The sequence below is a fragment of the Streptomyces sp. NPDC030840 genome, from assembly GCF_055572015.1.
Window position 1 is genome coordinate 1 of sequence record NZ_JBVIEE010000029.1, and the last position, 57,671, is coordinate 57,671.

A 57,671-nucleotide genomic window follows, 5' to 3' on the forward strand; every position below is an offset into this window, starting at 1 on the left:
TCCACCCTCGAACGAGGAATCCGCCGCGACGACGCACTCACCCACGCCTACCGCGACTGGCTCCATGCCGCTTGACAGGCAATAGGAGCATCATCAGAAGTCGCTCCAGCGGCTGGCTGTGCGCCTTCATGGCGGCGGCCCTCTCCCTAGTTGTTGCGGCTGCCTTCTTGGCCCGCTGCTTCTTCGCGGTCTTCTCGTCTCCGTGGGCGGGAGTTGGAGCGGTGAGGGCCACGAGGGCGCAGGTGGCACCAGCCATGCCCGCAGCACTGAGGTGAGCATCCGCCCCGATTATTCGAAAAGATTGATAGTTCTCGGCACGAAAAAAGTGAGGTCAAATATCGTACTCGTAATGGAGGGGGCCGGACTTTCTCCCCACAGCGTTCGGCCCGTGTGCTGTCGCCGCCTGATTTATGCAAGTTCCGATGCGCACAAAAGACGGCATCCTCAGGTCAATTTCCACTCCATCTTTGGTTCGAGTGCGAGCCTTCAACAACTGAGACTCGCTAAGGCCGTGAGGGATTGGAAAATCCTGAATCCCGCGTGACATGAGGATTCTGCGGCGCTTATTCAGCGAAGTCCAAATGGTGTGCGCCAGCCAGCCGTCGAGTTCTTTGAGCTGTGAGATATCTGATACGAGAGGAAAATAGGCCATCACTCCAGGGAAGTGGATCCTCCTAGCTCGCCCGCTGATCAACCTTCGCAATTTTTTTTCACTAAGGTCACCATAGAGGTAGCGGCGAATCTGCCAAAGCATCACCTGGTAGTCGCGGTCTATTGTGGGTGCAAGTCTTGACGGGGAAGTCTCACCGCTTGTTAGCGGCTCCAGCAGGTTTACCCAAATTAGATAACTGATCCGTCGCTTGATGCGCGCTACCGCTGAAGCGCGCATCCCTGTTCCGCGGCTGTCAAACTTGTATCCGACAAATTCCACGCATGCTTTGGATTTCAGCTCAACCGGTGTTCCTTCTGGCGTGAATATGCTGATGCCGTGAGATTTACGAAAGTTCAATTCTGCCCCTATCTTTTGGCTGATGCTGGATAGGGTGTCGCTGGCTTTGCAAATTAGAGAGTAATCATTGGACCATATTAGAGTGTCGTCGGCGTAGCGGGCGAAGCCTACGCCAAGGCGTTCTAGTGTCCTATCCAGCTCCCACGCGGCGACATTTGCCAGGAAGAGTGAGATGGACGTCCCCTGTGGCAGCCCGAAGTCTTTTTCGGCGCAGCGTTCCAGGCGTTTGTAGGATCCCTGACTTTGAAGATTTGTGGTCAGGAAGGAATCGAGTACGCTTTTTTCGAGCGGCGACACAAGGAATCCGTGGTCCTTGATTATCCGCCATACATAGTCATGTGAGATAGAATCGAAGAATTTCGTGAAGTCGTACTCTGCCAGGAATACCCTGTCTCGTCCGTTTAGCTCGGAAGATATATGTCTAATCGCGTCGTGCGCCGAGAGATCACTACGATAAGCGAAGGAGTAGGAGCTGAAGCGGGCCTGATTCTTCTCAAGCAGACTCTTGTAAACTCGCCGAGAGACCGTGGCGTCGGCCACAGGGAATACGCTTACTCGGCGCGTAGCCCCGTCCCCTTTAGGCACTTCATACGCTATTGGGTTATACGGAGCGTATTGCCCTGCCGCGAGGGCCCGTTGTATCGCATAGGCGATAGAGGTCGCCGACGATCTCACTTTATAGGGATTGAAGGCCCTATCTACGCTCCAGTAGCTGGGGCGGTGCACGGTTCCTCTATGTGGCCGGCCCGTGCGATCAGAGCGGCGGTCATCATCGTCACGAATATCTTGCGCGTACTGCTCATGTCGCAGGATTAGCTTCCTGCACTCTGCCAGCAAGTCATCTTCGAAGGGCATCGCGCACTCCATCCAAAGTGGCGGCTAGCCCAGGCGGAAAAATACCTCTCATGCGGCTCCGCTCGCGACCGAGCGTAGCTGCTTAGGAATAACGCGGTAGCTAGACCACACCATCCCCACAAACCTGGGCCAGCCTATCCGCCCTCGACGGACAGGCTGATCATAGCTTCCTTGCATCTGTAGGTACTACGGTCCGTCAGTACACGGGGAACGCCTGGGGTGTCAACGGCGATCCCCTAAAGGTGGGTTGATGGCTTGTCAGGGAGATGAGCGGTGGCTGGCTCGTGCACGAGCTCCACGTGAGCCGCTCGCCTTCGGGCGGCTCACGTCGCACGCGCTGCCCCAGAGCCTGCGTGCACAAGTGGCGGCCGCCCTGCCCGGAGGCGCGCAAGCTTGCTCCCGTTGGCCCGTAGAGCTTCAGCGCATGGCAGTTCGAGCACAGGGCGGCACAGTCTTCGGGCATCTTCGGGGCATCCGAGATGGCGCGGAGCGCAGCGTGCGAAGATCACGCTCGGAGGCTCTACAGCTCGACGCGTTGAGCCTGGCCGTCCAACGGCCACACGCGGCGCTGGTTCGACGGTAGCTTGCTAAGTAACCGAAGGAAGGCCATGGAAGCTAGGACCGGAGCCTGAGCGAGTGGTTGGGTGCTGTCAGGGTGAGACACGTCCAGCTACCGCGCTTTCAGAGGTTTGAAGCGTGGAGTTAGGGCCTCCCAGGGCTTCACGAGCCGACTCTGTCAAAAGGTAACTTCAGTGAGCACTGACTCTTTGAGGGTATCGCTGAGCCTGACCCAGAGCTTGTCGTCACGCGCCAGGTTATATTCCACCTGAACGCCAGCCCTATTCTCCTGGATTCGCCGCCACTCGTGCCGGAGAACAGCCCTAGCCTCGCGAATGATTGGATCTACGTACTTATCGAACGTGGGGCTCGATGCGATCAGCGTCTGATAGTCGTTAAAGCTGTCCGACCTTACCGCCTCCAATCCCACCGCAACCATTCCAGTCACATAGCGGGCGAGACGATACAAGTACTTAGCTTCGGCAAGGTTCCGCGTTGCTTCCTTGCTCCTCAATTCCTTGCCGAGCCCTTGAATTCTCTGGTGGATAGTGATCGCGGCAGCAGCCTGTGCTACCTCTTCAGGGCGCCAGTTATCGACTGCCTTACCGTCGACCCCAAAGGCTTCCCAGTAACGGAGGCTGCGATCAAAGAATTGTGCCGGTTCGCGATAGCTGACCACGGGACCATACAGAAAAGCGTGCCTAATTCCCGCAAGCTGCTCGATCTTGATGCCGCGTCCCGATGCACCCTTGGGCTTATAGCCTGACTTGTGAACGTAATAGAAGGCGGGGACGGGCCCCTTGCCTGAAAGTTTCGGTAGGTTGTCTCGAATCCAGATTTGAATCTCGTCGTTTGAGAAGAAATCGGATACCTTAACAGGGTTTTGAGTGTTGTTGTAGCGGATGATGTTTTCGGTGAAGGCTCCTCCGTACTGTTCACTCGTCTCGGTCAACCGGAATAGCACATACACGTCCGAGTTTGGCGACCTGCGCCGCGCCTTAGCTAGGGCACTCACTGTCTGCGCGCCATTAATGATTTGCAGTCTATGGGCTGTCAGTTTGTTCCCTACGAGAGTGTACTGGCTACAGACTGCAGCCACTCCATTATTATAGTAGAAGAAGTGAGGACCCTCTTCATCGCTTATGGCCGTCTCAACCATCTTGGGGTTCACCTTGAGGCTGGTGAGCGGGAGTCGGATGTTTAGATTGAATAGCTTACTGCCAACATCTCGACGTCGATAGAGATCTACCAATTCGTTCGCCTTGATCACGGCAATGACAGTTCGATATGGCTCCAGAAGCTCAATAAATTTTCCCTTTTGAATGCTAAATTCTACTGAGGTCACGTGGCCGCCGCGAACGGCAGATTGCAGCTCACGATCGCGTTGCATCAACTCTGCGAACCCGTACAGCTCGCAAACGACTGCTTGATCGGATTCTTCGTAGGCTGTATTGCGTGCCTCGGTCAACTCCTGCAGTCGCTCTTTGTCTGCAACGTTGATGTTGGTGACAAATTTGAGCTGCAATTCATACCCGTCTGCCATCTTTTGGCGCAAATCTGCAAGGAGTTCCTGGACTTGATCATCTCCAGCTTTTAGGTAATCGTATGAAACGATTCTTGATGGGCTGTCGAAGAATGAGGCAACTTTGTCCTCCTCTAGGCGCTTACTCCGCCAGGCCGCCTGAAGTAGGATGATCTTCTTATTTGTTGGATCCTCAAGAAACGCGTCGATGCCGAGATCATTCTTTCTGAAGATGTATTCGCTAAGGTCGGCTTTTGCTGTTAGCTCCCCTTCGAGTAGCGCGTCAAATCCATTTTCTTGAGCGAAGACATGTGCTGCGTAGGCCTCCAGTCCACGTTCAAGGTTAGTTGGGCTGTATCCATACTTGGCTGCGTACTGTTCGCAGCTTCTACGGAGGTCCTGGCTGGAGGACTTGGTCATCTGACTCTCCACCTCAGTTAAGAACGTTGAGTGCCCAGGGCTGCTTTGTTGCGGCGATCGAAGATCTGCGTACTCAGTGTCGCGTACCTCGCCGCTCCCTGTACACCAAACACATAGGTCAACAGCCGCACAAAACGACGGCTACTGAGCTTCAAAGCGTGGTGTCGGCAGGGGCTGACGGCCGGTGATCCCTGCGGTATGCCGACTGCATGAGGTATGCGCAAGGGGGCGGGCTGACCGACGAGCGGCGGGCCTTCCGTGAGAAGTTGAGGATGGAGGCGGCCGAGCGGTTCGCCCAGGGCGACGAGAACGCGGTCATCGCGCACGACCTGCGGGTCAGCGTCCGATCGGTCCAGCGCTGGCGCAAGGCATGGTCCCAGGACGGGCCGAGGGCCCTGGCCTCCAAGGGCCCGGCATCGCTGCCGATGCTCAGCGACGAACTGTTCGCCGTGCTGGAGCAGGAGCTGGCCAAGGGGCCGGTGGCGCACGGCTGGCCGGACCAGACCTGGACCCTGTCACGGATCAAGACCCTCATCGGGCGTCGGTTCCACAAGAGCTACACCGTCCAGGGTGTTGCCGCGCTGCTCAAGAGGCATGGCTGGAGCTGCCAGATGCCGGCCCGCCGGGCGGTGGAGCGCGACGAGGCGGCGGTGGACGGCTGGGTGAAGGAGACCTGGCCGAGCGTGGAAGGACCGTGGCGGCGCTCGGGGCCTGGCTCGTCTTCGAGGACGAGGCCGGCTTCTCGATGACGCCGCCGACCACCCGCACCTGGTCCCGCCGCGGCCACACTCCCGTCGTACGTGTGCGAGGCCGCTCCCGCCGCCGCTTATCCGTCGCCGCCCTCGCCTGCTACAAACCCGGCGAACGCCCGCGGCTGATCTACCGGCCCTGCCCGGACGCCCGGCCCGACGGACGCAAAAGCTTCTCCTGGAAGGACTACCGCAACCTGATCCAGACCGCCCACCAGCAGCTCGGCGGCCCGATCGTTCTCGTCTGGGACAACTTGAACACCCACCTGACGGCCGGGATGCGCCGCTACATCGCCGAGCGGGACTGGCTCACCGTCTACCAACTCCCGCCCTACGCACCGGACCTCAACCCGGTCGAAGGCATCTGGTCGGTACTCCGGCGCACCACCACGGCCAACCGCGCCTTCGCCGACCCCCACGACCTGATCACCGCCGTCCGGCGGGGCCTACGCCGACTCCAATACCGCCACGACGTCCTCGACGGCTGCCTCACCGGAACCGGACTCGTACTCGCCCCACCATGACGACATCACTCTTTGAACGTCAGTAACCGATCCGGCCGGCCGCTTTCCGCGCAGGGTCGAAAAGTTGGACGGCCGCCGACCCCAGGCACATAAGGCTCCTGGGGCATGGGTGAGTCACTGCGTTGGAGCCGCGGACCCCGCCGCGTTGACGAACTAGACGGATGGCTCGTGACCGACTGCCATGCTGAGGGTCATGGCTCACCGCCTCTACCTCCACCGCGACCGCGCTCTGCGCGGCATCCGCAAGAATGAGAGCACTGACGCTCCCTGCGAGGCACCCCGCGAATGGGCTGAGCCCATCCCGCCGGCCGTCCACGACTGGGAGCTGCAGCCCGGCGAGTACCGGATCTACACCCGCTGACCGCTGCGCCCGTCAGCCTCCACCGGGTGCTGCAGGCCGGCGGCAAGGAATCCCCCCTGCGTCCCCCAGAGCTGAACGCAGGAAGCAAAGCAGCAGTTCAGAGGCCATGAAGGGAACCCTCTGTAAATCTGCCGGCTCAGCCTTCCCAGGTTCGAATCCTGGCGCCGCCACACGGGAACTAAGGGCCCGTGACCTGCTTTGCGGGTCACGGGCGCAAGCGGAGAAGCCGTGTCGATCAGGCCCTGCCGCAGCCGGTGACACAACACGGGTGCCTCCTTTTGGGGAGGGGAAGGCGTGCCAGGCCCCGCGACGCACGATTCGCCGGACGGGCCCTGACCGCCCACCTCCCTCGGTGCCGCCCGGGTTCTGCCCTGTCGGGGTGCTGGCCACACCGCTGCTCGGAGAAGCCTCCCGGCCGGTTGCCGGGCGTTCCCCGGCTACTCCATCAGCAGGTCCAGCAGGGTGACCACGGCGACACCGATCCCGATGGCCATGCCAAGCTCAGGGTTTCGCGCGGCCACAATGACGGTGATCGCGCCTGCCAGGAGCACGACGGCCGTACGCACGCCGATCTGTCGGTCGTCACTCATCTCGCCCTCCCCACTCAGGGCCACCAGCCAGACGTGCCGAGTCGCGTGCCGCCCGGACCGACTGTTGCCGAACTGCCGCCGCAGCGCGGGCCTTGTGGCGGGCTCTGAGGCGGTTGACCTTGCGGCGTACCCGCTTCCCCATGGCGACTGGATCAGCGGCGCCCGCGAGGAGAGCGGCCTCTTTCCAGGAAGCCACCCCCGGGCAGGCGCGGGCCAGCATCACGACGCGTTCCTCGGGCTGCAAGGCGCGTAGCAGGGCGCCAAGCCGGGCGTCATCAGGCTGGTCGTAAGGTGAGGCGTCCTCCCACCTCAAGCTGCTGGCCACCAGGTCGTAGAGGGTCGTGTCCTTCCCCGTGGGTGTGTCAAGTAGCAGAAGACGGGAGCCTCCCGCTTCACGCCGCCATAAGGGAGTGAGCTGCTTGTGAATGATCTGGGCTTCTGTCTGGAGACGATCCATGGCCGAACGGCTATTGCCGGTGTCGCTCAGCAGCGGCTCTGTCCAGCTTCCCAGCAAGGCGGTGGACACCGCCTCATTCCATCGCTCCGAGCAGTGCAGCCCCAGCACGAGCGAGGCAAGACCGGCTACAGGCTCGACCTTGCCCTGAATGGCCGCCTCACGAGCTTTCAGTGCCGTAATGGTGTCGTAGTGGACGCTGGCTACCGAAAGGTTCCCATGGGCACGGCCATCTGACGCCAGTCGCATCCCAGCGACGAACTCGACCTCCAAAGTGATTTGCTTGAGATGTGATGCCGCCGCCGACCGCAGGTTTGGCAAGTCCATGAAGGGGCGGACCGCCACAGTGCCGCGAACGCGTACGGCGTAGACCCCAACCCGCACCTTTTCGAAGGCCAGGCTTTTCACCGCCTTCGGTGCATCCGCACCGGGGAACGCGGTCGAAAGCATGTCGAACAGCACATCTTCGGCGCGCTCGACAAGCTGCTCGTCCGAGAGATCGACGAGTGTGGTTCTGGCAGCCTTGAGATCCTCCAGCGCCTTTGTCAGGCGCCCCAGCACGTCGGGGCTGATTGAACGGCGCGCCTGCGGAACCGGTGGCGGCTCCGTGAGGGCTGGCACGCCATCCCACAGGTCAGTACCGCTTCGACGCGGCAGAGGTGGCCCTTGAGCAGCAATCTTGCTGGACATGGGGTGCGCTTTCCTCCCGATGGATAGAAACGGTTTCATCTATCGGCGGCGGCGCACCCCCTGAAGGGACAAAGAATCTGACCGTCGATGGCGTGATGATGGTCACACCCTGCGAGGGGGCGGGCACCCGCAGACCGCCCGTCATGGTTCCGCAGGATGTAGATGACGGGGACACGTCCACCGCGCTTCCCCTCGGGACCTCAGCAGGCCCATGACCGGTGTTGGCGGGGCGTCCCATCAGTGGGACACGCGGTACCCACTCGGCGACGAATCCCGCCCTAGCGGACCATGCCTCAGGGCCAAGCCCCGGGGAGTGAACGGGGAGTGGATCAAGAAAAACATGGCGCGCGGTGCCCACGCTGACCAACGCACACCGAGGCCCTGACCTGCACATACATTCAAAGATCCTGGTCAGCCATCTTTCCGCACATTATTCGGGACGAAGAGGTCGTGGGTTCAAATCCCGCCACCCCGACAGTGAAGTACCAGGTCAGGGGCCTGATCCGCGCAGCGGGTCGGGCCCCTGAGTGGTTCCGTGTGCCCGCGCGCGGCATCGAAGCGCCGTCGGGCAGTGACCGCCGCCCAGGGTTGCCCCACTCAAGGCCCTCGTCGCCGCCATCGCCCTTGCCGCCACCGCTGCGTCATCCCCTCGCCGCCATCGCCGCTCTCGCCCCCGTCGCCCTCGCCCCCGCCGTCATCGGCGCTCGAACGGGACGATCGCCGCTTGGCTACGCTGGGGAATGAACTGCTTGATAAAGGGCAAAGCAGGGCAGATCCCGAGGGGTCGATGATGGGTCTCGGTGGCGGGCTTTCGGTCGTGAAGCGCAGGGCCCTCACCCGGGTGGCCGTGGCGGTCGCGGTTGCCGCTGGGCTTGTGTTGTCCGGGGCCTGTGGTGGGGACGGCGAGGGTGAGAGCGACGGCCTTACCGTCGGTGTGCTGCTGCCAGGGGGCGGGGCCTCTCGCTTCGGGCAGTTCGACAGGCCGCTGATCGAGGAGAAGCTCAAGGAGCTGTGCCCGGACTGTCCGGCGGCGTCCGTCGGTGCCACGCCCGACCCGGCGGTTCAGCGGCAGCAGCTCGAGGCCATGATCACCAAGGGTGTGGACGTCCTGATCCTCGCCGCCATCGACGCCGAGGGGCTGCGTCCGTCGGTCACTGCCGCACACCGGGCCGGCATTCCCGTCGTCGCCTACGACCGGCTCGCGGAGGGGCCGATCTCCGGTTACGTCACCTTCGACGGTGCGGAGGTCGGCAGGCTCCAGGGCGAGGCGCTCCTGAAGGCCATGGGCCCGAAGGCGCGGGGCGGCCAGATCGTCATGATGAACGGCGCCACGGTCGACCCCAACGCCGGCTGGTTCAAGCGGGGCTCGCTCTCCGTGCTCGAGGGCAGGGTGAAGATCGGCAAGTCGTACGACACGGCCGGATGGCGGCCGGAGAACGCCTTCACCAACATGACCAGCGCCATCGCCGACCTGGGCGCGGGCAACATCGACGGCGTTCTGGCCGCCAACGACAGCCTCGCCGGCGCCGTGATCTCCGCCCTCAACGCCGCCGAGGTCGAGTCGCTGCCCCCGATCACCGGCCAGGACGCCGATCTCGCGGCCGTGCGCCGCATCGTCAGCGGCGAGCAGTCCATGACCATCTACAAGCCCTTCAAGCCCGCGGCCGACGCCGCCGTGGAGATGGCCGTCGCCCTGGGGCGCGGCGAGGCGGTCGGCTCCGTCGCCACCGGCACTGTCGACAACGCCACCACGAAGGACATTCCGGCGGTTCTGCTCCCGTCGATTTCGGTGACTGTCGGTAACATCAAGGACACCCTGGTCAAGGATGGTTTGTACACCGTCGATCAGATCTGTACTGCGGATCTGCGGTCCGCCTGCGACAGGGCCGGACTCAACGGATGAGCCCGCCCGAGGCGGAAGGAGGTGGCCACGTGCCGGTTCGGCCCCCTCGCCGGCCGTATGCAGGACATCTCAGGGCGTACGCCGGCGCGGTGCGCCGCCGACTGCACCAGGGTGACTTCGGTCCTGTCCCGGTCCTGCTCACTCTCGCCGTGACCTGGATGGTGTTCCAGGGCCTCAACGACAACTTCCTCTCGCCGCGCAACCTGTCCGTCCTCAGCGTGGACATCGTCGGGATCGGCATGATCGCCGTCGGCGTCGTCTTCGTGCTGCTGATCGGCGAGATCGACCTGTCGGTGGGTTCCCTCGCCGGGCTGGCGGGCGCCGTGTTCGCGTCACTGAACGTGAACATCGGAATGCCGGAGTGGCTCGCCGTGATCATCGCGGTGGCGAGTGGCGCGGCGGCGGGAGCCGTCCACGGGTTCTTCTTCGCCAGAATCGGCGTACCCGCGTTCGTCGTCACCCTCGCGGGCCTGCTGGCCTGGAACGGCCTGATGCTCTACCTGCTGGCACCGGAGAGCGCCATCAACTTCAGCGAGGAGGGGCTGGTCGCCAAGCTGACCAGCCGCTACTTCGGCGCCGCCGTCGCCACCTACGGACTGGCGGCACTCGGCACGGCCGCGTACCTCCTCGTCTCCTACCACGACCGCAGACGCCGCAGCGCCGCCGGGATGCCGTCCCGGCCGGTGGGCGAGATCTGGGCGCGTACGGCCCTGCTCGCGGCGGTCTCGTTCGCCACGGTGTACGTGCTGGGCCGGTTCCAGGGCCTGCCGCTGGCGCTCCTGGTGTTCCTCGCGGTCATCGTCGCCTCGGACCTCTTCCTGCGCCGAACGCCCTACGGCCGCAAGGTCCTCGCGCTGGGCGGCGGTGCGGAGGCGGCCCGGCGGGCGGGCGTGGATGTGACCCGGGTGCGGATCGCGGTGTTCATGGTCTCCGGGGCCCTGGCCGCGGTCGGCGGTCTGTTCGTCGCGTCGCGGCTCACCTCGGCGAGCCAGGTCCCGGGCTCCGGCACCCTGCTGATCAGCGCCATCGCGGCCGCCATCATCGGTGGGACCAGCCTGTTCGGCGGACGCGGCTCGGCCTGGTCCGCGCTGCTGGGCGTGCTCATCATCCAGTCGATCGCCTCGGGCATGGCGCTGGTGGGGGTCGATCCCCCGGTCCAGTTGATGGTCACCGGTGGTGTGCTGCTCACCGCCGTGGTCCTCGACGCACTGGCGCGGCGCGGCGCGGAGTCGCGCTGGCGGGCCTGAGGCGCGAACGCGGGCCGGGTTCCCGCCCAGCCCCCGGCTCCCCTACTCCCCGGCTCCCCTCGCCATCCGCCCCACCGCGTCGTTCGGCGCCGGTCCCTCCCCTCGTGGGGACCGGTGCCGAACGCTGAGGCGGCGTCGGTCCGCGTCGTTGCGGTGCGGATCGACGGCGGGCCGGACCCGTGGTCGACGCGACAGCGGTCCGCTGGGGACCTGCTCCACGGATCGCCCGGGTTCACGCGACGAGACGGTCGCCGCAGTGTTCCGGGTCCGGCGGAAGGTGGCCGAGAACATGCGGCGTCATGTTGTCTCTCCGAGCGTGAGCTGATGGCCTGTTCGGGCGCCGCGCGAGTGGTTTTCGCTCCTGCGTCGTGATCCTTCCAGCTGTGGCTCCGCCGGAGGAGGTTCCGGCACCGGTCCGATGCCGTTACCGCAGGTCAGGCAGATAAAGTGAGTTTTCCGGTCCGGAAGTCAGATGCGGGGACAGCACGGGGACAGTGCGGGACCAGTGAGGGGAAGTGGGGAGTGGAGACCTTGAGTTCCGGCTCGGGTGCACGCACGGCTTTCGCGGAACGTCTCGCGCTGCTGTACAAGGAGGCCGGCAATCCTCCCCTCAAGAGCGTCTCCGAGGCGGTCGTCCGACTTCAGCGGGTCGACGAACGAGGGCGCCCCGTGCGGGTCTCCGCCCAGCGGATCAGCGACTGGCGGCGGGCCAAGAACGTGCCCGCCCAGTGGACCGCCCTCGCGGCGGTGCTGCACATCCTGATCCCCCAGGCTCGGCGCTCGCAGCCCGCGCCCGTGTCCCCGGGCCTGTACGACCTGGCCCAGTGGCAGCGCCTGTGGGAGCGCGCGGTCGCCGATCCGGCGGGGGAGCCGTCCGAAACGCCCGCCGAAGAGAGGGAGAAGGAACGGGGCCCGGCCGAATCTCCGGCCGTTCCCGGTGCTGTGTGCCCCTACCGGGGTCTGGCCTCGTACCGCCAGCAGGACGCCCGGTGGTTCTTCGGCCGGGAGCGGAGCACGGATTCCCTCGTCGCGCTGCTGCGCGCGGCGGAGGAGCCGGGGGGCCTGGTGATGCTCGTCGGCGCCTCGGGGGCGGGGAAGTCGTCCCTGTTGCACGCCGGCCTGGTGCCCGCGCTGCGGCGCGGCGCCCTGGACGAGGACGGCGGGGCCAGGGAGGTCCTCCAGCTCGTACCGGGAGCTGACCCGCTGAGGGAGCTGACGCTCCGGATCCCCGAGCTCGCCCACCTCGTATCCGGGGCAGGGAACTCGACGGCGGGGACCTCGACGGCAGGGACTACGACAGCGGGGACCTCGACGGCAGGGACCACGACAGCGGGGACCTCGACGGCAGGGACCACGACGGCGGGGACCACGACGGCGGGGACTTCGACAGCCGGAACCTCCATCGCCCCACGGCCCGGTACGGCCGAGTTCGCCCACGCCGCCCGGAAGGCCGTCGCCGCCTGGGCGCGCCGTGAGGCCGGGTCCGGCGCGCGTCCGGTCGTCATCGTGGACCAGTTCGAGGAGGCGTTCACCCTCTGCTCCGACGAGACGGTCCGGAGCACCTTCGTCCAGATCCTCCACGCCGCGTGCACGCCACCCGACACGGACGCCACCGCGGACGACGCCGCGGACACCCACGCGTACGGCGCCCCGGGCGCCACCCCGCCCCCGGACGCCACTCCTCCCCCCGGCGCCCCCGCCCTCGTGGTCCTCGGCATCCGCGCCGACTTCTACGAGCAGTGCCTCAGGTACCCGGAGCTGGCCGACGCGCTGCAGCACCGGCACATGGTGCTCGGGCCGCTGACCAGCGCGGAGTTGCGCGAGGCGGTGACCGGGCCGGCCAAGGCCGTGGGGCTGGAGCTCGAACCGGGGCTTGCGGAGCTGATCGTGAGGGAGGTGAGCGCCGACGGCCCTCGCGGGGCCCACGACGCGGGGGTGCTGCCGCTGCTCTCGCACGCCCTGCTCGCCACCTGGCAGCGGCGCAAGGCGGGGCGGCTGACGCTGTCCGGCTACCGCGCGGCGGGCGGCATCCAGGGGGCGGTCGCGGCGACCGCCGAGCGGGCCTGGTCCGGGCTCGACCCGGCGGCACGTACGGCCGCGAGGCTGCTCCTGCTCAGGCTGGTGCGGCTGGGCGAGGACACCCAGGCCACCCGCAGGCGGGGCACGCGGCGCCAGCTGGCGGCGGAGTCGACGGACCCGGGCAAGACGGAGGAGTCCCTGGAGGCCCTGGTGCGGGCCCGGTTGGTGACCCTCGACGCGGAGACCGTGGAGATCACCCACGAAGCGCTGCTCCACGCCTGGCCGCGGCTGCGCGACTGGATCGACGAGGACCGGGGCGGCAACCTGCTGCGGCAGCGGCTGGAGGAGGACGGCAGGGCCTGGGAGGGCTCGAACCGCGACTCCTCGCTGCTCTACCGGGGTTCGCGGCTGGAGCAGGCCCACACCTGGGCGAAGTCCGCCGGGGAGGCCGCCGACACCATCCTGACCCGGAGCGCGGTGGAGTTCCTGGCCGCGTCGGTCCGGCTGCGCAGGCGCACGGTGTGGATCAGCCGGAGCGCGGTGTCGGCGCTGGTCGTCCTGGCGGTCCTGGCCGTCGGCGCCGCGGTCGTCGCCTGGCAGCAGCGCAACGACGCGGTGTTCGAGCAGGTGGTCGCCGAGGCCGACCGGGTGCAGTACACGGATCCGTCGCTGTCCGCCCAGCTCGACCTGGTGGCACACCGTCTGCGCCCGGACGACGAGGACGCGGGCAACCGGCTGATCTCCATCGTCAACGCGCCGCTGGCCACGCCCCTGCTCGGCCACACCGGCGCCGTCTACCTCACCTCGTTCAGCCCGGACGGCAGGACCCTGGCCACCGCCAGCTACGACCGGACCGTCCGGCTGTGGGACGTGAGCGACCGGAGCCGCCCAGAGCCGCTGGGCGAGCCCCTCACCGGCCACACGAGCTGGGTGAGCAGCGCGGTGTTCAGTCCGAACGGCCGTACCCTCGCCAGCGCCGGCGACGACGGCACGATCCGGCTGTGGGACGTGCGGGACCGCCGTCACCCGTCCCCGCTCGGTGAGCCCCTGGCCGCCCACGAGGGCACGATCTACCTGATCGCCTTCAGTCCCGACGGCCGTACCCTGGCCTCCGTCGGCGAGGACCGCACCGTGCGCCTGTGGAAGGTGGACGACCCGCGCCGGCCGAAGGCGCTCAGCACGCTGACCGGCCCCACGGCCGCCGTACGCTCCGTCGCGTTCAGCCCCGACGGCCGCACGCTGGCGGCGGGAGGTGACGACGACAGCATCCGGCTGTGGGACGTGGCCGACCCGGCCCACGCCGAACCCGTCGGCTCACCCCTGACCGGCCACACGGATCTCGTCCACTCCGTGGCCTTCAGCCCGGACGGCCGCACCCTCGCCAGCGGAGGCGCGGACGACACCATCCGCCTGTGGGACGTGGCGGACCCGGCCCACGCCGAACCCATCGGCTCACCCCTCACCGGCCACACCGGTCCCATCTGGTCGGTGGCCTTCAGCCCGGACGGGGAGCAGCTCGCCGCCGCCAGCGCGGACAGCACGGCGAGCCTGTGGAACGTGAGCGATCCGCAGTACCCGTCGCAGGTCGGCGAGCCGCTCGCGGGCAGCAGCGGCGAGATGTACGCCCTGGGGTTCAGCCCCGACGGCCGGACGCTCGCCACGGGGAGCGGCGACAGCAAGGTCCGTCTGTGGTCGATACCGGCGTCGGACATGATCGGCCGCAGCGGGGAGTTCCGTCCCGACGGGCGGGTGCTCGCCACGGCCGCGCGCGACGGCGGGGTCCGGCTGTGGAACGTGGAGAAACCCGGCCGGCCGGTGGCGCTGAGCAAACCGTTCATGCGCGCGGAAGGCGGCCAGGAGATGGTGTTCTCCCCCGACGGCCGCACCCTCGCGGTCCTCACGGGCAACCGGACGGTGTACCTGTGGAACGTCTCCGATCCGACCCGGCCGGTCTCCTACGGGCGGCCCCTCGCCCTGCGGGGCCGGTTCATGGGTCCCGACTCGCTGGCGTACAGCCCGGACGGGCGCACGCTCGCCACCGCCTACGACGACCGCCGCTTCCAGCTGTGGAACGTCCGGGACCCGTCCCACGCGGTGGCGTACGGCGCCCCGATCAGCGGCCACAAGGGCTACATCAACTCCCTCGCCTTCAGTCCGGACGGCCACACACTGGCCAGCGGCAGCGCCGACGGCACCATCCGGCTGTGGAAGGTGACCGACCCGGCGCACACCACGCCGATCGGCTCACCGCTCAGGTGGCACAGCGGGCCCGTCAACGCGCTCGCCTACAGCCCGGACGGCCACACGCTGGCCAGCGGAGGCGACGACGACACGGTCCGCCTCTGGAACGTGTCCGACCCCGCCGGGGCGACCCGGCTGGGTGCCCCGCTGACCGGCCACACCGAGGCGGTCGTGTCGCTGACGTACAGCCCGGACGGGCACACACTGGCGAGCGGGGGCAACGACAACACGGTCCGGCTCTGGAACGTCTCCGACCCCGCCGAGGCGGGTCCCATCGGTCAGTCGATGAGCCCCAACGCCAAGACAGGCAATTTCCTGTCCTTCAACCCCGAAAGCCACATGCTCGGCATATCGAGCGGAACCGATACCGTCCGGCTGTGGAATCTGGACGTCGACGAGGCCATCCGCCGCATTTGCTCGACCACGCGGGGCGTGCTCACGGAGGAGAAGTGGCAGGAGTACCTGCCCCGGTTGTCGTACGACCCCCCGTGCGCTCAGTGACCGACCGCGAGCTCTCCGTTTCCGGCACCGCGGACGATGTCGAGTGATCCCGATCACATGTCCTCGATGCAGCTGAGCGGTGGGCTCCCGCCGGACCAGCAGCCTTGTTAGGCTTGGCCACAGCCCGATCGCTGGTGCATCCCCCGTCGCCAGCGATCGGGCCCTCGCATGTGCGGCGTCCGCAGGTCCGGGCCCTCGCGTGCGCGGCGTCCGCAGGCGTGGTGGACGGGCTTATCCGCGGCGGGCGGTGCGAAAGGCGCCGTGACCGCAGAAGGGTCACCGGCCGCCGCGCAGTTCGCGGAGGGGGGCGACGAGCGCCTGCGCCTCCGGCTCGACCGCGAGGCCCGACCACGCGCGAAGGGCGATGGCGCGCTCCTGGATCAACGACATCCGCGCTTCCCATTCCGCGCCGGCCCTGTGATGCGGGTGCGTGGTGATCTGCCCCGGATGCTTGCGGTAGACGAGACCGGTGTCACCGATGAACCAACCGTCCGCCAGCGCGTCGAGTCCGAGCAGGAGGCCCGTGTCACCGGAGGCCGGCAGGGCCATCCAGCCGCCGAGCAGCGCCAGCAGGGGGCGCCGGACACACAGCGCGGCGGGATGGATCCGGGGCCGGCGGTGCTCGGCCCAGAAGCCGTACGCGCTGCCTCGCGGTAAGCGGCCGGGCTCGGGATCGCTGTCGAAGGAGACGGTGCTGCCGTCCTCGAGGAGGTCGATCACCCGGGACGTGGTCCAGCCCACCTCGGGGTGCTCCTCCAGCACGGCGATGTCGCGGGCGAGAGCACCGGCGGTGAGCTGGTCGTCGGCGTCCAGGTTCTTCACGTACACGCCGGTCGAGCGGGCGAACGCCAGCGTACGCGCCACGTGCGGGCCGCCGCGTCGGGACGCCGAGACGCGGATGCGCGGATCGTCCGCCGGCAGGTGCGCGCGGGCCCTGACGTCGCTTCCGTCCTCCTGCACACACCACTCCCACGACCAGCCGTCAGGAAGGTTCTGGGAGCGCAGCGACGCGTAGGCCTGCGGGAGGAAGCCCGCGCCCTCCGGGTGGACAGGGGTGACGACGGAGATCATCTTGTGCATGAGGGCCTTTCCGGGGCCGCGCACGCCCGTCGGCCGGCCGTTTCCCCTCGGGAACTCGGGAACTCGGAAACTCGGACACTCTGAGCGCAGGTCAGCCCCCACGAGGGATCGGTGAGCACCCGTGCCGGAAGTGTACGAAGTGATCAGGAACAACCTCCGCGGCACCCGTACACGGACAGCCCGTGACAGCATCCGCCACCAGTGGGAGAAGAGCCGGGCGCGCCGCCCGGCACCGGAGCGGGCCGGGACCGGCGCCACGGAGCACGACACCGGCCTCGACACCGGCGACCTCGTCGACGCGCCACGGTGGTGAGTGCCCGTCACCGGTGCCGGAGGCCCCCTCCTGGCTATGCCCCCCGGTCGAAGGCCAGGTCCAGCATCCTGATGGCGTTGCCCCGCAGCAGTTTGTACGTCACGTCGTCGGGGAGGCCGGCCACGTGCTCCGCGGCCACCTTCTTGGTCTCCGGCCATGTCGAGTCGACATGGGGGTAGTCCGTCTCGAAGGTCGCGTTGTCCACGCCCACGGTCTCGATCGCCTCGATGCCGTGCTTGTCGCGGAAGAAGCAGCAGAAGATCTGCCGGTAGTAGTACGTCGACGGCGGCTCCGGGATCAGGTCCTTGACCCCGCCCCAGGCGCGGTGCTCCTCCCAGACGTCGTCGGCGCGCTCCAGGGCGTACGGGATCCAGCCCATCTGCCCTTCGCTGTAGGCGAGTTTGAGGCGCGGGAACTTCACCAGCACGCCGGAGAAGAGGAAGTCCATCATCGACGCCATCGCGTTGTTGAAGCTCAGCGAGGCCTGTACGGCGGGCGGTGCGTCGGGGGAGGCGGCCGGCATCTGTGAACTGCTGCCGATGTGCATGTTGACGACCGTCCCGGTCTCCTCGCACGCCGCGAAGAACGGGTCCCAGTAGCCGGAGTGGATCGACGGGAGCCCGAGGTAGGTGGGGATCTCGCTGAAGGTCACCGCCCGTACGCCGCGGGCCGCGTTGCGCCGGATCTCCTCGACGGCCAGGTCGACGTCCCAGAGGGGGATCAGACACAACGGGATGAGACGGCCGCCGCTGTCACCGCACCACTCCTCGACCATCCAGTCGTTGTAGGCGCGGACGCACGCGAGGCCGACCTCCTTGTCGTTGGCCTCCGCGAAGGTCTGCCCGCAGAACCGCGGGAACGTCGGGAAGCAGAGGGAGGCCTCGACGTGGTTGATGTCCATGTCCTCCAGCCGGGCCTTGGGGTCCCAGCAGCCGCGCCGCATCTGCTCACGGGTGATCCCGTCGAGGGTCATCTCGTCCCGGGAGAACCCGACGGCGGCGATGATGCGCTTGTACGGGAAGAGGGTGCCCTCGTACTCCCACCAGTCGGTGAGCTGGCCGTCGGGGTCGGTGGTGAACCGGTACTTGCCGCCGATGTACCGCAGCTCGCCGATACCGGCGGTCAGGGGCTTGGGGCCCTTGTCCCGGTACTTGGCCGGCAGCCACGTCTCGAAGAGGTGCGCGGGCTCGATCACGTGATCGTCCACGCTGATGACCCTGGGCAGGTCCTTTGTGCCGCCGTCCTTGCCGACCATTCCCGTGCCCCTCCCTGTGCCGCAGACCGCGATATCTGACGCTCCGTCAGTTTCAAGTTAGGGGTCACCCCCCGCGACCGCAAGGGGAAACGGGCCACGACGGCTTCGCGGACGCGGGCCGGCGCCGTCCAACGACCCCCGGCACAACCTGTGTCGCACGTCACATCCGGCCCATGTCACGTCCGGGCCGTCTGCTCCCATCTGGTGGGCGTCAGCAGGCGAGCCGAGGAGGACGGAACGATGAGCGCACAGCGGGAGACCGGCATGACGGCCACGCACCGTGTGGTGATCCTGGGGGCGGGATACGCGGGCATGGCCGCGGCCGTCCAGCTCGCGGCCCGGGTGAAGCGGCGCGAGGGGGTGCGGGTGACCGTGGTGAACGCGCGGGAACGGTTCACCGAGCGCATGCGGCTGCACATGACGGCGACCGGGCAGGAGCTCACCGAGCTGAGCATCCCGGACCTGCTGCGGGGCACGGGTGCGCGGTTCGTGCGCGGCTGGGTCACGGCGGTGGACGCGGACGCGAGGACGGTGCGGATCGACGACGACCAGGTGCTGCCCTACGACACGCTGGTGTACGGCCTTGGCGGGGTCGCCGACACCTCGGCGGTACCGGGGGCCGAGGACCACGCGTACACCCTCGGCGGCGCCGAGGACGCCGGGTTGCTGGCCGACCGGCTGGCGCGGCTCGGCGGCGGCACGGTGGTGGTCGCGGGCAGCGGGCTGACCGGTATCGAGTCGGCCGCGGAGATCGCCGAGCGGTACCCGGAGCTGAACGTCGTGCTGCTGGGCCGGAGCGAGCCCGGTGCGGCCATGAATCCCAGGGCGAAGGCGTACCTGCGTGCCGCGCTCGACCGGCTGGGCGTGACGGTGCGCTCCGGGGCCGAGGTGGTGAAGGTGCTGCCCGACGCGGTGGAACTGGCGGGCGGGGAGAGCGTCGCGGCCGACGCGGTCCTGTGGACGAGCGGTACCCGGACCTCGCCGCTGGCGGCCGCCGCCGGGATGGCCGTCGACGAGCGCGGACGCGTCGTCACCGACGCCACGCTGCGGTCGGTGTCCCACCCCGAGGTGTACGCGATCGGCGACGCGGCCGCGATACGCCAGGGCTACGGCGTCCTGCACGGCACCTGCCAGGGCGGTATGCCGACCGGGGTGCACGCCGCGCTGTCGATCGACCGCGTCCTCAGGGGCAAGCGGCCCAAGCCGTTCCGCTTCGGCTACTACCACACGCCGGTGAGCCTGGGACGGCACGACGCGGTGGTGCAGTTCACCCGCCCCGACGACAGCCCGCGCCGGATCTGCCTGACCGGCCGCGTGGCCGTCCGGTACAAGGAGACGGTGACCGCCTCGCCCTGGCCGGCCTACGGCCGTATGAAGAAGATGCCCGCCTCGGGCGCGTTCTGGCCCCGCGGGGGCCGCTTCACCCGGGTCGGGGTGGGCCGGTGACCGACCTGCCCGCCCGCTCCGACCAGCAGGTCTTCCACGACCACCGCAACCTGCTGTTCTCCGTGGCCTACCGCTTCCTCGGCAGCGCGGCCGACGCCGAGGACGCGGTCCAGGACGCCTGGATCAAGTGGTCCGCCGCGGACCGCTCGCAGGTGACCGACCCCAAGGCGTACCTGACGCGGATCGTGTCGAACCTGGCGTTGGAACGGCTGCGCTCCGCCCGGCACAAGCGGGAGACCTATGTGGGGCCGTGGCTGCCGGAACCCATCCTCACCGGTCCGGACGCCTCCGAGATCGTCACCGACGCCGAGTCGGTGTCGATGGCCATGCTGGTGGTGCTGGAGACGCTCAGCCCGCTGGAGCGCGCGGTGTTCGTGTTGAAGGAGGTCTTCGCCTTCAGCCACGCCGAGATCGCCGAGGCGGTGGAGCGCTCCGAAACCGCGGTGCGGCAGGCCGCGCACCGGGCCCGCGAGCACGTACGCGCCCGGCGGCCGCGTTTCACCACCGACCGGTCGCGGCAACGCGAGGCCACCGAGCGGTTCTTCGCCGCCGCGACCGGCGGGGACGTCAACGCCCTGATGGAGCTGCTCTCCCCGGACGTCACCCTGTGGACCGACGGCGGCGGCAAGGTCCGCCAGGCCCTGCGTCCGGTGGTGGGCGCGGCCACGGTGGCCTCCTGGTTCGCGGCCATCGGCACCGTCACCTACCAGGGCGTCGAGCCCGCCGACATGAAGGCCGAACTCGTCGAGATCAACGGCGGCCCGGGCATCGTGTTCAGCGCGCCGGGACGCGTCATCGCCACCGTCACCTTCGACTTCGGCGCCGACGGACGCATCACCGCCCTCCACAACGTGGCCAACCCGGACAAGCTCCGGGCCGTCGCCGACGGCACCACGTACGGCATCGGGACGCGGTGAGGCACACGCGCGGCGGCCGGCCAGGACGTGATGTCCTGGCCGGCCGCGCGCGGAAGGACGGGTCTCCCCGCCACGAGTCCCCTACGGCGTCAGGGTCTGTCCCAGGTGCGCGTCCGTGGGCGTGCCCAGGGTGTCTGGGCCGTAGTAGACGCCGCCGCTCGTGTCGATGCCCGAGCTGCCGCTGTCGAGCTGGAGGATCGCGCCGTCGTAGGCGTTCTCGCCCTCCGCTCCGACGGCGAGGTCCGCGCGACCCCAGCCGGACAGGTCCTGCAGGACGACGGACGAGCCGAACTTGTCGTTCGGTTCCGTCCAGCCGGTGATGCCGGAGGTGTCCTGGTCGAACGCCAGGGCGCCGGACCCGGTCAGGCCCGAGGAGGCGCCCCTGAGCAGCAGAGCCGCACCGGCGTTCGACTGGTTGGCGCCGCCGCGGCTGATGTCCTCGTTGGGGGCGCCCGCGAGGACGTCCGCGTAGCCGTCGCCGTTGTAGTCGCCGGCCGAGACGGACCAGCCGAGCGCGTCGCCGTCCTCGGCCGCGCCCGGGACTCCGGCCGTGTCCTGGGTGACGGTCTTCATGCCGGTCGTGGTGAAGCCCGTCGACGTACCCGGGACGACGGTGACCTGGCCGCCCTTGTACGCGCCGGACTCCGCCGTATACGGCTGGCCGATGACGATGTCGTCGTAGCCGTTGCCGTTGACGTCGCCCGCGGCGATGGAACGGCCGCCCTTGACCGACAGGACGCTGACCTTGACGAGGCCGGCGGCGGTGCCCTTGAACCAGGTGACCCTGCCGATGCCGGACTGGTCGCGGTAGTCGAGGGCCACGTCCGCGTAGCCGTCACGGTTGAAGTCGCCGGTCGCGGCATCGGTGTAGGCGACGGACCCGGTGGCCGTGGTCAGCTTGCCGTACTGGGTGGCGCCGCCGGTCAGGCGGGCGTTCCAGGAACCGCCGTTGCCGGTTCCGGCCGAGAAGACGTCGGCCTTGCCATCGGCGTTGAAGTCGCCGACGGTGACGGCCGAGCCGAGCCTGGCGCCCGCGCGCGTCACACCCGTGGTGGCGTACGAGGTGCCCGTGTTCAGGCCCGGGCCGTAGAGAACCGTGATCGCGCCCCGGTCGGCGTTCCCGGACGTGTCGTCCTCACCCGGTGCGCCGATGGCCAGGTCGGCATACCCGTCGCCGTTGATGTCGCCCCAGGCGGTGGCGGCGCCGAACTGGTCGCCGGACTCCGAGGTGCCGGGCACGCCCGGGCTGGACTGGGTGAGCTTCAGCCTGGCGTCGGCGACCGGTCCGTCCGTGCCGCCCGGTACGACGACGACGTTGCCGACACTGCCCGACGCCTTCGGCACACCGGCGACGAGGTCGGTGACGCCGTCGCGGTTGAAGTCGGCGGTCGGGATCGCGGAGTTCCGGCCGGCGCTCGCGGCGAAGCGGCGGATCTCACCGAGCTTGGAGTACAGGTTCGTGCCGGGGCATTCGGTGGCGTACGCGTCGCGGTGGCCGGAGATGGTGTTGAGGGTGGCCGCCTGACCGTCGTTCCACACCCCGGTGTCACCCTTGGCGGTCAGCGTGACCTTGCCCAGCGGGTCACCGCCGTACTGGCCCAGCTTCCAGGCCGCGAGGCGGGCCACCGACTCCATGGCGGCCCTGCTCGGCTTGCCCGCCGGGACGCCGTTCGCCGGGTCGCCCTGGTAGTCACCGAGCACGGCGATGCCGGTGGAGTAGCTGTTGAAGCCGTACGTGTGCGCGCCCAGCACCGGCAGGTCGGCACCGCCCGCGCGGCCCTCGAAGATCTGGCCGCACTTGTCGACCAGGAAGTTGTAGCCGAGGTCGTTCCAGCCGTTTGCGTCGATGTGGTACGCCATGATGCCCCGCACGATCGAGGCGGACTGGGCGCAGCTGTAGCTGTTGGAGCCGACCGTGTGGTGCACGAACACGGCGCTGATCTTGTCGAGGTACTGGGGCGGGTCGTCGACCTTCGACTCGTCCGCGCCCCAGCCGGCCCTGCTGATGATCGGGGGCTCGGTCACCGTGGACGGCGGGGCCACCGGCTTGGGCTCGGTGGGCGAGGGGGAGGTGGAGTCGCTGGGCGAGGTGGAGTCGCTGGGCGGTGCGGGTTCCGTGGCCGTGTCGGTGGGCGTCGCGGTCGCCGGGTCGGTCGGTGTCGGTGTCGGTGTCGCCGTGGCCGTGTCGGTCGGTGTCGCGGTGTCCGCGGCCACGTACGCGGCCGGTTCGATCTCGGTGCCCACCGACGTGGTCTCGGCCGTCGTCACGACACCCGGGTCGACGAGGTCGACCTGGAGTCCCTTGGGCAGTACGGCACTGGTGGCCCCGTTCTTGCGGACGACCTGTACCTCGACGCCGTCGGAAGGGCCGACCCACAGGGGCTCCGACGCCCCGCGCATACCGGGCTCGACGGTCTCCGGCGGGTCCGTGTCGACCTCCAGGTCCTGCCAGCCGCTCCACTCGCCGGTCTCGCTGCTGCGGACGCGTACCCGCGCGGTCCCGTCGACCCGCTTCGTGGCTCCGGTCCACGAGACACCGAGCAGGGAGAACTGCTCGGTGCCGGTGCGCGCCAGTTCGCGCCTGCCGCCCGTGCCGTTCAGGGCGAGTTCGTGGACCTTCACCGGCCGCTTGGCCCTGGCGGTAGCGCCCGGGTCGTCGGAGGGGCCGGCGACGGCGTAGGTGACGACGCCCGCACCTCCCAGGAGCACGACGCCCAGGGTCAGCCAGGCTCTTCGCCTGACGCTCAGCGGTTGGTACGCGTGTGACGTACGGCGACTCAAGAGTCCCCCCATGTCGAAGCCACTTGGGGCACACCCGTCACATGGGTGACCCGACGTACCCAGCGCGCCGCTCCGCGCGAACATCACAGACGTGGATCCGCCCTGACGCAGTCTTTGCCCGGGCCAGAGGATTCCCTGGTCCGAACGCCCCGTACTGCCCGGCACACGAGCCGTCTCCGCCCCTCCAGCGGCGAGGCGGCCCGGGCTGTCGTGTCCAGAAGTCGTTGCGGGTGGGAGGGGCTCTCATGCGGATGTCGCGGAGTACGGCGGGGACGGTGTTCATGGTGGGCGCGCTGGGGCTGACGCTGTCCGCCCTCGCGTATCCGGCGATGCTCGGGGTGCGGACCACCAGCGGTTCGCCGTCGCGGATCATCGCCGACACGCGGTACGGGCCGCTGACCGAGGCCGACCGGGACTTCGTGGTGAAGGTGCGGGCGGCCGGGCTGTGGGAGTTCCCCTCCGGCGAGCTGGCCCTGCGGAAGGGCACCACGACCGCCGTACGGACCGCCGGGCAGCACCTGGTGAGCGGTCACGCGGCGCTCGACGCGACCTGCCGGAGGATCGCCCCCGAACTGGGGATCACGCTGCCCAACCAGCCGAGCCCGCAGCAGCGGGGCTTCGTGGCGACCCTGACCTCGGACAAGGGCGAGAAGTTCGACTCCGATCTCGCCAACATCCTGCGGGTCACCCACGGCACGATCTTCTCGACCATCGCGAAGATCCGCGCCACCACCGAGAACACGCTCGTCCGCCGGCTGGCCGACCAGGCCAACGACACCGTGCTCGACCACATCACGGTCATGGAGAAGACGGGGCTGGTGGACTTCGGCCAGGTCCTCTTCCAGGAGACGGCCCCGCCGAAGCTGCCCGCCGCCGACGTCACCCCGCCCGCTCCCCGGCCGGGGGAGCCGGTCGTGGCGCTCACCCCGCCGGGGAACGCGGCGACGACGCCTCCGGCACCGTGACCCGGCCCTCGTCCTGAGGGGTGCTTCGCCCCCGCCGCCCCTTCCCGTCCCATCCTGCCCCGCCCTGCCCCATCCTGTCCCTGAGGGCTGCGCCCCCAGACCCCCGCTGTCGGCCTGGCGGCCTCGTCCTCAGACGCCGGACGGGCTGGATTCAGCCCTTTCCCTCCGCGTGGATCAGCCACGTGAGGGTCAGCATCAGGTCCAGGCGGTGGGCCGGGTCGTGGCCGGTGTGGCCGGTGAGTTCGGTGATGCGGCGCAGGCGGTAGCGGACGGTCTGCTCGTGGATGTGGAGCCGCTCGCCGGTGAGGACCGCGTTGTCACCGCACTGAAGGTACGTCAGGAGGGTGACGAGGAGGGGCGTACGGCGGCGCGGCGGCAGGGCCAGCAGCGGGGCCAGCGTGTCCGTCGCCGTGGTGTCGATCAGGTCCTCGGCACACGCCCCCGCCAGCAGGGCCGTGTGGTCGGCGGCGCGGACGGGACGGTCGGCGTCCAGGATGCCGCGCTCGACGAGGGCGATCGTGTGCCGGGCCCACCTGAGGGACGTGGCCGTCCGCTCCGGCGGCACCGTGGGCCCGATCGCCGCCGGGCCGAGGCGGCGCAGCAGCGCGGGCAGCCAGTCGCGGCCCGCCGAGTCGGGGTCGGGGACGATCAGGTACGGCGCCGGCGCCTCCCAGTCGGCGAGGACGTCCGGCGGCAGGACGCGGCTGGGCGCACGCCCGCCGTTCTGCGCGGGGAGCGGGGAGCCCGCGGGCCGCAGAGCCACCACCGCGAGCGTCGCCGGCACCTTCCACTCGGCCGGCCTGGCCTGGTCCGCGATCGCCTCCGGCGCCGGAGCCGGCTCACGGACCAGCAGGTCGCGCAGCCGGGCACGACGGCGTTCCCGGTCGCTCGCCATGTGCCCCTGCTGCCGGGCGTGCCCCTGGGCACCGGCGTCGGCGGCCCTGGCCAGCAGCTCGAACAGATGGTCGGTGAGATGGGACAGCGTCTCCTTGGGCCAGCCGAAACGGTAGGCGTCCTTGATGAAACGGCGGCAGGCGACCTGGCTGCTCAGCCGCAGCGCCGTCTGGAGACGGTCGAGGCCCCGGCCCCGTCTGGCCGCCTCGGCGCCCAGGCGGAAGTACAGCGCGGCGAGTTCCCCGACGTCCGGCTCCTCCTGCGCGAGCGAGTCCACGAAGAACGCGACGGTCTCGTGGATGACCTCGTGGACGACCTGGGCGTAGTCACCGTCCAGCGGTCTGCCCGCTTGCAGGTTCTGCTGACGCACCTGACGTTCGATCTCGGCCACGGCGTCCGCGAGGTGCGGGCGGAGCATGGCCGACAGGGGCGTTCCGGCGACGGCGAGTGGTACCAACGGCGGGTCGGTGACAGTCACGTTTCCCCTCCGGGTTCCGGCGGGCTCCTCTATCCCGGGATGCTCCTCGCGTACCACCCGGCACGTCAACTCACTTACGTGACAAGGCGAGTTGCTTGGCTTGTCCACCGCGCGCCAAGACTGCTCAACCCGGTGCGCACCCTGTGGCGAACCGACAAGTCAGCCGCGCAACTCACCGCTTGCCCGTACAGCGCGGCGCACGGTCCCGCTCCCACCATTCCTCTCGGATCAGACCGGATTTCCCCCCACGGGACCCCCGTACGAGAGGACGACTCCCCATGAGCACAGCGCTGAGGAAGCGACTGGCACTGGTGGCCACAGGTGTCTCGCTGGCCGCCCTGCTGGGCGTCAACTCCGCGGCCCAGGCCAGCCCCACGCCGGCCGAGAGCCGGTACGGCGGTGCGCGCGCGGCCGTCGCCGTGCAACAGAGCCCGTACGAACGCGGGCCCGCGCCCACCGAGGCCAGTGTGACCGCCGCGCGCGGCCCCTTCGCGATCAGTCAGGTGACGGTGCCACAGGGCAGCGGGCCGGGCTTCAAGAACGGCACGATCTACTACCCGACGTCCACGGCCGAGGGCACGTTCGGCGCGGTCGCCGTCAGCCCCGGCTTCGTGTCGCCGCAGGCCGTGGTCCAGTGGCTCGGCCCGCGTCTGGCCTCGCAGGGGTTCGTGGTGTTCACGCTGGACACCTTCAGCGGACAGGACTTCCCCCAGGACCGCGCCAAACAGCTTCTGGCCGCGCTCGACTACCTCACGACGAGCAGTGCGGTGAAGAACCGGATCGACCCGAACCGCCTTGCTGTGATGGGCCATTCGATGGGTGGCGGGGCGAGCCTGTGGGCGTCCGCGAACAGGCCCTCGCTCAAGGCCGCCGTACCGCTGGCGCCGTGGGAGGTCGACACCAGCTGGGAGACGGCGGACAAGGTCCCCACGCTGATCATCGGTGGGCAGTCGGACGCGATCGCGCCCGTCTCCTCGATGTCCATCCCCTTCTTCACCGGCATCACGGCACCGGAGAAGGCCTACCTGGAGCTGAAGGACGGTGACCACTTCGCGCCCGTCGCCGAGGGCCCGGTCGTCGCCAAGTACGCGATCTCCTGGCTGAAGCGGTTCGTCGACCTCGACACCCGCTACGACCAGTTCCTGTGCCCGGCACCCGCGCCGAACGCCAACATCAGCCAGTACCGGGCGACCTGCCCCCACAGCTGAGCCGGCGCCGACGGGGGCTGGTACCGACGGAAGCTCACGCGGTGACCCCGCGTGGGCATCCGGCCCCTCGTTGCGGCAGTCTTTCCCCTCGTGGGGAGCGTTCCGTATCAGAGTGGCCCGCCGGTTGCGGGGACGCACATGATCGTGTGCGGCGACGACGGGCTGGCGCACCGGCTGGCGGCCGAGTTGCGGACCGTCTACGGCGAGCAGGTGACCCTGGTCGTGCCGGCCGCCGAGCGGGTGGCACGACGACCGGTGGTCGGACGAGCGCGGGCCTCGGCGCTGCTGGACCGGGTGTCGGACCGGGTGTCGGCGGCGGTCAACCGGGCCGCCGGGAACGGCGACCCGCCCCAGGCCCCCGGCTCCCCGGGCTCGACCGGCTCCTCGGGCTCGACCGGCTCCTCGGGCTCGGCCGGCTCCTCGGCGTCGTCGGGCTCCTCGGCGTCGTCGGGTTCGTCGGGCGCCTCGCGTTCCTCGGGCTCCTCACGTTCCTCCGGCTCCTCCGGCGGGGACGCCGGGCCCCCGACGCGGGTGCTGGAGTCCGCCGAGGCGACCGAGGCGGTGCTGTTCGAGGCCGGGGTGGAGCGGGCGGCCGCGCTCGCGCTCGTGTACGACGACGACGAGACCAACATCCGGGCCGCGCTCACGGCCCGGCGGTGCAACCCGCGTCTGCGGCTCGTCCTGCGGCTCTACAACCGGCGGTTGGGTCAGCACATCGAGGAACTCCTCGACCAAGCGGCGGCGTTGGCGACGTGGACCGGGCCGGACGGCGGGCCGGGCGGCGGCGCCGACGGCGATGCGGGCGCGGGGTTCGACGCGTCCACGACCGTCCTGTCCGACGCCGACACGGCCGCGCCCGCGCTGGCCGCCACCGCCGTCGCCGGCACCAGCAAGGTCGTGCAGACGGACGGGCTGATGCTGCGCGCGGTGGAAAGGCCACCCCTGCGGCCCGGACAGACGGCCGATCCCGGGCTGGCCACGCTCGCACTGCTGTCGCCCGCGGAACCGTCCGCCCAGGCCCCGTCCAGGGACCAGGAACCGCGGCTGCTGCCGGACGCATCGGAGGTGGCGGAGGCGAGCGGGTGCGGGACCATCGTGCTGGAGCAGGTGTCGTACTCCGGGCCGTCGCTGCCCGCGGGCCGTGGGATCGTCCCGCCGCTCGCCTCGCTGTTCTCTCGGCGGCTGCGGTGGTCGCTGGCGGGGCTGGTGGGGTGCGTGGTCGCTCTGGCCGTCGCGTTGTCGGTGGTGACCGGGGACCACGTGCTGTACGCGACCTACCTGACGCTGCTCGACCTGTTCGCCATCAACGACCCCGCCCTCCACCAGTCCATCGGGGTCCAGATCCTCCAACTCCTCTCCGGACTGGTCGGCCTGCTGCTGCTGCCGGTCCTGCTGGCCGCGGTCCTGGAAGCCCTGGGCACCTTCCGGACGGCCTCCGCCCTGCGCAAACCGCCGCGCGGCCTCGGCGGACACGTCGTGCTGCTGGGACTCGGCAAGATCGGCACGCGTGTCCTGACGCGGCTGCGGGAGCTGCACATCCCCGTGGTGTGCGTCGAGTCCGATCCCGAGGCGCGGGGCCTGGCGACGGCGCGGCGGCTCAGGGTGCCGGTGGTCCTCGGGGACGTCACGCAGGAGGGCGTCCTGGAGGCCGCCAAGATCCACCGGGCGCACGCGCTGCTGGCGGTGACGAGCGCCGACACGACGAACCTGGAGGCAGCGCTGTACGCGCGGTCCGTGCGGCCCGATCTGCGGGTCGTGCTGCGGCTGTACGACGACGACTTCGCGACGGCCGTGTACCGCACCCTCCGGGCCGCGCACCCGCACGCGTCCACGCGGAGCCGCAGCGTGTCCCATCTGGCCGCGCCCGCGTTCGCCGGGGCGATGATGGGGCGGCAGATCCTGGGGGCGATTCCCGTCGAGCGGCGTGTGCTGCTGTTCGCGGCCGTGGATGTGGGCGGGCATCCGCAACTGGAGGGCAGGACCGTGGGGCAGGCCTTCCGGGCGGGGGCCTGGCGGGTTCTGGCGCTCGACACGGGTGTCTCCGACGGGCGGCGGGAGGAGCCGGCGGCGGAGTCGGCGTACGAGGAGGCGCGGGCGTCCGGGCTGGTGTGGGATCTGCCCGACACGTATGTCCTGCGGGGCTCCGACCGGGTGGTGCTGGCGGCGACGCGGAGGGGGCTGGCGGAGTTGCTGGGGAGGCGGCGGGGTCGGGAGCGGGCGGGGGCGTAGGGCCGGGGTGGGGCGGGGAGGGTTTTCGCCCCCGCCGCCCCTACCCGTCCTGTCCCCAGGGGCTCCGCCCCTTCGACCCCGCCGGGGCTCCGCCCCGGACCCCGTTTCGGGGGCCGGCCCCCGGACCCCCGTTCCTCAAACGCCGGAGGGGCTGGACTGCGGCAGGTGCCTCTTCGCGAACTCCAGTTCCAGCCGTACCTGCTTGATGCGTTCGTCGACCACCAGCGATCCGTGTCCCGCCTCGTACCGGTACACCTCGTGCACCGCCCCCCGCTCCTCCAGCCGCCGGACGTAGTTGTCGATCTGGCGGATCGGGCAGCGGGGATCGTTCACGCCCGCCGAGATGTAGACCGGGGCCTTCACCTGGTCCACGTACGTCAGCGGTGACGACGCCTCGAACCGCTCCGGCACCTCCTCCGGGGTGCCGCCCAGCAGCGTGCGGTCCATGGCCTTCAGGGCCTCCATCTCGTCGTGGTAGGCCGTGACGTAGTCGGCGACCGGGACCGCGGCGATGCCCAGCGTCCACGCCTCCGGCTGCGTACCGAGGCCGAGCAGTGTGAGGTAGCCGCCCCAGGAGCCGCCCGTGAGGATCAGTCTGGCGGGGTCCGCGAAGCCGGAGGTGACCGCCCACTCCCGTACCGCCGCGATGTCCTCCAGCTCGATGAGGCCGACGCGGTGCTTCAGGGCGTCCGTCCAGGCGCGGCCGTAGCCGGTGGAGCCGCGGTAGTTGACCCGGATCACCGCGTACCCGTGGTCGAGCCACGCGGCCGGGCCCGCCGCGAAGGCGTCGCTGTCGTGCCAGGTCGGGCCGCCGTGGATGTCGAAGACGGTGGGGTAGGGGCCCTGCACCCCGGCGGGGCGCTGGACGAGTGCGTGGACGCGGCCGCCCGGCCCGTCCACCCACACGTCCTCCACCGGCAGCGAGCCCGGGCACTTCAGGCCCGGAGGGTCGAGGACCACCTTGCCCGACGTCGAGCGCACGACCGGCGGCTCGGCGGCCGACGACCACAGGTACTCCACGCTGCCGTCCGGGCGGGCCGTCGCCCCCGACACCGTGCCCCTGGGGGTCTCCACCCGCTCCAGGGCACGCGTCCCCAGTTCGTAGCGGTACAGCTCGCTGCGGGCCTCGAAGCTGTGCACCACCAGCAGCGCCGAACCGTCCGGGTACCACTCGGCGCTCAGGTCGCCCTCCAGGTGGGCCGCAAGGCCGAGGTCGGTCTCCTCGCCCGTCGCGACGTCCCACACCAGCGGCTCCCAGCGGCCGTTCCGCTGGTGGCCGACGAGCAGCCGCGTGTCCCCCTCGACCGGCGCGAAGCCCAGCACCTCCAGGCCCAGCTCGACCGTGCCGCCCTTGGTGTCGTCGAGCTCCGCGACCGTCGTACCGTCCGGCCGGAGCACGCGCAGTGCCGAGTGCATGGCATCGCCGTGCTCGGTGTGCTCGATCGCGATCAGCGAGCCGTCGTGCGAGAGGTCGCCGACGCCGGCCGACTCGCGGTGGCGGTAGATCACCACCGCGTCCGTGCCCGGCCGGGAGAGGTGGATCGTGGAGCCGTCCTCGTCGGTCGAGCGGCCGACGACCGCCGTGCGGCCGTCACGGCCGATGGCCAGCCCGGCCGGGTAGGAGGGCGCGAGGCCCGGTGCCGCCTCCTCGTCCGGCCCGCCGTGGAACGGCTGACGGCGCCACACGCCGAACTCGTCCCCGTCCTTGTCGTCGAACCACCAGATCCACTCGCCGTCCGGCGCGAGCACGCCGTCCGTCGTGCCGTTCGCCCGGTCGGTGACCTGGCGCTGCGTGTCCGTCTCGCGGTCCCACGCGTACAGCTCGTACGTCCCCGTGGCGTTGGAGACGAACAGCGAACGGTGGGGGGCGTCCTCCGCCCAGTCCGGCAGCGACACCCTGGGCGCGCGGAAGCGCTTCTCCCAGTCGGGCATCGACCGGGTCTGCTCCTGCGGGGTGGATCCGTTGGTCTCGGTCATGGCCCCATAGTGCCCGCCCCGCCCCGGCTTCCGCTGCCGAGGCCCCCAGCCTGTGGAAAACTTTTCGTCGGCGCAGGTCAGGGCCGATTGTGAGGGGGCGGGCGCCGCCCGGTGGGCCGATGCCGCACAGCGGCGACACCGACCCCGCGGCCCGCGGCCCCGTCCGCGCCCCGTACCGTTGACGGTGTGTACCGGTTCCTGCTGACGCCCCGATGGTGGGGGATCAACGTCTTCGTTGTGCTGGCCATCCCCTTCTGCCTGTTCATGGGGTCGTGGCAACTGGGGCGGTTCGAGGAACGCGTGGACAGCCACCGGTCGGCGGGCGAGCAGGCCGAGGCGGCGCAGCACGACGTGGCCCGGCCGCTGGACGAGCTGCTTCCGGTCGACAAGGAGACGTCGGGCAGGCAGACCACGGCGACGGGCCGGTACGGCAGGCAACTGCTGGTGCCGGACCGCGAGCTGGACGGCAGGCGCGGGTACTACGTGCTGACCCTGCTGCGCACCGGCGAGGGCAGGGCACTGCCCGTCGTACGGGGCTGGCTGCCCGGAGACGCGGATCCGGCCAAGGCTCCCGCCGCACCCAAGGGCGAGGTCACTGTCACCGGTGCTCTGCAGGCGTCCGAGACCCCGGGCTCGAACGGGGTGAGCGCGGCCGGCGGACTGCCGGAGGGCCAGACCGGGGCCATCAGCGCGGCCTCGCTGGTGAACCTCGTACCGTACGACGTGTACGACGCGTGGATCACCCTCAGCAAGGGCGACTCGGGCATGAAGGCCGTCCCCCCGGCCGCGCCGCAGGACACGGGCCTGGACCTGAAGGCGTTCCAGAACCTCGGCTACACCGGCGAGTGGTTCGTGTTCGCGGGCTTCGTGGTCTTCATGTGGTTCCGTCTGCTGCGCCGCGAGGTGGAGTTCGTCCGGGACGCGCAGCTGGGGCTCGTCGACGGCGAGGAGCCGGAGCGGGAAGGCGAGCGCACCCGGGAAACCGCCGCCTCCTAGGCGACCCGCCGGGCTCCCCCACCGCGACCGGCGACCGGCCCCGGTAACGGCCCCGTCGGCCGGCCCTCCAGCGACGCCGACCCGACGCGCTCCCGGCACCGGACCTCGCTCAGCACCAAGCCCCGCCCGGCACCGGACCCGCCGGCGCCGGACCCCGTCGTCCGCTCAGGCCCCCGACAGCAGGCCCGTGTAGTAGACCGTTCCCGCGCAGGCGTTGCTCACCGTGGCCGGGCTCGTCGCCGTGCCGGCCGCGGTCGTGTAGGACACCACGACGCTGCCGTCGGCGACACCGTCCTCGGTGACGAGCTGGGGTGACGTGCCGCTGCCGCCGCCGTCGGTGACGGTCCCGCCGGTGCCGGTGCTGTTCTCGGTGGGCGACGGATCGGGCGACGGGTCGGGGTCACTGCTGGTGGGACACGTCTCCGAGGGCACCCAGGCGAACTTCACGACGTACGCGCCACCCGGCGGCAGCAGCATCTGGGCGGCGGACAGGGACGGGTCGGGCAGCCCGGTGACCCCGTCGCCCGCCACGTGCTGCGCCACGAGAACCTTGGACGGGTCCGCCGCGCCCTGGGCGCTCGCGCCCACGCCGCCCGCGCCGGTGACCGTACAGCTGGTGCCGGAGACGTTGGCCACGCGGAAGCTGCCGTACACCGTGCCGCTGGAGTCGGGGGAGGCCACGCTCGCCGAGGAACCGCCGAGCTGGGCCGCCGTACAGGCCGGGGCGCCCTCGGCCGAGGCGGTGGCCGAGGGCCCGGTGGCGCCGCTGGTCGCGCCCTTGCCCTGGTCGCCCTTGTTCCTGCCGCTGCCCTTGCCGGTGTCCTTGGACGAACCGCCGGAGCCGCTCGACGAGTTGGAGCCGCTGCCCCGGTCCTTGTCCTGGGCCGCGCCGCCCTGCGCCTGCGAGGTGTTGCCCGCCATGGACGGGTCGGCGTCGGGGCCGGTGGCGTTCGAGACGTGGACGAGGGCCGGGATCGCCGTACCGACGAACAGCGCGGCGGCGGCCATGCCGACGACGGCCTGCCGCTTGCGGGCCCGGCGGGCAGGCACCGCGCGCCGCAGGTGCTCCAGGGTGCCGTCCCGCGGCTCGATCTCATGGACGGCCTGGTGCAGCATCCTGCGCAGCGCCAGTTCGTCCGAACCGAGCCCGTCGGAACCGTCCTCACCGCCCGGACCGTCCGGACCGGCGAGGCCACGCGGCGGGCCCGAGCCGGCCGCTGGGGCGCCCGCGCCGTGGGATCCGAAGACGAGTGCCTCCAGCCTCTGGCGGCCCGACCCCTGTTCGCCGCCCCCGTCCTCGGGACCCTGACCTTGTCCGTCGGGGCCGTGATTCACCGTTCCGTTCACAGCGTGCGATCCGTGCTCTTCGCGCTCTTCGTGCCCGGCGCGTTCTTCGTGTCGGGCCTGCTCTTCGTGCCTGTCCTGGGGCCCGCGCTCGTCGTGCCTGCTCATGCCGGTGCCTCCATGGCGACCCTGAGGGCCGCTATGCCGCGCGAGCCGTACGCCTTGACCGAACCCAGCGATATGCCGAGCGTCTCGGCGACCTGCGCCTCGGTCATGTCCGCGAAGTAGCGCAGTACCAGAACCTCGCGCTGGCGCCGCTGGAGTCCCTTCATCGCCTTGATCAGCGAGTCGCGCTCCAACTGGTCGTACGCGCCCTCCTCCGCGCTCGCCATGTCCGGCATGGGCTTGGACAGCAGCTTCAGGCCGAGGATGCGGCGGCGCAGGGCGGAGCGGGACAGGTTGACGACCGTCTGGCGCAGGTAGGCCAGCGTCTTCTCCGGGTCGCGCACCCGCTTGCGCGCGGAGTGCACGCGGATGAAGGCCTCCTGGACGACGTCCTCGCAGGACGCGGTGTCGTCGAGGAGGAGCGCCGCGAGACCGAGCAGCGACCGGTAGTGGGCGCGGTAGGTCTCGGTGAGATGGTCGACGGTCGTACCCGCCGCCGTGGTCTCCTCAGCGCCGTCGCGCTGGTTCGGTATGCGGGCGGGCCGCGCTGCGGGCATGGGGGCGATCACCGGCATGCCGCCGGGCGCGCCGGACATGCGGGGACGGCGGGGTGGACGAAGGGCGGTGCCCCTCGCCTGTACCGCGGTGAAGTCGAGTACCTCTGCCACGCTTGTTGGACCCGCGTCCCCCCGCCGGGGTTGTACGCGACGCGCGTCACTTTTGCGTCGGGCCGCGCCCCCGCCCACGCGTCCGGCCGCCTGCCCGACGATCTGTCCGACGGCGTACCGGACGACGTGTCACATGCCCACATGCGTACCAGCTCTTCCCCTGTGCCCGTATGTGAAGATTGTTCGCCCCCCCGAAGGGCGTTCGCAAAGACGCTCCCCGCCCTCCGCGCGGTTGCGGAGGACGGGGAGGGAAATCGTCGAACGTCTGAGCTTTTGAATCAAGTGGTCCGGACCATTCCCTTGGTCAGGTGAACACCACAGATTTTACGTTGGCGCTTCGCTGCTGGGTGGGTACGTCTCGTCTGCCGGGTTCCGTCCCTGGTTCTGTGCGGTCCCGCGCCCCTACGGGGCGCCGAGCTCCGCCGCCACCAGTTCCGCGATCTGGGCAGTGTTCAGGGCCGCGCCCTTGCGCAAGTTGTCGCCGCAGACGAAGAGTTCGAGGGCTGTGGGGTCGTCCAGGGCGCGGCGTACGCGGCCCACCCAGGTGGGGTCGGTGCCCACGGCGTCGGCGGGGGTGGGGAACTCGCCGGCGGCCGGGTCGTCGAAGAGGACGACGCCCGGGGCTGTGGCGAGGATCTCACGCGCCTTGTCGACGGTGACCTCGCCCTCGAAGCGGGCGTGGACGGTCAACGAGTGTGTCGTCACCACCGGCACCCGCACACACGTCACGGCGACCGGCAGCTCGGGGAGCCCGAGGATCTTGCGGGACTCGTCCCGTACCTTCATCTCCTCCGAGGACCAACCGTCCTCGCGCAGCGAACCGGCCCAGGGAACGACGTTCAGCGCGACCGGCTCCGGGAAGGGCCCGGTGTCGTCGCCCACGGCCCGCCGTACGTCACCGGGGTGCGTCCCCAGTTCCGTACCGGCGACCAGCGACAACTGCCGCCGCAGCGTCTCGACGCCCGCCCGCCCGGCGCCGCTGACCGCCTGGTACGAGGAGACGACCAGCTCGCGCAGGCCGAACTCGGCGTGCAGCGCGCCCAGCGCGACGATCATCGACAAAGTGGTGCAGTTCGGGTTCGCGATGATCCCGCGCGGCCGGCGGCGGACCGCGTGCGGATTGACCTCCGGCACCACCAGCGGCACCTCCGGGTCCATCCGGAAGGCGCCCGAGTTGTCCACGACGACCGCGCCCCTGGCCGCGGCGAGCGGCGCCCACTGGGCGGATACCTCGTCCGGCACGTCGAACATCGCGACGTCGACGCCGTCGAAGGCATCCTCCGTCAGGGCCACCACCTCGACCTCCTCGCCGCGCACGGCCAGCTTGCGGCCGGCGGAGCGCGGCGAGGCGATCAGGCGGATCTCACCCCAGATGTCCGCGTGCTGGGACAGGATCTGGAGCATGACCGTGCCGACGGCCCCGGTCGCTCCCACGACCGCGAGCGTCGGCCTGCCGGTGCGCCCGGAAGACCGAGCGGCACGCCCGGCATGGTCGGTCATCAGCGGCCGGTGCCTCCGTAGACGACGGCCTCGTCGCTGTCCGAGTCGAGTCCGAAGGCGCTGTGCACGGCGCGCACGGCCTCGGGGACGTCGTCGGCGCGGGTGACCACCGAGATGCGGATCTCGGAGGTCGAGATCAGCTCGATGTTCACGCCGGCGTCGGACAGCGCCTCGAAGAAGGTGGCCGTGACGCCCGGGTTGGTCTTCATGCCGGCGCCGACCAGGGAGATCTTGCCGATCTGGTCGTCGTAGCGCAGCGAGTCGAAGCCGATAGCGCTCTTCGCCTTCTCCAGGGCCTCGATCGCCTTGTGGCCGTCGGTCTTCGGCAGCGTGAAGGAGATGTCCGTGAGGCCCGTCGACGTGGCCGACACGTTCTGCACGACCATGTCGAGGTTGAGCTCGGCGTTGGCGACGGCGCGGAAGATCGCGGCGGCCTCGCCCGGCTTGTCCGGCACACCGACGACCGTGACCTTGGCCTCCGAGGTGTCGTGCGCGACCCCGGAGATGATGGCCTGCTCCACCTTCTGTTCCCCTTGCTGCTGCGTCTGTTGAACGAGTGGCTCACTGCTGACCCATGTGCCCCGCAGTCCGCTGAAGGACGAGCGGACGTGGATCGGGATGTTGTAGCGGCGGGCGTACTCCACGCAGCGGTGGAGCAGCACCTTGGAGCCGGACGCGGCCAGCTCCAGCATGTCCTCGAAGGAGATCCAGTCGATCTTCCGGGCCTTCTTGACGACCCGCGGGTCGGCGGTGAACACACCGTCGACGTCCGTGTAGATCTCGCAGACCTCGGCGTCGAGGGCCGCGGCCAGCGCGACGGCGGTCGTGTCCGAGCCACCGCGGCCGAGGGTCGTGATGTCCTTCTTGTCCTGACTGACGCCCTGGAACCCGGCGACGATCGCGATGTTGCCCTCGTCCAGCGCGGTCCGGATGCGGCCCGGCGTGACGTCGATGATCCGCGCTTTGTTGTGGACCGAGTCGGTGATGACGCCTGCCTGGCTGCCGGTGAAGGACTGGGCCTCGTGGCCCAGGTTTTTGATCGCCATGGCCAGCAGGGCCATGGAGATCCGCTCTCCGGCGGTCAGCAGCATGTCGAACTCACGCCCGGTCGGCATCGGAGATACCTGTTCGGCGAGATCGATCAGCTCGTCCGTCGTGTCGCCCATCGCGGAAACGACGACGACCACCTGGTGGCCGTTCTTCTTCGCTTCCACGATTCGCTTGGCGACGCGCTTGATGCCCTCGGCATCGGCTACGGAGGAGCCTCCGTACTTCTGCACGACAAGGCCCACGTGCGCTCCTCGCTCAGTCCGTCTCGGTCCGCACATACACAAGTACTGCGGTCGGCTCAGTCTATCGAGCGGCCGAACATCCCCTCCGGGGTATCGCATGGTGAGATGTCCCGCTCACGCCGTGACCACCCCGGATTTCTCTCCGGCGTCCGCCTCGCGTCCGCCGTTTTTCGCCCGGAGAGCTCCGGCCGCTCCGCACCGGTACCTGCCCAGGACCATGCGCGCCACTCGAAAAAGTGCCCCGAGTCACACCAGGGCCCCGGTAACGGATGAACCACAACTTTCAAGCACTAGTGTTCGTCGCGTGCGCGTACTTCTGGTGGAAGACGACGAGCCGGTCGCCCAGTCCCTCCGGCGCGGTCTGCTGAGATACGGCTTCGAGGTGGAGTGGGTGTCCACGGGCGCGGCGGCCCTGGCCCACGAGAGCCCCTACGACGTCGTACTCCTGGATCTCGGCCTGCCCGACACCGACGGCCTGGACGTCTGCAAGGCGCTCCGCGACCGCGGCGACGTCCCGATCATCGTGATCAGCGCCCGCAGCGACGAGACGGACCGGGTGGTCGGGCTGGAGCTGGGCGCGGACGACTACGTCTCCAAGCCGTTCGGCGTGCGTGAGGTCATCGCCCGCATACGGGCGGTCATGCGGCGCATGCAGCCACGCGCCTCCGAGGCCGCCCCCGCCGCGGGCCCCGACCGCTACGGGTCCCGCCTGACCGTCGACCGCAAGGCCGCGCGCGTCCACCTCGACGGGAAGGAGGTCGCCCTCGCGCCCAAGGAGTACGACCTGCTCGCCTTCCTCACCGAGGAGCCGGGCGCGCTGATGTCGCGCGAGCAGATCATGGAGGCGGTCTGGGACGCGAACTGGTTCGGGCCGACGAAGACGCTCGACGTGCACGTGGCCGCGCTGCGGCGGAAGCTGGCGGACGCGATCACCATCGAGGCGGTGCGGGGTGTGGGCTTCCGGCTGATCGTGAACGACAGCGAAGGAGAAGCCGGCTCCCCCGGCCAGGGTGACGGCAGCGCGTCATGATCCGCCAGCTCATCCGCAGTTACGTCCTGCTCGTCGCCGTCGCCATCGCCCTGTTCACCGTGCCGGTGGCCTTCACGCTCACCGACCAGTTGCGGGGCGACACCGGGGCCTCGGTCGCACGCGAGGCGACCACCATGGCGCGGCTGCTGGGCGCGGGGAACGCGGACGCGTGCCGGGCGCTGCGGGAGATGGCCGCCGCCTTCCAGGGCGCGGTCCAGGTGACCCCCACCGACGCCTGCGCGCCGGACCTGCCGCGCCCCGCCGGGGACGCCGCCCTGACCAGGGCCCTGGAGAAGGGCGACACGACGACCGACTGGGGCTCGCGTTTCATCTGGGGCAGCAACCTGGTGGTCACCGTTCCCGCGCACGAGGGGGCGGCGAAGGCGGACCGGAAGGGGAACGAGGACGAGGGACCGGTCGTCGGAGCCGTACGGATCGTGTACTCGACCCAGGAGATGACCAGCCGGCTGTGGCTGATCTGGGGTTTCCGTGCGGTCCTCGCCGTGATCGTTCTGGCCGTGGCCGCCGTGATCGGCGCCGCGGTGGCCCGCCGGCTTACCAGGCCGTTGCGGCAGCTCAACGACATGGCCAGCAAGTTCAGCGACGGTGACCTGACGGCCCGTTCCCCCGTCACGGGCCCCCAGGAGACACAGACCCTGGCGCGCACGCTCAACCAGGGCGCGGAGCGCCTCGACACCCTGATCGCGGCACAGCGGATCTTCGTCGCGGACGCCTCCCACCAGCTCCGCACCCCCCTCACGGCGCTGCGGCTCTCCCTGGACAACATCGCGGACGGCGTCGACGACGAGTACGTCAAGGAGGACGTCGAGCAGGCGACGGCCGAGGTCGTCCGCATGAGCCGGCTGGTCAACGACCTGCTGGTGCTGGCGCGGGCGGAGGCCAAGGTGACGGCGGTGGAGCCGCTCCCCCTGCGGGACGTGATCGAGGAACGGCTCGCGGTGTGGAGGCCGGCCGCCGACGAGCGCGGAGTCACCGTCACGCTCAGGGGGAGTGCCGACGGCCGGCTGCTGGTGCTGGCCAGCCCCGGTCACCTCGACCAGGTCCTGGACAACGTGCTGTCGAACGCCCTGGAGGTCTCACCCGACGGCGGGACGATCACCGTCGAGGTGGAGGCCCGGGGCGACGAGGTGGTGCTGTCGGTACTGGACGAGGGCCCCGGCATGTCGGACGCCGAGAAGTCCCGCGCCTTCGACCGCTTCTGGCGCGGTCAGGGCCTCACCGGGCGCTCCGGCTCGGGCCTCGGCCTCGCCGTCGTCAGACAACTGGTCTCCGACGACGGCGGAACCGTCGCGCTGCGCGACGCGCCCGGCGGCGGACTGTGCGTGACGCTCACCCTGCGGGGGGCGCCGCGGGGCGGGGGCTGAGGCGGTACCGGGGGGGATGGCGCCCCGCACTCAGCCCGCGGCCCCGGGCCTTGGGCGGGTGGCTGCTGATCAGCCCTCGGATCACCCCTCGGGCATCTTCGAGGAGTGGTGGTTGACGATGAGCCACTTGCCGTCCCGCTTCTCGTACTCGTACGTGTAGCGGGCCTTGACCACGTTCTTCTCACCGGACTCGGGGTCGGTGAGCGTGAACTCGTACACGCCGGTGTCGATGGCGGAGTTGCCGTCGAGGACGTTGACGTGCGTCTCGATCTTCTTGCCGAACGGCTTGTTGGCGAGGAAGTGCTCGAAGTAGTCGACGATGGCGGCGCGGTCGCTGCGGACCTTGTTGGACACGGTGGGCAGGAGGACCGCGTCCTTCGCGTACAGGTCCGCGACCTTGGCCGGGTCGCCGGTCTGCAGGGCCGCGTTCCAGTTGTCGAAGAAGGTCGTGACCTGCTTCTTGGAGGGTCTGACGTGGCCGCCCTTGTCCTGGCCGGCCGCACTGACGCCGACGGTCACCGTGGTGGCGGTGGCGACGGCAGCAGCGGTGACGAGGGCGGCGCGTATGCGGGTCTTACGGGTCATCGCGAACTCCAGTGCGGTGTCTGGTGGGGTCGCTCCCTCCGCGTTCTGTGTTGCTCTGCGGTGGAAGTGACTCCAGATTCGCGTGACGACGGTTAGGGCCCGTGCAGCGGACGTACAGGGGGCGTCCAGGGCGCTCCCAATTCACGTACGGTGACGGTCATGTCACTCGGTTCCGGGTGCCGTTGACGCCGCCCGAGGATCCTCAGTCCACCAGCTCCTTGAGGGGCTCGGTGTCCAGGGTGATGTTCACGGGGGCGGGGAGCTTCACGACGGCTCCGAAGGGGAGTTTCTCCTCGTGCCAGTAGCGGCCGTCCTCCGGCTGGTTGAACACGACGACCGAGCGGTCGTCGCGGTCGATGAGGAGGTACAGGGGAATGCCGGCGGCCGCGTAGCCGTCGGGCTTCTCGATACGGTCGCGCTGGTTCGTATCAGAGTTGTACGACGTGATCTCCACTGCCATCAGGGCACCGTCGGCTTCGGACCACTCGGCCTCGCCCTTGACGTCACCCACCGGGACGAGCACCCCAGCAGCGCGGGCGCGCCCCTTGCGGTAACGCTCCGTCTTCAGGCCGCTCTCCGCATGCAGCCACAGGTCGGGGCGATGCCGCATGCACACGCGTTGCAGCCACGCGATCACCTCGCGGTGGTTGCCGTCCGCCATGGGCTTGACCACGACCTTTCCGTTGATGAACTCCAGCCACACGCTTTCCGGGGCGTGGCGTTCCAGCTCCTCGAACTCCTCGACGGACATCTGGGGCCGGTTCTCGGTCCTGGGGGTCATGGCGTCGCCTCCTCGGCTCCATGGTGCCCTGACCGGCGCGTTCTGCATGCTCATACGTCACTCCTACCTGGCGTCTCGTCGTCCCGAGGTTCACGCTGACCGTCGTCGGCGGGTCCCATGAGCCAGTCGATCCGCGAGTCGGCCTCGGACCAACGCAATGCACCGGCCCGAATGGATCCCGGCCGCAGGGCATCAACTCCGCGTGGCCGGCGTGTACTTCGACGCCGTACGGATCGAGGGCGTACGAGGGGAGCTGGTCGCCGCCCAGCTCATGGAGGCGGCGGACGGGGACGCGGGGCCGGTCGTGTGCGAGGCCATCGGGTTCCGGTGGATGTACTTCCTGCTCACTCCGGACGAGGTGCGCAGACACGACTGGCCCCTCGGCGTCCAGCGGTTCGGCGGCCGAGGCGTGCGTACCGTCACGTACATCGGGATTCCGGCGCTGGACGGGAACACGTGGCCGCTGCGGTGGTACAGCGAGCCGACTCCGACGGCGCCGTACGTCGATCCGGTGGCACTGCTCGGAGTCACCGGGGATTGATCACGCCCACTCCTGGATCACCTGGCGGGCAAGGTTTCCAGGCGGGCAGGGGTCGCCCGCGCAGCCGGCGGTTCGGGCCGCGTCAGTCAGCTGTCGGTTGGGCGCGGAACGGCGGTGAGCGTGAGGCTGCCAGGCAGCGCGGCGACCGCCTCGCGGAAGCGCGCGGAGAGTTCCTGTGCGGCCGGCGCCCGGGGCGCGGTCGGTTCGTCGGTGTTCGCGGGCGGGGCTGCCCAGGCGATGAGGGCGTAACGGAACGCGGCGACGAGCATGTCGGCGGCCAGCCGGGGGCGGGGGTCGCCGGGGTCGCCGAGGTCGAGTGTGCGGTGCAGGATCTCCAGCGCCGAGTGGGTGGTGCGTTCGCAGAAGTGCAGGCCGTGCGCCTCCATCGACGGAGTCCGCTCGGCCAGGCGGAGGCTGAGCACGGTCCGGTGTGCCCAGTCCTCGTCCGCCACGCGATCCAGAGCGGCGAGGAGGGCGTCCTGAGCCAGTTCCAGCAGTGGACGGCCGTCGGGCCGGCTGGTCTGCAGCTCCTCCAGGAAAGCAGCCCAGAGGTCTTGGAGGGGGGCCATCGCGACGTCTTCCTTGCTGGTGAAGTTCCGGAAGAAGGTGCGCTTGGACACCTCGACCTCGTCGCAGAGCTCGTCCAGCGTGACCCCGCTGAATCCCCGCCGGGTGAACAGCTCCAGCGCGGCGTCGATCAGCGCCTGACGAGTGCGGCGCTTCTTGCGTTCCCGCAGCGGCGGGCCGACGGGCGCCCGTTTCGAAGCCCCCTCCCGTCGGGGAGCGGCAGGTGGCGAGGGGTGAGGGCCGGCGGTCACGGGTTGAGTGTAGCGCGGCGGCAAACGCCACTTGCACGCGTATGCCACTGAGTGGCATAACTGCTCGTGTCACTCCCCACCGAAGAGGCGAACCGCATGCGTGCTCTGCTCGTCGACCACTCCGCTCCCTCCGGTCTCCGCCTCGGCGAGACCGCCGATCCCGAACCCGGCCCCCACCAGGCTCTGATCCGGGTGACCGCCACCTCGCTCAACTACGGAGAGGTCAGTCACGCCGTTTCCCGGGCGCCGGACGGCACCGTTCTGGGCTGGGACGCCGCCGGAGTGGTCGAACGCGCGGCCGCCGACGGTTCTGGGCCGGCAGCCGGAACTACGGTGCTGACTCTGGGCGAGAGCGGCGGCTGGGCGGAGTTCAGGACGGTGGACACCCGTCTGCTCGGCATGGCGCCCGCCGGCGCCGACGCCGGGGCGCTCAGTACCCTGCCGGTCGCGGGAGTCAGCGCTCTGCGCGCGTTGCGCCGGATCGGCTCCCTGCCGGGCAAGCGCGTTCTCATCACCGGCTCCACCGGCGGCGTCGGACGCTACGCGGTCCAGCTCGCCCGCCGCGCAGGCGCACATGTGATCGCCTCAACCGGCGACCCGGGCGCGCACGGCGACACCTTGCGCGCGCTGGGCGCGGAGGAGGTGATTGCGGGACCGGAACACGCGGGCAGCCTCGTGGACGCCGTCGTGGACTGCGTCGGGGGCCCTCAACTGGTACAGGGATTCGAGAAGCTGGCACCGCACGGCACCCTGGTCGCCGTCGGCGACGCCACGCTGCGGCCCGTGCACTTCCCGCCCGGCGCGTTCCTGGGCAACGACGGACGGCACGGCCGCTCCATCGTCACCTTCCACCTCCAGGACGGCCCCCTTCCCGGCCCGGACCTGACATGGCTCGCAGACCGCGTCGCCGCGGCAGACCTCATTCCCCAGATCTCCTGGCGCGGCAACTGGAACAGGGCCCACGAGGCCATCGCCGCCCTCGTTGGCCGCCGCCTCCACGGCAAGGCCGTTCTGGACGTCACGCCGTAGGTCGAGCGAGAACCCCCCGTTCGGCATGACGGGAGGCCCGAGCCGGCACAACCGGGGGCGAACAGCCCACCGCCGAGCGCTACTTGTCTACTTGACCTTCCGCAGCCCCAGCGGCCCCGCGATCTCCTCCGCCATCACCCTGCCCGCCTCGAACTCGAGCGTGTCGTCGCCCATGCCCTGGTCGGTGTCCAGGCCGTCCAGTTCCGCGAGCGGCTGGTTCAGGCGCACGTGGGCCAGCAGCGACTGCAGGGCGCGGAGGGTCGCCGACGCCGTGGAGCCCCAGTTGGAGAAGTACGAGAACTGCCACCACCACAGCGCCTCCGTCGTGCGGCCCGCGCGGTAGTGGGCCATGCCGTGGCGGAGGTCGGTGATGACGTCGGTGAGGTCGTCGGAGATACGGGCGGGGACGGGCGCCTTCCGGGGCTCGTAGGGGTCGAAGACCTCGGAGTAGACGTCGATCGGGTCCAGCAGGCGGGCCAGGTTCTCGCGGAGCTCGTCCACGTCCTGCTCCGGGCCCATGTCCGGCTCGTACCGCTCCTCCGGCACGAAGTCCTCGTGCGCGCCGAGACGGCCGCCGGCCAGCATGAGCTGGGAGACCTCCAGGAGGAGGAAGGGGATCGCCGATTCCGGCTCGTCGCCCTTCGCCACCTCCGTGACAGCTACGAGGAAGCTCTCTACCTGGTCCGCGATCTGGACCGCGAAGTCGTTCGGGTCCTGGTTCGTCGCGTGCAGCGTGGCGTCAGACATCTAGGAGTCGTCTCCCCTCGAAGGCGCGGCCGAGAGTCACCTCGTCCGCGTATTCCAGGTCGCCGCCCACCGGGAGGCCGCTGGCCAGGCGGGTGACCTTGAGGCCCATGGGTTTGATCATGCGGGCGAGATACGTGGCCGTGGCCTCGCCCTCCAGGTTCGGGTCCGTGGCCAGGATGAGCTCCGTGACCGTACCGTCGGCGAGCCGGGCCAGCAGCTCCCTGATCCGCAGGTCGTCCGGGCCGACTCCTTCGATGGGGCTGATCGCTCCGCCGAGCACGTGGTAGCGGCCCCGGAACTCGCGGGTGCGCTCGATCGCGACCACGTCCTTCGGCTCCTCCACCACGCAGATCACCGCGGGGTCGCGGCGCGCGTCGCGGCAGATGCCGCACAGCTCCTCCTGCGCCACGTTCCCGCAGGTCGCGCAGAAGCGGACCTTGGCCTTGACCTCCATGAGCGCCTGCGCGAGGCGGCGCACGTCGGTCGGCTCGGCCTGGAGGATGTGGAAGGCGATCCGCTGCGCGCTCTTGGGACCGACGCCGGGGAGCCTCCCCAGTTCGTCGATGAGGTCCTGGACCACGCCTTCGTACAACGGACTGCCCGCCCTTCGTGCTGCCCCTCGTGGAGTCTTTCAGTTCGTACGGTAGTTGGCCCTCGCCCGTCTGAGAAAGGCAGGACGGGGGCCGCGCGGAGAGCGCCCGGGGGCGCCGGCGCCGGGCGGCGTCGCCGGAGTCGCGGAAGTCGTCAGAACGGCAGACCGGGGATGCCGCTGCCACCCAGGCCCTGGGCGAGGGGGCCCAGCTTCTGCTGCTGGAGCGCCTGCGCGTTCTCGTTGGCCGCCTGGACCGCCGCGACGACCAGGTCCGCGAGGGTCTCGGTGTCCTCCGGGTCGACGGCCTTCGGGTCGATGACCAGGCCACGCAGCTCGCCGGAGCCGGTGACCGTGGCCTTCACCAGGCCGCCGCCCGCCTGGCCGTCCACCTCGGTCCTGGCGAGCTCTTCCTGCGCGTTCGCCAGGTCCTGCTGCATCTTCTGGGCCTGCTGGAGCAGCTGCTGCATGTTGGGCTGGCCACCACCGGGGATCACGATCAGCTCCCTTTGCGGGTTCTCTGCTATGGGCTACGGGTTCACGGGGCCCTCTCGGGCTGTTTCCCGCCTGGCACGAGCCTACGTGGTCGGCGTTGACATGGCGTAAGCACTCTTTCGGGTGAGGAATAGGTGCCCCGATACCCGGTCAAGGACCTCGTCCGGGCGGAAAAACGACGAAAGCGCCGCCGTCGCCCTCTGTGGGGCGCTAGGAACGGAGCGTTACGTCCCGTCGGCTGTGTGCCGGCGTCGTCAGCAGCAGTAGGGAGTGCCGGGTGAGCAAGCCGGAGATGCAGCCCGAGAGAGCGGCCCGGGAAGGGCGCGACGACGGGAGGGACGATGGCGCGGGGCTGTGGGCGGGGGGTCGCGAGCTGACCGGACGGCCGTTCCCCACGGGTGACTGGGGGGAGCCCGCGGAGCGGCTGGAGGAGCTGTACCGGTGGGTGGAGCGGGGTGCGCTGGAGACGGTGACGTGGTACCTCGCGGACCGGGTGTGGAAGCGGCGGGCGGCGCGGGTGCTGCGGGTGGGGGCCGCGTGCGGGGCCGTCGCCGGGGCCTCGCTGCCGCTGCTCGACCTCACCGGGGTGATGGGCGGGGTGGCGCCCTGGGGGTATCTGTCGCTGCTGCTGTGCGCCGCGTGCGTGGCGGGGGACCGGTTCTTCGGGGTCACGTCCGGCTGGATACGGGACGTGGCCACGGCTCAGGCCGTGCAGCGTCGGCTCCAGGTGCTGCAGTTCGACTGGGCGGCCGAGAGCGTGCGGGAGGTTCTGGGGCCCACGGAGGGGACGGCGAGCGAGGCCGCGGAGCGGTGTCTGGGGGTGCTGCGGAGGTTCTCCGAGGACGTCACGGAGCTGGTGCGGGCCGAGACCGCGGACTGGATGATCGAGTTCCGGACGGGGGCCGCGCCGTTGGGAATTCAGACGGCGGGGGTGGGTGGAGGGCGGCCGGAGTCGTCGCCGAACGGGCGTGTTCCCTTGCCTCCGGGGGCACGGCCGAACATGCCGCGGCAGCGGCCGCCGGAGGCCAGGTGACTTCGCTCGCACCCGCCGCCCCTACCCGTCCTCAGGTCTGCGGCGCCGGAAACGCCACCGGGCCCCGCGCCCCCGCCCGGTTCACCGCGCGCACCCCGAAGAAGACGTTGTCCTTGGACAGGTCGACCTCGTACGACGTGACGTCGCCCGCGGGGATCACATGCGTCCACTCGGGAGCCGTCGTCTCGCGCCACACGATCTCGTAGCCCGCGAGATCGGGCTCGGAGCCGCGGGACCAGGTCAGCTGGGTGGCGTTCGTCAGGGTGGACGTGACGATCCGGGCGTCACGCGGCGTGCCGGGGGCCTGGGCCAGCGTCCACAGGGCGGCCGCGTTCACCCTGGCCACGCGCGCGGTGAAGGCGAAGTCGCAGAACTCCGGCAGGTCGCCGTACTGCTTGCCGTCCTCGACCCGCACGTCCTGGTGCTGATGGGCGAAGTCCTCGGCGGGCTCGGTGAAGCGGGCCGCGGGGTAGGCCCGTTCGAGGAAGGGGATGTGGTCGCCGCCACGGCGATAGCGGTCACGGCGGTAGATCACGCGGACGTTCATGCCCGTCGCGTCGTTGTCCGCCACGTCCCGGACGAACCGGGCCAGCTGGCGGGACGGGGAGTCGTTCTCGCCGCCCACCGAGCGGCGGATCGCGGCCTGTTCGGGGGTCTCGGAGGACGGTACTCCCTCCGCGAAGAGACGGATCGTGTACGGGTCGCGCGTCCCGTCGTCCGCCGTCGGGCTGCCGACGATGTCGTTGGTGAACATGCCCTGGACGTCCGTACCGGCCGCCTTGTACCGCTGCGCCATGTACGCCGCCCCGTACAGCCCCTGTTCCTCCCCCGCCACCGCCGCGAACACGATCGTCGAGGCCGGCCGACGCCGCGCCATCACCCGGGCCAGCTCCATGGCGACGGCCACCCCGGAGGCGTCGTCGTCCGCGCCCGGCGCGTCGGAGGTGGCGTCCATGACGTCCGACGCGCGCGAGTCGTAGTGCCCGGAGACGACGTACACCCGCTCCGGGGTCACCGAACCTCGCAGCGTCGCGACCACGTTCGTGATGCGGGTCGGCACAGGGATACGGCTCGCCGGTTCCTGGATGTACGACTGGAGGTCCACCGTCATCCGGCCGCCTGAGGCGGCGGCGTACGACCGCATCCGAGCCGCGATCCAGTCGCGTGCCGCGCCGATGCCGCGGTCGGGGTCGTCCTGCGACGACAGGGTGTGGCGGGTGCCGAAGGAGACCAGTGTGCGGACCGTCGCCTCGATGCGGCCGGGGTCGATCTCCCGTAAGAGGGCGCGGAGTTCACGGGAGGGGGGTTGCGCGGTGGCTGGTGCGCTGTCGGTGTCTCCTTCGTCTCCGTCCGCCGCCCTCGCTGTCCCGGGGGCTGCCGTGGCCGTGGCCGCCACCCCCGCCGCAGCCGTGGCCGTCAGAACCGTTCTCCTGCTGGGGCGCATGCGTCCTCCGCGAGCAGCCGGGGCGTGCCAACGGTGTCATGGTTGTGGACGCGTCAAACGGGGGCAAGGGTGCCTCAGGGGGCTGCTGTGCCGTGCGGCAACGCTCCACGGGCTCCCATTCCACGTGGGCCACTCCCCCGAGCCGTACGGTGGGGTCACGGTACGGTCCGGGCCGGGACATTCCGGATGCGGCGCCTGAAGTTCAGCGAAAATTCAGCGACTTGACCGGGCGGTCGCCAAGAGGCCTGCCTGGCTGGTGCGTTCGGCCGGTGCGTTCGGCCGGTGGGTTCGGCCGGTGGGTTCGGCTGGTGGGTTCACCCCGCCTTGGTGTACGTCAGCGCGTCCCCCGAGTCCGCGTTCACGCGGCGCAGCCGGCCGTCGGCGCTGATCTCGACCTCCGAGGCGGCGCCGGGGGAACAGGTGCTCGCCGGGCCGACCGTGACGGTGGAGGGGCCGATCTCCAGCGGGCCGTCGCCGCTCGGGGCCGACGCCAGCTCGGCCTGGAACACGCAGTGGTAGGTGCCGCTCCCGACCGGTCCGTCCGCCGTGAGGGAGAGGACCGTGTCGCCGACCTCGCCCTGCTGGATGACCAGACGGCGGGTGTGGTGCCCGGTGGCGTTGTCGATGCTCGCGTCCCAGGTGCCGAGGTACGCGGCGGGGATCGTGCCGTCCTCGGGGCCCTGTGTGGTCGGGTTCCCGCCGTCCGGTGAGGCCGAGGACCCGGAGGTGCCCGTGCCTGCGCCCGTGTCCGTGCCCTTGCCCGGCGTCGAGGGCGCGCTCGTCGTCGGGGAGGCCTTGTCGCCCCTCCCCTGGCCGGAACCGCCCTTCATCATCGCGTACACCGAACCGCCCGCCCCGAGCGCGACGACCAGCGCGACCGCGACGAGCGCGGCCGTGGAGCGGCCGTCCCTGCGCGGGGGCTCGAGCTGCGGGACACCGCCGGGGCCGTACGGGGGAGTCGGCCCGAGGGGGCCCGCCGGGGGGCCGTAGGGCGGGGTCGAGCCCATGGCGGAGCCGTACGGGCCGTGGGCGCCGTAGCCGGCGGGCTGCTGAGGCTGCTGGGGATAGCCGTACGCGGCGGGCTGCGGGTGGTGCTGGGGATAGCCGTACGCGGCGGGTGGCAGCGCCGGCGGGGGCGCCTGCCCGGGGCCGGCGACCTGGGTGGGCAGCCGGTCCAGTCCGCCCGCTCCGGGCCGGCCGGGCGGCGGGACCGGGGCGTGTCCGGGTGATGCCTCCGGGGCGGCGGGGGCGTGCTCCGGGGACGCGGGGGCGTGCTCCGGGGACGCGGGGGCGTGCTCCGGGGACGCGGCGGGGGCGGCGGGCGCCGCCTGCTCCGCCGCCGCTCCCCTGCCCGTCATCGCCCGGCCCGTCCCCGCCACCCCGGAGGCATCACCCGTTCCCGCCCGCCCCGTCCCCGGTCCGCCCGTCTCCTCCGGGTTCTCGGTGTCCAGCAACCGCACCGCGTGCCGCCCGAGTTGGGCCACCAGGGCGCTCGGCAGCCAAGGGTCCCGGGAGCGTCCCGCGAGGACGGTGTCCTCGGCGCCCGTGCGCTCCAGGATCCGGTTGAGCGTGGGCCGGGCCGCGGGGTCCTTGCGGAGACAGTCCCGTACGAGGTCGGCGAGCCCCTCCGGCAGGGCCGACAGGTCGGGCTCCTCCTGCGCGATGCGGTACATCAGCGCGTGCACACCGGAGTTGGCGGTCCCGAAGGGGAGGGCGCCGGTAGCGGCGTACGCGAGGACGGAGCCCAGGCAGAAGACGTCGCACGCGGGGGTGATCCGGTCCCCGCGCACCTGCTCGGGCGCCATGAACCCGGGTGACCCGACGAGCGCGCCCGTCCGCGTCAGCCCGCCGTCGGTGACGGTCTCCAGGGCGCGGGCGATCCCGAAGTCGATGACCCGGGGTCCGTCGATGGTCACGAGCACGTTGGACGGTTTGAGGTCGCGGTGGACGATCCCGGCGGCGTGGATGTCCTTGAGCGCGTGGGCGAGCCCGGCGGCGAGGATCCGCACGGACCGCTCGGGCAGCGCCCCGTGGTCGTGCCCGACGACGGTCTGCAGGCTCGGCCCGGCGACGTACCCGGTGGCCACCCAGGGCGTGTCCGCCTCGGTGTCCGCGTCGAGAACCGGGGCCGTCCAGTACCCGCCGACCCGCCGCGCGGCCTCGACCTCCTGCCGGAACCGGGCCCGGAACTCCTCCTGTTCGGCGAGTTCCTGCCGGACCAGCTTCACGGCGACGGTACGGCCGCGGTCGGACCGGGCCAGGTACACCTGCCCCATCCCGCCCGCGCCCAGCCGCGCGAGCAGCCGGTACGCACCGATGCGCTGTGGATCCTGCGCGCCGAGCTTCTCCATCGCCGCGCCACCTTCCCCCCGTGCGTATGCGACAGACCGAGGATAGTGCTGCGGTCCGGGAAGGTGAGGTGGGTGGTTTCTACGGTTTCGTAACAGTGGTCACCGCGGCCCGTGCCAACGGGTCCGGGAGCGTGGGCGACGCCGGGAAGCGGCAGCGCTCACTCGTACTTCTCCGCGGGCGCGCAGTCCATGTAGGAGCCGGACTCGTACGCCGCCCGGTCGCCGTCGCGGTCGCGGATCGCCTCCACGAGGCGGGCGTGGTCCTGGAACTGCTCGGGGCGCAGCGCGTCGCCGAAGTGGTCCAGCAGCGAGTCCCGGATCACCTCGCCGAGATCGGCGTGCAGCTCGGCCAGGACGGTGTTGTGGGACGCCGCGACGACGGCCAGGTGGAAGGCCACGTCGGCGTTCACGAAACCGACCCTGTCCCCGGCCGACCAGGCCTGCTCCCGCTGTTCCAGCGCGAGGTCGAGCCGCTCCAGGTCGTCCGGGGTACGGCGGACGCAGGCCAGGCGGGCCGCCCGGATCTCCAGGGCGCTGCGGACATCGGTGACGTCCTCGGTCCGGGCCTTTTCGAAGCGGGTGCGCATCATGCCGGCCAGCTCGCTGGTCGCCCGCACGTAGGACCCGGAGCCATGGCGGATGTCCAGAAGGCCGGTGTGCGCCAGGGCCCGGACCGCCTCGCGCACCGTGTTGCGGGCCACGCCGAGCTGCTCGACCAGCTCCGTCTCGGTGGGGATGCGGGAGCCGACGGGCCAGGCTCCGGAGGTGATCTGGCGCCGCAGCCTGGCGATCACCTGGTCGGAGAGTGCTTGTCGGCGTACGGGATCCATGGTCATCCCATCACTCTATGACAGCTCTCATCCCATGAGACTGCGTAAAACTCATCCTATGACTCTACGACCAACCACTAGACATTGAGTCATAGGATGAGTCTACGATAGGGCCTATGCCGAAGATCGGGATCAGGAATCGCGCCTTACGCACCGGCCGGGACACTCCTCCCAGCACGTCCCGGGGGATGCGCCGACTGGCGGTGGCGGCGCTCGTCCTCGCGGCCCTGAACCTGCGCCCGGGGGTCACCAGCCTCGGGCCGGTCCTGGAGGAGGTCCGCGACAGCCTGTCCATGAGCGGCACGGTGGCGGGGCTACTGACCTCCATCCCCGCCGTGTGCTTCGCCCTGATCGGCTCGACGGCCCCGGCCCTGGCCCGGCGCCACGGCGCGGCCGGCGCCATCGCGGCGGCCGGCGTGGTGCTGACGGCCGGCCTCGCGCTGCGCCCGTTCGCCGCCGATCCCGTCCTGTTCATCGCGCTGACCGCCCTGTCACTCGCCGGCATCTCCATCGCCAACGTGCTGCTCCCGGCCGTCGTCAAACAGCGCTTCCCCAGCCAGGTGGGAGCGATGACGGGCCTGTACTCCATGGCGCTGAACGTCGGCGCCTCGTCCGCCGCCGCCGTCACGGTCCCCCTGACCGAGGCGTTCGGCGGTGACTGGCGGTACGGCCTGGGGGCCTGGTCGGTTCTGGCCGCGCTGGCCGTGCCGCCCTGGCTGGCACTCGCCCGCCGCCGACCGCCACCGGAAGCGGACCGGACGGACGGCACCAGCGGCCGACCAGGGGGCCCCCGGGGCAATCCACAGGCCGACCCTCACGCCAGCCCACAGGGCCATCCCCAGGTCAGGCTCTCCCGTGACCCCACCGCCTGGGCGCTCACCGCCTACTTCGGGCTGCAGGCGGGCTCCGCCTACATCATCATCGGCTGGCTGCCACAGATCTTCCGCGACGCGGGGCTCTCCGCCGGCACCGCCGGCCTGCTGTTCTCCGGCACCTCCCTGCTGGGCGTCCCGCTGTCCTTCGCCCTGTCCGCCGTGGCCGGGAAGCTGCGTCACCAGAGCGGGATCGCGGCGACGATCGGCGTGTGCGGCCTGGCCGGATTCGCGGGACTGTGGGCGGACCCCTCCGCAGCGCCCTGGCTCTGGGCGTTCCTGCTGGGCGTGGCCAACTGTTCCTTCCCCCTGGCCCTGACGATGATCAGCATGCGCGGACGTGACAGCGCCACGGTCGTGCGGCTCTCCGGCTTCGTGCAGAGCTTCGGCTACCTGCTGTCGATCCCCGGGCCCGTCGTCGTCGGCGTTCTCTACGACCGGTCCGACGGCTGGCGGCTGCCGCTGACCTTCGTCCTGCTGCTCACTCTGGTCCAGATCGCCGCGGGCCTGCTCGCGGGCCGCAATCGCCAGATCGGCTGAGGGCACGGCCGCGAACCGGCGCGACGAGAAATACTGAATCCATGGATTGATTTTTCCTGGATTTCACTCAAAAAACCCAGTTGACCTTGCAGCAGAATTGCTCCTAGAATTCAAATGGAGCAAACGGCAGAAGATGCCACGCAAAATCAGTTCGACGCACGAACAGTGGACGAACAGGCGTGATTCCAGAAATTCTGCCAAAGCCGCCAACTGCACTCGGCCGGCGAGAAATTCCGAACACCGCACCAGGCAAGAATCATCGTTCGAGGCGGCGCCCCGCCCACGGAAAAGGCGCCGCTGTCCAGTCATGCGGAAAAGGGAAACTCATGAGCACAGATGTGATGTCCGGCACTCGTCGCGCTGCCGCCAGCCTGACCGACCTGCTCACCGACCGGGCGCACCGGGCCCCGGACCGGATCGCCGTCGCCCACGAGAACCAGAGCCTGACATTCGCGCAGCTCATGCAGCGCGGCAAAGCGTTAGGGGCATTCCTGCGGCGAGCGGGTGTGACCAGGGACGACCGCGTCGGTGTGTTCATGGAGCCGTCGCTCGACCTGGTGACGAACGTCTGGGGAATCCTGTGGGCCGGCGCATCCTACGTGCCCCTTTCACCGGAATACCCCGAAGAGCGGATCGCCTACATGATGGCGGACGCCGGAGTGGACATCGTCCTCACCCAGGAATCACTCCGGCCGACCCTCCGTGAATTGTCACCGGCCGACGTCCGGGCTGTCACCCCCGAGGAGGTGTTCGGGTTTACGGAACCGAATGACCTGACCACTGATTTCCTGCCCGGTGCCCGTCCCGAGGACCTCGCGTACGTCATCTACACCTCCGGCAGCACCGGAAGACCGAAGGGGGTGATGGTCGAGCACCGGAGCATCGTGAACCAGATGCGCTGGCTGCACGACGCGTGCGGAATCGACGCGGGCGAGACCGTTCTCCAGAAAACCCCCATGAGTTTCGACGCCGCCCAATGGGAGATTCTCGCCCCCGCCTGCGGCAGCAAGGTGGTGATGGGCGCCCCCGGCATCTACCGCGACCCCGAGGCGATCATCGCCACCATCAACCGGCACGACGTGACCACCCTGCAGTGCGTCCCCACCCTCCTCCAGGCGCTCCTCGACACCGACAGCCTGCCCGCCTGCCGGTCCCTGCGCCGGATCTTCAGCGGCGGCGAGGCCCTCTCCCGAAGTCTCGCCGTCCAGTGCCTCGACGCCATGCCGACGGCCCGTCTGGTCAACCTCTACGGCCCGACCGAGTGCACCATCAACGCCTCCGCCTACGTCGTGGACCGCGCCGCGGTGGACGACGGACCCCGCACCATGCCGATCGGCACTCCCGTCCGCGACACCACCTTCCACATCCTGGACGCGCAGGGGAAGCCGGTCGCGACCGGCGAGATCGGCGAACTCCACATCGGCGGCACCCAGGTGGCCCGCGGCTACCTCGGCCGCCCCGACCTCACCGCCGACCGGTTCGTGCACGACCCCTTCTCCAGCGCCCCCGGTGCCCGCCTCTACCGCACCGGCGACCTGGCCCACTTCAACGCCGACGGCACGGTGCAGTTCGTCGGCCGTGCCGACAACCAGGTCAAGTTGCGCGGCTACAGGGTCGAACTGGACGAGATCCGCCAGACGATCGAGACCCACGACTGGGTGCGCGGCGCCGCCGTCCTGCTCCGCGACGACGACGCCACCGGCTTCCAGAACGTCGTCGCCTTCGTCGAACTCAACCCCAAGGAAGCCGCCCTGATGGACCAGGGCAACCACGGCTCCCACCACCAGTCCAAGCGCAGCCGGCTCCAGGTCAGGGCCCAGCTGTCGCACGCCGGCTGCCGCGACGCCGCCGAACTCGACGGCCGGCCGGTGGTCCGGCTCCCCGGCGCCGAGGCCACCCTTGAGCAGCGCGCCCGCGCCTTCGCCCGCAAGACGTACCGCTTCTACGAGGGCGGAGCGGTCAGCCGGGACGACATCCTGCGGCTGCTTGAGCGGCGCACCCCGCCGGAACTCCCCACCCGCACGCTCGACGGCCTCACCACGGCCGAACTCGGCCGAATCCTGCGGAACTTCGGCCAACACCTCAGCGACCAGCGGCTCCTGCCCAAGTACGCCTACGCCTCACCCGGCTCCCTCTACGCCACGCAGATGTACCTCGAACTCGACGGGGTGGGCGACGTGGCCCCGGGCCTGTACTACTACCACCCGCTGAACCACCACCTCGTGCTGATCGGCCCGTCCCCACGAGGATCCGCACCCCGGGCAGCGATCCACTTCCTCGGCAAGCACCGGGCGATCGAGCCCGTCTACCGCAACAACATCCGTGAGGTCCTGGAGATCGAGGCCGGGCACATGGTCGGCCTGTTCGAGGAGGTGCTGCCCGCCCACGGCCTGCGCCTCACGGCCGCCGCGTACCGGACGGCCGTCAAGGACCGCCTCGACTGCGCCGAGGAGGACCACTACCTGGGCACGTTCGAGCTCCAGCCGTACGACGCGAGCGTGCCGAGCGAGGACACGGACGCGTTCGACATCTACGTCCAGGCCCACTCCGGCCGGGTCGACGGCCTCCCGGCCGGCCAGTACCGGTACGCCGACGGCACCCTCGTACGCATCGGTGACGACGTGGTGCTCAAGAAACACGTCATCGCCATCAACCAGCGAGTCTACGAACGCGCCGCCTTCGGTATCAGCCTCGTCGCCACCAGCCCCGACGCCTGGCGGCAGTACCTGGACCTGGGCCGCAAGCTGCAACGCCTGCAGATGAACGACCTGCGCCTCGGCTTCATGTCCTCCGGCTACAGCTCCGAGTCCGGCAACGACCTGCCCTCGGCCAAACGGCTGAGCAGGATCCTCACAGACCACGGGCTGCCGACCGGACCGTCGTACTTCTTCGTCGGCGGGCGGGTCAGCGACGAACAGACGCACAGCGAGGGCATGAAGGAGGACTCGGTCCACATGCAGGGGCCGGCCGAGCTGATCAAGGAGGACCTGGCCGGACTGCTGCCCCGCTACATGCTGCCCAACCGGATCGTCGTCCTGGACCGGTTGCCGCTGACCGCCAACGGCAAGATCGACAGCAAGGCGCTGGAGGCGTCCCAGCAGGCCGAACTGGCCGTCTCCGAGCGCAGGTTCGTCGCGCCACGGACGCGCTCGGAACGCCGGGTCCGCGATATCTGGCAGGCGGTGCTCAAGCGCGAACAGGTCTCCGTCATGGACGACTTCTTCGATCTCGGCGGCAACTCCCTGCTCGCCGTGGCCCTCGTCAGCCGGCTGAACGCGGACTTCGGCGGCACGATCCCGCTCCAGGTGCTGTTCGACGCCCCCACCGTGGAGAAGCTCGCCGCGCGGCTGGACGCGGAGTCGTCCGAGCCGCTGCCCCGGCTGGTGCCGCTCCAGCCCGAGGGCACGGGCACCCCGCTGCACTGCTGGCCAGGCCTCGGCGGCTACCCGATGAACCTGCGTCCGCTGGCCGCCGCACTGGGCACCGGCCGGCCCGTCCACGGGGTGCAGGCCCACGGCATCAACCGCGGCGAGGTCCCCTACTCCACCGTCCGCGAGATGGCGACGGCCGACGTCGAGGCGATCCGGGAGATCCAGCCGCACGGCCCCTACCTCCTGTGCGGCTACTCCTTCGGCGCCCGGGTCGCCTTCGAGGCGGCGCACCAGCTGGAGCAGGCCGGCGAACAGGTCGAGCACCTGTTCCTCGTCGCTCCCGGCCAGCCGCGGCTGCGGCCCCAGGACGCCGCCGGGGCCGGCGGCACTGCGGACTTCGGCGACCGTGCCTTCCTCGCCATCCTCTTCTCCGTCTTCGCCGGCACGGTCACCGGCCCGCTGCTGGACGAAGCCCTGCGGACCGTCACGGACGAGGACGGCTTCGTCTCCTTCATCACCGCGGCGTTCCCCGGCCTCGGGGAGGACCTGGTGCGGGCCGTCACGGGCGTCGTGAAGCGCACGTACTCCTTCACGTACGCGTTCCACGAGCTGACCGGACGGCGCCTCGACGCGCCGGTGACGCTCGTCAAGGCCGCCGACGACAACTACTCCTTCATCGAGCACCGGAGCGGATACTCCGCCCGGCCGCCCGCCGTCCATCAGCTGCGGACCGGCCACTACGAACTGCTGCGCGAGCCGCACGTCGCCGAACTCGCCGCGCTCGTCAACGACCGGCTGAACGCCGGTGTCCCCACGGCCCCGCGTCCGGGCCAGGCCGCCCACGCCGTCTTCCAGGAGGTCGGAGTGCCCCACATCAACATCAAGCACTTCCCGGTGCCCATCACCGAGCAACAGGAGTCCGAACTGGTCGCCGCGGTCACGGCTGCGGTGCGCGACGCCTTCGGCTGCAAGGAGGACGTCGTCTCCATCGCGCTCGAACCCGTCGCCCAGGACGTGTGGAACGAGATCGTCTACGTGCCCGAGATCGTCGACCGGCAGGCCCTGCTGCGCAAGACGCCCAACTACTGAACCGCCGCCTCCAACTCCCGGAAGGACCAACTCCTCCCATGACGACCCCCGCACGCGGGCACCGTCCGGTGCCGCTGGTGTTCACCGACGAGGTGGCCTCCGCGCTCGCCGACGGCGACCCGGTGGTGGCCCTGGAGTCGAACGTCATCACCCACGGACTCCCCTACCCTGACAACGCTGCCACCGCCCGCAAGGTCGAGGAGGCCGTACGGACCGGTGGCGCGGTACCGGCCACGATCGGCATCGACGGCGGCCGCATCCTGGTCGGGATGACCGACGCGGACATCGAGCGCTTCGCCGCCACGCCGGGCATCCCCAAGGTGAGCAGCAGGGACCTGGCGGCCGTCCTCGCCTCGGGCGGCACGGGCGCCACCACCGTCGCCTCCTCCCTGGTCGCGGCGGAGCTCGCCGGCATCCCCTTCTTCTCCTCCGCGGGCATCGGCGGCGTCCACCGCGGCGCCGAGACCACCATGGACGTCTCGTCCGACCTGATCCAGTTCACCCGGTCCAAGGTGGCCGTCGTCTGCGCCGGCGCGAAGAAGATCCTCGACCTCGGCCTGACCCTGGAGTTCCTGGAGACGCACTGCGTCCCCGTCATCTCCTACGGCTACGACGACTTCCCCGCCTTCTACTGCCGCTCCAGCGGGCTGCGCGCCCCGCAGCGTCTCGACGACGAGACCCTCATCGCCCGCGCCGTCGAGACCCACTGGGCACTCGGCAACCCCGGCGGCGTCCTCATCACCAGCCCCACCCGCCCCGAGGACGCGATCGACGGGCAGGACATCGAGGCGGCCATCGCCGAGGCCCTGGGCGCCGCCGCGCACGACGGGGTGAGGGGCGGCGCCGTGACGAAGTACGTGATGCGTGCCGTCGACCGCGCCACCGAGGGACGCTCCGCGCTGGCCAACATGGCCGTGCTCATCAACACCGCCGAGGTCGGCGGCCGGCTCGCCGCGGCCCACGCCCGGCTCCGACGCGAGGAGAACCAGTGAACCCGGCCCAGGCTCAGGAGACAGCCGTGACCCGTGTGGCGATGTTCGACCTGGACGG

The 57,671-nt window shown here is 70.2% G+C and carries 43 protein-coding genes (1 of these 43 running past the window's edge); 21 read left to right on the plus strand and 22 right to left on the minus strand.

Annotated features, from left to right (window positions below; genetic code table 11):
• Window positions 1–331: 331 nt before the first annotated feature.
• Complete coding sequence (locus ACZ49J_RS39525) at window positions 332–1,876, minus strand: reverse transcriptase domain-containing protein (protein ID WP_468351887.1); 1,545 nt, start codon at window positions 1,874–1,876, stop codon at window positions 332–334.
• A gap of 724 nt (window positions 1,877–2,600) precedes the next feature.
• Window positions 2,601–4,364: an AIPR family protein gene (locus ACZ49J_RS39530; protein WP_467455974.1), complete on the minus strand. Its 1,764-nt coding sequence runs from the start codon at window positions 4,362–4,364 to the stop codon at window positions 2,601–2,603.
• A 209-nt stretch (window positions 4,365–4,573) separates the two neighbouring features.
• Between ACZ49J_RS39530 and ACZ49J_RS39535 the strand changes: the two genes are divergently transcribed.
• Together ACZ49J_RS39535 and ACZ49J_RS39540 are read left to right on the plus strand one after the other, a co-directional pair.
• A protein-coding gene (locus ACZ49J_RS39535; protein WP_468351890.1) for an IS630 family transposase occupies window positions 4,574–5,637 on the plus strand; the annotation gives its coding sequence in 2 pieces (ribosomal slippage) (window positions 4,574–5,017 and window positions 5,020–5,637; 1,062 coding nt in all).
• A gap of 193 nt (window positions 5,638–5,830) precedes the next feature.
• Window positions 5,831–5,998 carry a hypothetical protein gene (locus tag ACZ49J_RS39540; protein WP_467455970.1) on the plus strand — a complete coding sequence of 56 codons (168 nt, stop codon included), beginning with the start codon at window positions 5,831–5,833 and terminating at the stop codon, window positions 5,996–5,998.
• 437 nt (window positions 5,999–6,435) lie between these two features.
• Here the strand turns inward: ACZ49J_RS39540 and ACZ49J_RS39545 are convergent, their stop codons facing one another.
• Both ACZ49J_RS39545 and ACZ49J_RS39550 read right to left on the minus strand, forming a co-directional pair.
• Window positions 6,436–6,588 (minus strand): hypothetical protein, encoded by a 153-nt coding sequence (locus ACZ49J_RS39545; RefSeq protein ID WP_467455968.1) that lies wholly within the window; start codon window positions 6,586–6,588, stop codon window positions 6,436–6,438.
• Window positions 6,581–7,732, minus strand: a complete 1,152-nt coding sequence (locus ACZ49J_RS39550) for a hypothetical protein (RefSeq protein WP_467455966.1) — start codon at window positions 7,730–7,732, stop codon at window positions 6,581–6,583. Before ACZ49J_RS39550 ends, ACZ49J_RS39545 begins: the two co-directional genes overlap by 8 nt.
• A gap of 790 nt (window positions 7,733–8,522) precedes the next feature.
• Between ACZ49J_RS39550 and ACZ49J_RS39555 the strand changes: the two genes are divergently transcribed.
• The 3 genes from ACZ49J_RS39555 to ACZ49J_RS39565 all read left to right on the plus strand — a co-directional run bounded on the left by ACZ49J_RS39555 (window position 8,523) and on the right by ACZ49J_RS39565 (window position 15,643).
• Window positions 8,523–9,635 (plus strand): sugar ABC transporter substrate-binding protein, encoded by a 1,113-nt coding sequence (locus tag ACZ49J_RS39555; RefSeq protein ID WP_467455984.1) that lies wholly within the window; start codon window positions 8,523–8,525, stop codon window positions 9,633–9,635.
• A complete protein-coding gene (locus tag ACZ49J_RS39560) occupies window positions 9,632–10,882 on the plus strand; it encodes a sugar ABC transporter permease (RefSeq protein ID WP_467455965.1) in 1,251 nt (416 codons plus the stop codon). Before ACZ49J_RS39555 ends, ACZ49J_RS39560 begins: the two co-directional genes overlap by 4 nt.
• A gap of 522 nt (window positions 10,883–11,404) precedes the next feature.
• A complete protein-coding gene (locus ACZ49J_RS39565; RefSeq protein ID WP_467455964.1) occupies window positions 11,405–15,643 on the plus strand; it encodes an nSTAND1 domain-containing NTPase in 4,239 nt (1,412 codons plus the stop codon).
• A 276-nt stretch (window positions 15,644–15,919) separates the two neighbouring features.
• Here the strand turns inward: ACZ49J_RS39565 and ACZ49J_RS39570 are convergent, their stop codons facing one another.
• Window positions 15,920–16,723 (minus strand): glycosyltransferase family 2 protein, encoded by an 804-nt coding sequence (locus tag ACZ49J_RS39570; RefSeq protein WP_467455962.1) that lies wholly within the window; start codon window positions 16,721–16,723, stop codon window positions 15,920–15,922.
• 121 nt (window positions 16,724–16,844) lie between these two features.
• Here ACZ49J_RS39570 and ACZ49J_RS39575 point away from each other — a divergent pair, with 121 nt between their 5' ends.
• The gene (locus ACZ49J_RS39575; protein ID WP_467455961.1) at window positions 16,845–17,036 is read left to right on the plus strand and encodes a hypothetical protein; all 192 of its coding nucleotides are present in this window, start codon (window positions 16,845–16,847) and stop codon (window positions 17,034–17,036) included.
• A 34-nt stretch (window positions 17,037–17,070) separates the two neighbouring features.
• Here ACZ49J_RS39575 and ACZ49J_RS39580 read toward each other — a convergent pair whose 3' ends face one another.
• Window positions 17,071–18,291 (minus strand): amidohydrolase family protein, encoded by a 1,221-nt coding sequence (locus tag ACZ49J_RS39580; protein WP_467455959.1) that lies wholly within the window; start codon window positions 18,289–18,291, stop codon window positions 17,071–17,073.
• A gap of 240 nt (window positions 18,292–18,531) precedes the next feature.
• Here ACZ49J_RS39580 and ACZ49J_RS39585 point away from each other — a divergent pair, with 240 nt between their 5' ends.
• Entirely contained in the window at window positions 18,532–19,737 is a 1,206-nt protein-coding gene (locus tag ACZ49J_RS39585) for an NAD(P)/FAD-dependent oxidoreductase (RefSeq protein WP_467455957.1), read from the plus strand.
• The gene (locus ACZ49J_RS39590) at window positions 19,734–20,654 is read left to right on the plus strand and encodes an RNA polymerase sigma-70 factor (protein WP_467455956.1); all 921 of its coding nucleotides are present in this window, start codon (window positions 19,734–19,736) and stop codon (window positions 20,652–20,654) included. Before ACZ49J_RS39585 ends, ACZ49J_RS39590 begins: the two co-directional genes overlap by 4 nt.
• Window positions 20,655–20,735: 81 nt before the next feature.
• Here ACZ49J_RS39590 and ACZ49J_RS39595 read toward each other — a convergent pair whose 3' ends face one another.
• Window positions 20,736–23,447 carry an FG-GAP-like repeat-containing protein gene (locus ACZ49J_RS39595; protein ID WP_467455954.1) on the minus strand — a complete coding sequence of 904 codons (2,712 nt, stop codon included), beginning with the start codon at window positions 23,445–23,447 and terminating at the stop codon, window positions 20,736–20,738.
• A gap of 233 nt (window positions 23,448–23,680) precedes the next feature.
• Here ACZ49J_RS39595 and ACZ49J_RS39600 point away from each other — a divergent pair, with 233 nt between their 5' ends.
• Window positions 23,681–24,400, plus strand: coding sequence for a DUF4142 domain-containing protein (locus tag ACZ49J_RS39600; RefSeq protein ID WP_467455952.1), 720 nt, complete (start codon window positions 23,681–23,683; stop codon window positions 24,398–24,400).
• A 151-nt stretch (window positions 24,401–24,551) separates the two neighbouring features.
• On the opposite strand, the gene ACZ49J_RS39605 is transcribed toward ACZ49J_RS39600, so the two are convergent.
• On the minus strand, window positions 24,552–25,772 hold the full coding sequence (locus ACZ49J_RS39605; RefSeq protein ID WP_467455951.1) for a PucR family transcriptional regulator: 1,221 nt from the start codon (window positions 25,770–25,772) through the stop codon (window positions 24,552–24,554).
• A gap of 278 nt (window positions 25,773–26,050) precedes the next feature.
• Between ACZ49J_RS39605 and ACZ49J_RS39610 the strand changes: the two genes are divergently transcribed.
• Together ACZ49J_RS39610 and ACZ49J_RS39615 are read left to right on the plus strand one after the other, a co-directional pair.
• Window positions 26,051–26,980, plus strand: a complete 930-nt coding sequence (locus ACZ49J_RS39610; protein ID WP_467455950.1) for an alpha/beta hydrolase family protein — start codon at window positions 26,051–26,053, stop codon at window positions 26,978–26,980.
• Window positions 26,981–27,118: 138 nt separating this feature from the next.
• On the plus strand, window positions 27,119–29,209 hold the full coding sequence (locus tag ACZ49J_RS39615; protein WP_467455949.1) for an NAD-binding protein: 2,091 nt from the start codon (window positions 27,119–27,121) through the stop codon (window positions 29,207–29,209).
• A gap of 135 nt (window positions 29,210–29,344) precedes the next feature.
• Here the strand turns inward: ACZ49J_RS39615 and ACZ49J_RS39620 are convergent, their stop codons facing one another.
• Window positions 29,345–31,186, minus strand: a complete 1,842-nt coding sequence (locus ACZ49J_RS39620; RefSeq protein WP_467455948.1) for a S9 family peptidase — start codon at window positions 31,184–31,186, stop codon at window positions 29,345–29,347.
• A gap of 186 nt (window positions 31,187–31,372) precedes the next feature.
• Between ACZ49J_RS39620 and ACZ49J_RS39625 the strand changes: the two genes are divergently transcribed.
• Entirely contained in the window at window positions 31,373–32,182 is an 810-nt protein-coding gene (locus ACZ49J_RS39625; protein WP_467455946.1) for an SURF1 family protein, read from the plus strand.
• Window positions 32,183–32,347: 165 nt separating this feature from the next.
• Here the strand turns inward: ACZ49J_RS39625 and ACZ49J_RS39630 are convergent, their stop codons facing one another.
• The 4 genes from ACZ49J_RS39630 to ACZ49J_RS39645 all read right to left on the minus strand — a co-directional run bounded on the left by ACZ49J_RS39630 (window position 32,348) and on the right by ACZ49J_RS39645 (window position 37,091).
• Window positions 32,348–33,634, minus strand: coding sequence for a hypothetical protein (locus tag ACZ49J_RS39630; protein WP_467455945.1), 1,287 nt, complete (start codon window positions 33,632–33,634; stop codon window positions 32,348–32,350).
• Window positions 33,631–34,227 (minus strand): SigE family RNA polymerase sigma factor, encoded by a 597-nt coding sequence (locus ACZ49J_RS39635; RefSeq protein ID WP_467455943.1) that lies wholly within the window; start codon window positions 34,225–34,227, stop codon window positions 33,631–33,633. Before ACZ49J_RS39635 ends, ACZ49J_RS39630 begins: the two co-directional genes overlap by 4 nt.
• 474 nt (window positions 34,228–34,701) lie before the next feature.
• Window positions 34,702–35,799 carry an aspartate-semialdehyde dehydrogenase gene (locus ACZ49J_RS39640; protein WP_467455942.1) on the minus strand — a complete coding sequence of 366 codons (1,098 nt, stop codon included), beginning with the start codon at window positions 35,797–35,799 and terminating at the stop codon, window positions 34,702–34,704.
• Window positions 35,799–37,091 carry an aspartate kinase gene (locus tag ACZ49J_RS39645; protein ID WP_467455940.1) on the minus strand — a complete coding sequence of 431 codons (1,293 nt, stop codon included), beginning with the start codon at window positions 37,089–37,091 and terminating at the stop codon, window positions 35,799–35,801. Before ACZ49J_RS39645 ends, ACZ49J_RS39640 begins: the two co-directional genes overlap by 1 nt.
• 304 nt (window positions 37,092–37,395) lie before the next feature.
• On the opposite strand from ACZ49J_RS39645, the gene ACZ49J_RS39650 reads away from it, so the two are divergent.
• Together ACZ49J_RS39650 and ACZ49J_RS39655 are read left to right on the plus strand one after the other, a co-directional pair.
• On the plus strand, window positions 37,396–38,121 hold the full coding sequence (locus tag ACZ49J_RS39650) for a response regulator transcription factor (RefSeq protein ID WP_467455938.1): 726 nt from the start codon (window positions 37,396–37,398) through the stop codon (window positions 38,119–38,121).
• Complete coding sequence (locus ACZ49J_RS39655) at window positions 38,118–39,506, plus strand: HAMP domain-containing sensor histidine kinase (RefSeq protein WP_467455937.1); 1,389 nt, start codon at window positions 38,118–38,120, stop codon at window positions 39,504–39,506. The genes ACZ49J_RS39650 and ACZ49J_RS39655 overlap by 4 nt, the downstream gene beginning before the upstream one ends.
• A gap of 81 nt (window positions 39,507–39,587) precedes the next feature.
• Here the strand turns inward: ACZ49J_RS39655 and ACZ49J_RS39660 are convergent, their stop codons facing one another.
• Window positions 39,588–40,091, minus strand: coding sequence for an SgcJ/EcaC family oxidoreductase (locus tag ACZ49J_RS39660; RefSeq protein ID WP_467455935.1), 504 nt, complete (start codon window positions 40,089–40,091; stop codon window positions 39,588–39,590).
• A 202-nt stretch (window positions 40,092–40,293) separates the two neighbouring features.
• Window positions 40,294–40,872: a Uma2 family endonuclease gene (locus ACZ49J_RS39665; RefSeq protein ID WP_467455934.1), complete on the minus strand. Its 579-nt coding sequence runs from the start codon at window positions 40,870–40,872 to the stop codon at window positions 40,294–40,296.
• A 157-nt stretch (window positions 40,873–41,029) separates the two neighbouring features.
• Here ACZ49J_RS39665 and ACZ49J_RS39670 point away from each other — a divergent pair, with 157 nt between their 5' ends.
• Window positions 41,030–41,413, plus strand: coding sequence for a hypothetical protein (locus ACZ49J_RS39670; protein WP_467455933.1), 384 nt, complete (start codon window positions 41,030–41,032; stop codon window positions 41,411–41,413).
• A gap of 86 nt (window positions 41,414–41,499) precedes the next feature.
• Here ACZ49J_RS39670 and ACZ49J_RS39675 read toward each other — a convergent pair whose 3' ends face one another.
• Window positions 41,500–42,231 carry a TetR/AcrR family transcriptional regulator gene (locus ACZ49J_RS39675; protein WP_467455931.1) on the minus strand — a complete coding sequence of 244 codons (732 nt, stop codon included), beginning with the start codon at window positions 42,229–42,231 and terminating at the stop codon, window positions 41,500–41,502.
• 96 nt (window positions 42,232–42,327) lie between these two features.
• Between ACZ49J_RS39675 and ACZ49J_RS39680 the strand changes: the two genes are divergently transcribed.
• Window positions 42,328–43,260, plus strand: coding sequence for a zinc-binding dehydrogenase (locus ACZ49J_RS39680; RefSeq protein WP_467455930.1), 933 nt, complete (start codon window positions 42,328–42,330; stop codon window positions 43,258–43,260).
• Window positions 43,261–43,347: 87 nt separating this feature from the next.
• Here ACZ49J_RS39680 and ACZ49J_RS39685 read toward each other — a convergent pair whose 3' ends face one another.
• The 3 genes from ACZ49J_RS39685 to ACZ49J_RS39695 form a co-directional block, all read right to left on the minus strand.
• Window positions 43,348–44,007, minus strand: coding sequence for a DUF5063 domain-containing protein (locus ACZ49J_RS39685; protein WP_467455929.1), 660 nt, complete (start codon window positions 44,005–44,007; stop codon window positions 43,348–43,350).
• Window positions 44,000–44,599: a recombination mediator RecR gene (gene recR, locus ACZ49J_RS39690; protein WP_131563726.1), complete on the minus strand. Its 600-nt coding sequence runs from the start codon at window positions 44,597–44,599 to the stop codon at window positions 44,000–44,002. Before recR ends, ACZ49J_RS39685 begins: the two co-directional genes overlap by 8 nt.
• Window positions 44,600–44,751: 152 nt before the next feature.
• Complete coding sequence (locus tag ACZ49J_RS39695) at window positions 44,752–45,093, minus strand: YbaB/EbfC family nucleoid-associated protein (protein ID WP_322723206.1); 342 nt, start codon at window positions 45,091–45,093, stop codon at window positions 44,752–44,754.
• A 275-nt stretch (window positions 45,094–45,368) separates the two neighbouring features.
• Here ACZ49J_RS39695 and ACZ49J_RS39700 point away from each other — a divergent pair, with 275 nt between their 5' ends.
• Complete coding sequence (locus ACZ49J_RS39700) at window positions 45,369–46,124, plus strand: SLATT domain-containing protein (protein WP_467455927.1); 756 nt, start codon at window positions 45,369–45,371, stop codon at window positions 46,122–46,124.
• Between the two features lie 31 nt (window positions 46,125–46,155).
• Here ACZ49J_RS39700 and ACZ49J_RS39705 read toward each other — a convergent pair whose 3' ends face one another.
• The 3 genes from ACZ49J_RS39705 to ACZ49J_RS39715 all read right to left on the minus strand — a co-directional run bounded on the left by ACZ49J_RS39705 (window position 46,156) and on the right by ACZ49J_RS39715 (window position 50,755).
• Complete coding sequence (locus tag ACZ49J_RS39705) at window positions 46,156–47,568, minus strand: M20/M25/M40 family metallo-hydrolase (protein WP_467455926.1); 1,413 nt, start codon at window positions 47,566–47,568, stop codon at window positions 46,156–46,158.
• A 314-nt stretch (window positions 47,569–47,882) separates the two neighbouring features.
• Complete coding sequence (locus ACZ49J_RS39710) at window positions 47,883–49,919, minus strand: serine/threonine-protein kinase (protein WP_467455924.1); 2,037 nt, start codon at window positions 49,917–49,919, stop codon at window positions 47,883–47,885.
• Window positions 49,920–50,077: 158 nt separating this feature from the next.
• Complete coding sequence (locus ACZ49J_RS39715; RefSeq protein WP_467455922.1) at window positions 50,078–50,755, minus strand: FadR/GntR family transcriptional regulator; 678 nt, start codon at window positions 50,753–50,755, stop codon at window positions 50,078–50,080.
• Window positions 50,756–50,865: 110 nt separating this feature from the next.
• On the opposite strand from ACZ49J_RS39715, the gene ACZ49J_RS39720 reads away from it, so the two are divergent.
• The 4 genes from ACZ49J_RS39720 to ACZ49J_RS39735 all read left to right on the plus strand — a co-directional run.
• Entirely contained in the window at window positions 50,866–52,161 is a 1,296-nt protein-coding gene (locus tag ACZ49J_RS39720) for a CynX/NimT family MFS transporter (RefSeq protein ID WP_467455920.1), read from the plus strand.
• A 326-nt stretch (window positions 52,162–52,487) separates the two neighbouring features.
• Window positions 52,488–56,621 carry an amino acid adenylation domain-containing protein gene (locus ACZ49J_RS39725; protein ID WP_467455918.1) on the plus strand — a complete coding sequence of 1,378 codons (4,134 nt, stop codon included), beginning with the start codon at window positions 52,488–52,490 and terminating at the stop codon, window positions 56,619–56,621.
• A 38-nt stretch (window positions 56,622–56,659) separates the two neighbouring features.
• Window positions 56,660–57,613: a pseudouridine-5'-phosphate glycosidase gene (locus ACZ49J_RS39730; protein ID WP_467455916.1), complete on the plus strand. Its 954-nt coding sequence runs from the start codon at window positions 56,660–56,662 to the stop codon at window positions 57,611–57,613.
• Between the two features lie 26 nt (window positions 57,614–57,639).
• Window positions 57,640–57,671, plus strand: partial view of an HAD-IA family hydrolase gene (locus tag ACZ49J_RS39735; protein ID WP_467455914.1) — the 5' portion only. 1,840 nt of this gene lie beyond the right edge of the window; only the first 32 of its 1,872 coding nucleotides appear in the window; the start codon lies at window positions 57,640–57,642; its stop codon lies off the right edge, out of view.

What these genes read in the sequence shown, in the direction of transcription:
- ACZ49J_RS39525 (WP_468351887.1), bottom strand. Translation starts at nt 1,876, where the DNA reads ATGGAGTGCGCGATGCCCTTCGAAGATGACTTGCTGGCAGAGTGCAGG.
- ACZ49J_RS39530 (WP_467455974.1), bottom strand. Translation starts at nt 4,364, where the DNA reads ATGACCAAGTCCTCCAGCCAGGACCTCCGTAGAAGCTGCGAACAGTAC.
- ACZ49J_RS39540 (WP_467455970.1), top strand. Translation starts at nt 5,831, where the DNA reads ATGGCTCACCGCCTCTACCTCCACCGCGACCGCGCTCTGCGCGGCATC.
- ACZ49J_RS39545 (WP_467455968.1), bottom strand. Translation starts at nt 6,588, where the DNA reads ATGAGTGACGACCGACAGATCGGCGTGCGTACGGCCGTCGTGCTCCTG.
- ACZ49J_RS39550 (WP_467455966.1), bottom strand. Translation starts at nt 7,732, where the DNA reads ATGTCCAGCAAGATTGCTGCTCAAGGGCCACCTCTGCCGCGTCGAAGC.
- ACZ49J_RS39555 (WP_467455984.1), top strand. Translation starts at nt 8,523, where the DNA reads ATGGGTCTCGGTGGCGGGCTTTCGGTCGTGAAGCGCAGGGCCCTCACC.
- ACZ49J_RS39560 (WP_467455965.1), top strand. Translation starts at nt 9,632, where the DNA reads ATGAGCCCGCCCGAGGCGGAAGGAGGTGGCCACGTGCCGGTTCGGCCC.
- ACZ49J_RS39570 (WP_467455962.1), bottom strand. Translation starts at nt 16,723, where the DNA reads ATGCACAAGATGATCTCCGTCGTCACCCCTGTCCACCCGGAGGGCGCG.
- ACZ49J_RS39580 (WP_467455959.1), bottom strand. Translation starts at nt 18,291, where the DNA reads ATGGTCGGCAAGGACGGCGGCACAAAGGACCTGCCCAGGGTCATCAGC.
- ACZ49J_RS39585 (WP_467455957.1), top strand. Translation starts at nt 18,532, where the DNA reads ATGAGCGCACAGCGGGAGACCGGCATGACGGCCACGCACCGTGTGGTG.
- ACZ49J_RS39595 (WP_467455954.1), bottom strand. Translation starts at nt 23,447, where the DNA reads ATGGGGGGACTCTTGAGTCGCCGTACGTCACACGCGTACCAACCGCTG.
- ACZ49J_RS39600 (WP_467455952.1), top strand. Translation starts at nt 23,681, where the DNA reads ATGCGGATGTCGCGGAGTACGGCGGGGACGGTGTTCATGGTGGGCGCG.
- ACZ49J_RS39610 (WP_467455950.1), top strand. Translation starts at nt 26,051, where the DNA reads ATGAGCACAGCGCTGAGGAAGCGACTGGCACTGGTGGCCACAGGTGTC.
- ACZ49J_RS39615 (WP_467455949.1), top strand. Translation starts at nt 27,119, where the DNA reads ATGATCGTGTGCGGCGACGACGGGCTGGCGCACCGGCTGGCGGCCGAG.
- ACZ49J_RS39620 (WP_467455948.1), bottom strand. Translation starts at nt 31,186, where the DNA reads ATGACCGAGACCAACGGATCCACCCCGCAGGAGCAGACCCGGTCGATG.
- ACZ49J_RS39630 (WP_467455945.1), bottom strand. Translation starts at nt 33,634, where the DNA reads ATGAGCAGGCACGACGAGCGCGGGCCCCAGGACAGGCACGAAGAGCAG.
- ACZ49J_RS39635 (WP_467455943.1), bottom strand. Translation starts at nt 34,227, where the DNA reads ATGTCCGGCGCGCCCGGCGGCATGCCGGTGATCGCCCCCATGCCCGCA.
- ACZ49J_RS39640 (WP_467455942.1), bottom strand. Translation starts at nt 35,799, where the DNA reads ATGACCGACCATGCCGGGCGTGCCGCTCGGTCTTCCGGGCGCACCGGC.
- ACZ49J_RS39655 (WP_467455937.1), top strand. Translation starts at nt 38,118, where the DNA reads ATGATCCGCCAGCTCATCCGCAGTTACGTCCTGCTCGTCGCCGTCGCC.
- ACZ49J_RS39660 (WP_467455935.1), bottom strand. Translation starts at nt 40,091, where the DNA reads ATGACCCGTAAGACCCGCATACGCGCCGCCCTCGTCACCGCTGCTGCC.
- ACZ49J_RS39665 (WP_467455934.1), bottom strand. Translation starts at nt 40,872, where the DNA reads ATGACCCCCAGGACCGAGAACCGGCCCCAGATGTCCGTCGAGGAGTTC.
- ACZ49J_RS39670 (WP_467455933.1), top strand. Translation starts at nt 41,030, where the DNA reads ATGCACCGGCCCGAATGGATCCCGGCCGCAGGGCATCAACTCCGCGTG.
- ACZ49J_RS39680 (WP_467455930.1), top strand. Translation starts at nt 42,328, where the DNA reads ATGCGTGCTCTGCTCGTCGACCACTCCGCTCCCTCCGGTCTCCGCCTC.
- ACZ49J_RS39685 (WP_467455929.1), bottom strand. Translation starts at nt 44,007, where the DNA reads ATGTCTGACGCCACGCTGCACGCGACGAACCAGGACCCGAACGACTTC.
- ACZ49J_RS39705 (WP_467455926.1), bottom strand. Translation starts at nt 47,568, where the DNA reads ATGCGCCCCAGCAGGAGAACGGTTCTGACGGCCACGGCTGCGGCGGGG.
- ACZ49J_RS39710 (WP_467455924.1), bottom strand. Translation starts at nt 49,919, where the DNA reads ATGGAGAAGCTCGGCGCGCAGGATCCACAGCGCATCGGTGCGTACCGG.
- ACZ49J_RS39715 (WP_467455922.1), bottom strand. Translation starts at nt 50,755, where the DNA reads ATGACCATGGATCCCGTACGCCGACAAGCACTCTCCGACCAGGTGATC.
- ACZ49J_RS39720 (WP_467455920.1), top strand. Translation starts at nt 50,866, where the DNA reads ATGCCGAAGATCGGGATCAGGAATCGCGCCTTACGCACCGGCCGGGAC.
- ACZ49J_RS39725 (WP_467455918.1), top strand. Translation starts at nt 52,488, where the DNA reads ATGAGCACAGATGTGATGTCCGGCACTCGTCGCGCTGCCGCCAGCCTG.
- ACZ49J_RS39730 (WP_467455916.1), top strand. Translation starts at nt 56,660, where the DNA reads ATGACGACCCCCGCACGCGGGCACCGTCCGGTGCCGCTGGTGTTCACC.